Source organism: Paenibacillus sp. JCM 10914, assembly GCF_001315105.1.
Lineage (GTDB): Bacteria > Bacillota > Bacilli > Paenibacillales > Paenibacillaceae > Paenibacillus_AQ.
Window position 1 is genome coordinate 230,687 of record NZ_BAZR01000002.1, and the last position, 57,671, is coordinate 288,357.

At 49.9% G+C, this 57,671-nt stretch carries 54 protein-coding genes, 4 pseudogenes and 2 riboswitches (2 of these 60 running past the window's edge); of the genes and pseudogenes, 51 read left to right on the plus strand and 7 right to left on the minus strand.

The window, feature by feature from the left end:
* The 15 genes and pseudogenes from JCM10914_RS04455 to JCM10914_RS04520 all read left to right on the plus strand — a co-directional run.
* Nucleotides 1-338, plus strand: partial view of an HAD hydrolase-like protein gene (locus JCM10914_RS04455; protein ID WP_023957891.1) — the 3' portion only. It extends 316 nt beyond the left edge of the window; the window shows 338 of its 654 coding nt (coding positions 317-654); its start codon lies beyond the left edge, outside the window; its stop codon occupies nucleotides 336-338.
* 237 nt (nucleotides 339-575) lie between these two features.
* Nucleotides 576-929, plus strand: coding sequence for an acylphosphatase (locus JCM10914_RS04460; protein WP_052019616.1), 354 nt, complete (start codon nucleotides 576-578; stop codon nucleotides 927-929).
* Nucleotides 930-1,049: 120 nt separating this feature from the next.
* Nucleotides 1,050-1,313 carry a hypothetical protein gene (locus tag JCM10914_RS29690; protein WP_023957895.1) on the plus strand — a complete coding sequence of 88 codons (264 nt, stop codon included), beginning with the start codon at nucleotides 1,050-1,052 and terminating at the stop codon, nucleotides 1,311-1,313.
* 23 nt (nucleotides 1,314-1,336) lie between these two features.
* Nucleotides 1,337-2,128, plus strand: coding sequence for a peroxiredoxin (locus JCM10914_RS04465; protein ID WP_231638487.1), 792 nt, complete (start codon nucleotides 1,337-1,339; stop codon nucleotides 2,126-2,128).
* 89 nt (nucleotides 2,129-2,217) lie between these two features.
* Nucleotides 2,218-2,565 (plus strand): hypothetical protein, encoded by a 348-nt coding sequence (locus tag JCM10914_RS04470; RefSeq protein ID WP_036716984.1) that lies wholly within the window; start codon nucleotides 2,218-2,220, stop codon nucleotides 2,563-2,565.
* Nucleotides 2,566-2,770: 205 nt separating this feature from the next.
* On the plus strand, nucleotides 2,771-3,637 hold the full coding sequence (locus JCM10914_RS04475) for a WXG100 family type VII secretion target (RefSeq protein ID WP_023957900.1): 867 nt from the start codon (nucleotides 2,771-2,773) through the stop codon (nucleotides 3,635-3,637).
* Between the two features lie 17 nt (nucleotides 3,638-3,654).
* Complete coding sequence (locus JCM10914_RS04480; protein ID WP_023957902.1) at nucleotides 3,655-3,855, plus strand: hypothetical protein; 201 nt, start codon at nucleotides 3,655-3,657, stop codon at nucleotides 3,853-3,855.
* Nucleotides 3,856-3,861: 6 nt separating this feature from the next.
* The gene (locus JCM10914_RS04485; protein ID WP_023957904.1) at nucleotides 3,862-4,128 is read left to right on the plus strand and encodes a DUF4176 domain-containing protein; all 267 of its coding nucleotides are present in this window, start codon (nucleotides 3,862-3,864) and stop codon (nucleotides 4,126-4,128) included.
* A gap of 256 nt (nucleotides 4,129-4,384) precedes the next feature.
* Nucleotides 4,385-6,450, plus strand: a pseudogene (locus tag JCM10914_RS04490) (bifunctional aldolase/short-chain dehydrogenase).
* A gap of 122 nt (nucleotides 6,451-6,572) precedes the next feature.
* Nucleotides 6,573-7,829, plus strand: a complete 1,257-nt coding sequence (rhaA, locus tag JCM10914_RS04495; RefSeq protein ID WP_023957914.1) for an L-rhamnose isomerase — start codon at nucleotides 6,573-6,575, stop codon at nucleotides 7,827-7,829.
* A 36-nt stretch (nucleotides 7,830-7,865) separates the two neighbouring features.
* A pseudogene (locus tag JCM10914_RS04500) lies at nucleotides 7,866-9,325 on the plus strand (rhamnulokinase family protein).
* Between the two features lie 35 nt (nucleotides 9,326-9,360).
* A complete protein-coding gene (locus JCM10914_RS04505) occupies nucleotides 9,361-10,137 on the plus strand; it encodes a DeoR/GlpR family DNA-binding transcription regulator (RefSeq protein ID WP_023957920.1) in 777 nt (258 codons plus the stop codon).
* Between the two features lie 41 nt (nucleotides 10,138-10,178).
* A complete protein-coding gene (locus JCM10914_RS04510; protein WP_023957922.1) occupies nucleotides 10,179-10,916 on the plus strand; it encodes a (Fe-S)-binding protein in 738 nt (245 codons plus the stop codon).
* Nucleotides 10,903-12,420, plus strand: coding sequence for a LutB/LldF family L-lactate oxidation iron-sulfur protein (locus JCM10914_RS04515; protein ID WP_023957924.1), 1,518 nt, complete (start codon nucleotides 10,903-10,905; stop codon nucleotides 12,418-12,420). The genes JCM10914_RS04510 and JCM10914_RS04515 overlap by 14 nt, the downstream gene beginning before the upstream one ends.
* Nucleotides 12,413-13,153, plus strand: a complete 741-nt coding sequence (locus tag JCM10914_RS04520) for a lactate utilization protein (RefSeq protein WP_023957926.1) — start codon at nucleotides 12,413-12,415, stop codon at nucleotides 13,151-13,153. Before JCM10914_RS04515 ends, JCM10914_RS04520 begins: the two co-directional genes overlap by 8 nt.
* A gap of 129 nt (nucleotides 13,154-13,282) precedes the next feature.
* Here the strand turns inward: JCM10914_RS04520 and JCM10914_RS04525 are convergent, their stop codons facing one another.
* On the minus strand, nucleotides 13,283-14,137 hold the full coding sequence (locus JCM10914_RS04525; protein ID WP_023957928.1) for an SDR family oxidoreductase: 855 nt from the start codon (nucleotides 14,135-14,137) through the stop codon (nucleotides 13,283-13,285).
* Between the two features lie 228 nt (nucleotides 14,138-14,365).
* On the opposite strand from JCM10914_RS04525, the gene JCM10914_RS04530 reads away from it, so the two are divergent.
* Together JCM10914_RS04530 and JCM10914_RS04535 are read left to right on the plus strand one after the other, a co-directional pair.
* Entirely contained in the window at nucleotides 14,366-15,868 is a 1,503-nt protein-coding gene (locus JCM10914_RS04530; RefSeq protein WP_023957929.1) for a UDP-N-acetylmuramoyl-L-alanyl-D-glutamate--2,6-diaminopimelate ligase, read from the plus strand.
* Between the two features lie 250 nt (nucleotides 15,869-16,118).
* The gene (locus JCM10914_RS04535) at nucleotides 16,119-17,012 is read left to right on the plus strand and encodes a PQQ-dependent sugar dehydrogenase (protein ID WP_231638517.1); all 894 of its coding nucleotides are present in this window, start codon (nucleotides 16,119-16,121) and stop codon (nucleotides 17,010-17,012) included.
* Nucleotides 17,013-17,188: 176 nt separating this feature from the next.
* On the opposite strand, the gene JCM10914_RS04540 is transcribed toward JCM10914_RS04535, so the two are convergent.
* A complete protein-coding gene (locus tag JCM10914_RS04540) occupies nucleotides 17,189-17,821 on the minus strand; it encodes a metalloregulator ArsR/SmtB family transcription factor (protein ID WP_023957932.1) in 633 nt (210 codons plus the stop codon).
* 252 nt (nucleotides 17,822-18,073) lie between these two features.
* Between JCM10914_RS04540 and JCM10914_RS04545 the strand changes: the two genes are divergently transcribed.
* From JCM10914_RS04545 to JCM10914_RS31250, 13 genes are all read left to right on the plus strand, one after another.
* Nucleotides 18,074-18,310 (plus strand): 4Fe-4S binding protein, encoded by a 237-nt coding sequence (locus JCM10914_RS04545; RefSeq protein ID WP_023957934.1) that lies wholly within the window; start codon nucleotides 18,074-18,076, stop codon nucleotides 18,308-18,310.
* Between the two features lie 502 nt (nucleotides 18,311-18,812).
* Nucleotides 18,813-19,973: an ROK family transcriptional regulator gene (locus JCM10914_RS04550; RefSeq protein WP_023957936.1), complete on the plus strand. Its 1,161-nt coding sequence runs from the start codon at nucleotides 18,813-18,815 to the stop codon at nucleotides 19,971-19,973.
* A gap of 23 nt (nucleotides 19,974-19,996) precedes the next feature.
* The gene (locus tag JCM10914_RS04555) at nucleotides 19,997-21,001 is read left to right on the plus strand and encodes an asparaginase (RefSeq protein ID WP_023957938.1); all 1,005 of its coding nucleotides are present in this window, start codon (nucleotides 19,997-19,999) and stop codon (nucleotides 20,999-21,001) included.
* Nucleotides 21,002-21,095: 94 nt separating this feature from the next.
* Entirely contained in the window at nucleotides 21,096-22,685 is a 1,590-nt protein-coding gene (locus JCM10914_RS04560; RefSeq protein ID WP_023957940.1) for a glutathione ABC transporter substrate-binding protein, read from the plus strand.
* A gap of 109 nt (nucleotides 22,686-22,794) precedes the next feature.
* Nucleotides 22,795-23,721, plus strand: coding sequence for an ABC transporter permease subunit (locus JCM10914_RS04565; protein WP_023957942.1), 927 nt, complete (start codon nucleotides 22,795-22,797; stop codon nucleotides 23,719-23,721).
* 12 nt (nucleotides 23,722-23,733) lie between these two features.
* Nucleotides 23,734-24,645, plus strand: coding sequence for an ABC transporter permease (locus JCM10914_RS04570; RefSeq protein ID WP_023957944.1), 912 nt, complete (start codon nucleotides 23,734-23,736; stop codon nucleotides 24,643-24,645).
* Nucleotides 24,646-24,660: 15 nt separating this feature from the next.
* Nucleotides 24,661-25,665, plus strand: coding sequence for an ABC transporter ATP-binding protein (locus JCM10914_RS04575; protein ID WP_023957946.1), 1,005 nt, complete (start codon nucleotides 24,661-24,663; stop codon nucleotides 25,663-25,665).
* The gene (locus JCM10914_RS04580; RefSeq protein WP_023957948.1) at nucleotides 25,662-26,654 is read left to right on the plus strand and encodes an ABC transporter ATP-binding protein; all 993 of its coding nucleotides are present in this window, start codon (nucleotides 25,662-25,664) and stop codon (nucleotides 26,652-26,654) included. The genes JCM10914_RS04575 and JCM10914_RS04580 overlap by 4 nt, the downstream gene beginning before the upstream one ends.
* Before the next feature lie 30 nt (nucleotides 26,655-26,684).
* A complete protein-coding gene (locus tag JCM10914_RS04585) occupies nucleotides 26,685-27,830 on the plus strand; it encodes a M17 family metallopeptidase (protein ID WP_023957949.1) in 1,146 nt (381 codons plus the stop codon).
* 49 nt (nucleotides 27,831-27,879) lie between these two features.
* On the plus strand, nucleotides 27,880-28,155 hold the full coding sequence (locus tag JCM10914_RS31245; RefSeq protein ID WP_023957951.1) for a cytosol aminopeptidase PepA: 276 nt from the start codon (nucleotides 27,880-27,882) through the stop codon (nucleotides 28,153-28,155).
* Nucleotides 28,156-28,169: 14 nt separating this feature from the next.
* The gene (locus tag JCM10914_RS04590; RefSeq protein ID WP_023957953.1) at nucleotides 28,170-28,856 is read left to right on the plus strand and encodes a copper homeostasis protein CutC; all 687 of its coding nucleotides are present in this window, start codon (nucleotides 28,170-28,172) and stop codon (nucleotides 28,854-28,856) included.
* A 35-nt stretch (nucleotides 28,857-28,891) separates the two neighbouring features.
* The gene (locus JCM10914_RS04595) at nucleotides 28,892-29,614 is read left to right on the plus strand and encodes an ROK family protein (RefSeq protein ID WP_023957955.1); all 723 of its coding nucleotides are present in this window, start codon (nucleotides 28,892-28,894) and stop codon (nucleotides 29,612-29,614) included.
* Complete coding sequence (locus JCM10914_RS31250; RefSeq protein ID WP_269433831.1) at nucleotides 29,569-29,850, plus strand: ROK family protein; 282 nt, start codon at nucleotides 29,569-29,571, stop codon at nucleotides 29,848-29,850. Before JCM10914_RS04595 ends, JCM10914_RS31250 begins: the two co-directional genes overlap by 46 nt.
* An 84-nt stretch (nucleotides 29,851-29,934) precedes the next feature.
* On the opposite strand, the gene JCM10914_RS04600 is transcribed toward JCM10914_RS31250, so the two are convergent.
* Entirely contained in the window at nucleotides 29,935-30,204 is a 270-nt protein-coding gene (locus JCM10914_RS04600; protein WP_036716987.1) for a hypothetical protein, read from the minus strand.
* 363 nt (nucleotides 30,205-30,567) lie between these two features.
* Nucleotides 30,568-31,095, minus strand: coding sequence for a hypothetical protein (locus JCM10914_RS04605; protein WP_023957959.1), 528 nt, complete (start codon nucleotides 31,093-31,095; stop codon nucleotides 30,568-30,570).
* Nucleotides 31,096-31,364: 269 nt separating this feature from the next.
* Nucleotides 31,365-31,497, plus strand: a riboswitch (cyclic di-AMP (ydaO/yuaA leader).
* 1 nt (nucleotide 31,498) lies between these two features.
* On the opposite strand from JCM10914_RS04605, the gene JCM10914_RS04610 reads away from it, so the two are divergent.
* Nucleotides 31,499-31,975, plus strand: a complete 477-nt coding sequence (locus tag JCM10914_RS04610; protein WP_023957961.1) for a C40 family peptidase — start codon at nucleotides 31,499-31,501, stop codon at nucleotides 31,973-31,975.
* Between the two features lie 62 nt (nucleotides 31,976-32,037).
* Here the strand turns inward: JCM10914_RS04610 and JCM10914_RS04615 are convergent, their stop codons facing one another.
* Complete coding sequence (locus tag JCM10914_RS04615) at nucleotides 32,038-33,321, minus strand: stalk domain-containing protein (RefSeq protein ID WP_023957963.1); 1,284 nt, start codon at nucleotides 33,319-33,321, stop codon at nucleotides 32,038-32,040.
* A 210-nt stretch (nucleotides 33,322-33,531) separates the two neighbouring features.
* Between JCM10914_RS04615 and JCM10914_RS04620 the strand changes: the two genes are divergently transcribed.
* Complete coding sequence (locus JCM10914_RS04620) at nucleotides 33,532-33,921, plus strand: 2Fe-2S iron-sulfur cluster-binding protein (RefSeq protein ID WP_023957965.1); 390 nt, start codon at nucleotides 33,532-33,534, stop codon at nucleotides 33,919-33,921.
* Nucleotides 33,922-34,067: 146 nt separating this feature from the next.
* Here the strand turns inward: JCM10914_RS04620 and JCM10914_RS04625 are convergent, their stop codons facing one another.
* A complete protein-coding gene (locus JCM10914_RS04625) occupies nucleotides 34,068-34,922 on the minus strand; it encodes an AraC family transcriptional regulator (RefSeq protein ID WP_023957967.1) in 855 nt (284 codons plus the stop codon).
* A gap of 201 nt (nucleotides 34,923-35,123) precedes the next feature.
* Between JCM10914_RS04625 and JCM10914_RS04630 the strand changes: the two genes are divergently transcribed.
* The 6 genes and pseudogenes from JCM10914_RS04630 (at nucleotide 35,124) to JCM10914_RS04655 (ending at nucleotide 41,830) form a co-directional block, all read left to right on the plus strand.
* Nucleotides 35,124-36,917, plus strand: a complete 1,794-nt coding sequence (locus tag JCM10914_RS04630; RefSeq protein ID WP_023957970.1) for an L-fucose isomerase — start codon at nucleotides 35,124-35,126, stop codon at nucleotides 36,915-36,917.
* Nucleotides 36,918-36,946: 29 nt separating this feature from the next.
* Nucleotides 36,947-37,606, plus strand: a complete 660-nt coding sequence (locus JCM10914_RS04635) for a class II aldolase/adducin family protein (RefSeq protein WP_023957972.1) — start codon at nucleotides 36,947-36,949, stop codon at nucleotides 37,604-37,606.
* A 27-nt stretch (nucleotides 37,607-37,633) separates the two neighbouring features.
* Nucleotides 37,634-39,142 (plus strand): rhamnulokinase family protein, encoded by a 1,509-nt coding sequence (locus JCM10914_RS04640; protein WP_023957973.1) that lies wholly within the window; start codon nucleotides 37,634-37,636, stop codon nucleotides 39,140-39,142.
* A gap of 32 nt (nucleotides 39,143-39,174) precedes the next feature.
* Nucleotides 39,175-39,609, plus strand: coding sequence for an L-fucose mutarotase (gene fucU, locus JCM10914_RS04645; RefSeq protein ID WP_023957975.1), 435 nt, complete (start codon nucleotides 39,175-39,177; stop codon nucleotides 39,607-39,609).
* A 193-nt stretch (nucleotides 39,610-39,802) separates the two neighbouring features.
* Nucleotides 39,803-41,301, plus strand: a pseudogene (locus JCM10914_RS04650) (amidase family protein).
* A gap of 19 nt (nucleotides 41,302-41,320) precedes the next feature.
* Nucleotides 41,321-41,830 (plus strand): hypothetical protein, encoded by a 510-nt coding sequence (locus JCM10914_RS04655; RefSeq protein WP_023957981.1) that lies wholly within the window; start codon nucleotides 41,321-41,323, stop codon nucleotides 41,828-41,830.
* 145 nt (nucleotides 41,831-41,975) lie between these two features.
* Here the strand turns inward: JCM10914_RS04655 and JCM10914_RS04660 are convergent, their stop codons facing one another.
* Entirely contained in the window at nucleotides 41,976-42,257 is a 282-nt protein-coding gene (locus tag JCM10914_RS04660) for a CD3324 family protein (RefSeq protein ID WP_023957983.1), read from the minus strand.
* 448 nt (nucleotides 42,258-42,705) lie between these two features.
* On the opposite strand from JCM10914_RS04660, the gene JCM10914_RS04665 reads away from it, so the two are divergent.
* The 13 genes and pseudogenes from JCM10914_RS04665 to JCM10914_RS04725 all read left to right on the plus strand — a co-directional run.
* Nucleotides 42,706-44,415, plus strand: a complete 1,710-nt coding sequence (locus JCM10914_RS04665) for a GAF domain-containing sensor histidine kinase (protein ID WP_023957984.1) — start codon at nucleotides 42,706-42,708, stop codon at nucleotides 44,413-44,415.
* On the plus strand, nucleotides 44,412-45,080 hold the full coding sequence (locus JCM10914_RS04670) for a response regulator transcription factor (RefSeq protein ID WP_023957986.1): 669 nt from the start codon (nucleotides 44,412-44,414) through the stop codon (nucleotides 45,078-45,080). Before JCM10914_RS04665 ends, JCM10914_RS04670 begins: the two co-directional genes overlap by 4 nt.
* A 159-nt stretch (nucleotides 45,081-45,239) precedes the next feature.
* Nucleotides 45,240-45,800 (plus strand): NADPH-dependent FMN reductase, encoded by a 561-nt coding sequence (locus JCM10914_RS04675; RefSeq protein ID WP_023957988.1) that lies wholly within the window; start codon nucleotides 45,240-45,242, stop codon nucleotides 45,798-45,800.
* Entirely contained in the window at nucleotides 45,797-46,462 is a 666-nt protein-coding gene (locus JCM10914_RS04680; RefSeq protein ID WP_023957990.1) for a VOC family protein, read from the plus strand. The genes JCM10914_RS04675 and JCM10914_RS04680 overlap by 4 nt, the downstream gene beginning before the upstream one ends.
* 271 nt (nucleotides 46,463-46,733) lie before the next feature.
* Entirely contained in the window at nucleotides 46,734-48,353 is a 1,620-nt protein-coding gene (locus JCM10914_RS04685; protein ID WP_023957992.1) for a response regulator, read from the plus strand.
* Between the two features lie 232 nt (nucleotides 48,354-48,585).
* A complete protein-coding gene (locus JCM10914_RS04690) occupies nucleotides 48,586-50,145 on the plus strand; it encodes a histidine kinase (RefSeq protein ID WP_023957994.1) in 1,560 nt (519 codons plus the stop codon).
* A complete protein-coding gene (locus JCM10914_RS04695; protein ID WP_023957996.1) occupies nucleotides 50,142-51,131 on the plus strand; it encodes a substrate-binding domain-containing protein in 990 nt (329 codons plus the stop codon). Before JCM10914_RS04690 ends, JCM10914_RS04695 begins: the two co-directional genes overlap by 4 nt.
* 136 nt (nucleotides 51,132-51,267) lie before the next feature.
* Entirely contained in the window at nucleotides 51,268-52,767 is a 1,500-nt protein-coding gene (locus JCM10914_RS04700; protein WP_036716990.1) for a sugar ABC transporter ATP-binding protein, read from the plus strand.
* Nucleotides 52,768-52,802: 35 nt separating this feature from the next.
* Nucleotides 52,803-53,759 (plus strand): ABC transporter permease, encoded by a 957-nt coding sequence (locus JCM10914_RS04705; RefSeq protein ID WP_023958000.1) that lies wholly within the window; start codon nucleotides 52,803-52,805, stop codon nucleotides 53,757-53,759.
* A 70-nt stretch (nucleotides 53,760-53,829) separates the two neighbouring features.
* Nucleotides 53,830-54,815, plus strand: a pseudogene (locus JCM10914_RS04710) (ABC transporter substrate-binding protein).
* 309 nt (nucleotides 54,816-55,124) lie between these two features.
* Nucleotides 55,125-56,336 (plus strand): GTP-binding protein, encoded by a 1,212-nt coding sequence (locus tag JCM10914_RS04715; RefSeq protein ID WP_023958006.1) that lies wholly within the window; start codon nucleotides 55,125-55,127, stop codon nucleotides 56,334-56,336.
* 223 nt (nucleotides 56,337-56,559) lie between these two features.
* On the plus strand, nucleotides 56,560-56,814 hold the full coding sequence (locus tag JCM10914_RS04720; RefSeq protein WP_023958008.1) for a YolD-like family protein: 255 nt from the start codon (nucleotides 56,560-56,562) through the stop codon (nucleotides 56,812-56,814).
* Between the two features lie 62 nt (nucleotides 56,815-56,876).
* Nucleotides 56,877-56,956: riboswitch (ZMP/ZTP riboswitch) on the plus strand.
* A gap of 70 nt (nucleotides 56,957-57,026) precedes the next feature.
* Nucleotides 57,027-57,671, plus strand: partial view of a bifunctional 5,10-methylenetetrahydrofolate dehydrogenase/5,10-methenyltetrahydrofolate cyclohydrolase gene (locus JCM10914_RS04725; RefSeq protein ID WP_023958010.1) — the 5' portion only. 204 nt of this gene lie beyond the right edge of the window; only the first 645 of its 849 coding nucleotides appear in the window; it begins with the start codon at nucleotides 57,027-57,029; the stop codon falls past the right edge of the window.

Below are 57,671 nucleotides of genomic sequence, written 5' to 3' on the forward strand. Positions count from 1 at the left end.
ACAAGATTGCCGTGTTCATAGCAAGTAATGGCTTAAAGGATTACTTAGCTGCAATTGTGGATTATTATCATTTGAATCATTGGGTTACGGAAACCTTTAGTATCCAGCAGATCGAATCGTTGAATAAATCGGAACTGGTTATGACCATCATCGAAAAGTACGGTATTACCCATGGAGCCGTGGTAGGGGATCGTCTCTCGGATATCAATGCGGCTAAAGATAATGGCTTAGTTGCGATAGGATGCAATTTTGATTATGCACAGGCAGATGAACTTTTGCATGCTGACATCGTTATCGATGACTTACATGAATTAATATCCATATTCATGGTTGAATGAACGGTTATAAACTCATAATCGTTGGTAATAAGACCTGGGAAACTGTCATAATAAGAACACTTGTACGTAGAGGGGAATACAGGTAAAATATAGCTACCGTTAATTTGTAGGGGCCGAGTGTTAGCAGCACTTGGTCTTTATTCACTATAACAAGGGCAACTCGTTGTAAATGGACTGAAGAGTTGCTTTGATCGTTATTCATTGTACGGTTACGTATTAAAAGGGGGAAACACACGCGTGAGTGTTTTGCGGAAATTAAGAAATGGATATGTGCTTTGGCATGCCAAACGTATATCGATTCCGAGTTTTACATCCAGCCGCGTTGTCAGAAAGAAGGTAGTCTTTGCCGGGAAGGTGCAAAAGGTAGGGTTTCGCATGGAGTTGGATTGCATTGCCCGCAGACTGAAGTTAACGGGATGGGTAAGGAATTTGAAGGATGGAAGCGTAGAAGCAGAGTTGCAAGGGGAAGAGTCGCAGATTGATTTTCTGATCCAGTGCATGTGTTCACTGAAAAGGGCGTCCGTTCAGAACAAGACGATTACCGATCTGCCCAATAAATTGGATGAAGATAGCTTTGCGATAGCGGAATAGGTGCTTCACTGAATGACTTGAGGTTTACAGTGTGATGAGGAAAAGATATGATAGAAGCAATATACCCCTATAGGTAGTTCGAATGGAAACAGGATAAATCCTTTCTAAGGAGGTATCAAATTGAGCATCATTTCGATCGGCCCCCTTATGATACGAGCGGACATTGTGGTGTTTCTCGTATGCGCACTGGCCGGTTACATTGTGCTACGTCTGCGGCTTCGTCAACTGCCAGAGCAGCCATGGATGTTGGATCTTTATGTGAATGCATTGTTGATCGGCTTTGTGTGCTGGAAGTTTGGCATGCTTGTATTTGATCCGATTCGCACCTGGCAGAACCCGACGTCACTCCTGTATATGACGGGAGGCATCAAGGAATATGGCTAGGGGTTACAGTTGGCTTCATCTATATGGCATGGCGTTTGAACCGGAATCGGAACTTTATTACCATTTGGACCCAATCAGCTTGGATTGCTGGCTTGACGTTTGGATTGAGTTGGTTGCTGTTCCAGTCGTTAGTGGGAGCTGAAGGGGGAAGCGCCTGGCATCTTATCCTCGGTATCGCGTTCCTCTTGCTGCTGATCACGGCTTGGATGCAGTTCAACAAACCGTTGTCCGAATTCTTAACCCTCGGCCTTGGGCGAAATAAAGCAGTGGTTGTCGTTATGGCAGCTTTGCTTGCCTGGGTGGTTGTTGATTTTACCCTGGACCGAAACGCATCGAATCAGGGCCATCGTCTGTCGTCCGAGGAAATTGCGGAAGGTTTGAAGCCAGGGCTTAGAGCGCCAGACTTTATCTTGCAGGATCAAGCAGGGCATGATATTCGCTTGTCTCAGTATCAGGGGCAGACCGTACTGCTTAATTTTTGGGCCTCTTGGTGTCCGCCCTGCAAGGTCGAGATGCCTTATATGCAGGATTTCTATGAAAAATATAAGCAGGATGACGTAGTCATTCTGTCGGTTAACATGACCCATTTGGAGAAGAGTCCACAAGACCCCCAGACGTTTGCGATGGATCATGGTTTGACCTTCCCCATCGTTTATGACGAGCAGGGTTCGGCTACGGCGCTGTATAATGTCGTGGCTTATCCCACAACGTACGCGATTTCACCGGACGGCATTATTTCGGAGAGATTTCAAGGTGCCATTGATGAGGATCGCATGATTAGAGCCGTTCGCAAAGCCACGAACCACGACGGTTAAGCGCGGATTTTTTGCAAGGTGGACATATATCTCTGCCGACATCCTACCAGCGGGAATATAATACACAAACGCTGGAAGGGGGAAGAAAAGTGCACCAATTACCAGTTTCGGCAGATGGCTGCAGAAGTTATGTCGGTAAATCCATATGTGCAGTCATGCATGATGGAAGAGAGGTTGTGGGTACGATTCGCGGTGTATCCGATAAAGGCCTTGAAATGGATTTTGGGTATGGTGGATATGGTACTGCATATACGTTGTCTACTAAAGGCAAAAAGGGAAAGAAACCTTCAAAGTCTGCCAAGACGTCCGCATTTGGACCATACGGTTATGGGGGATATGGCGGATATGGCGGAGGATACGGATATGGTTGGGGACGCAACGTCATTGCTTGGGAAGCGATTGCTTTGTTATTCCTGATTCCGTTCCTCTTCATCTAAGCTTGCGCGAAGGTTAGGCAATCATTGCTTTTAATAGAAGAGACAGGACCCAGAGATGCTTTCTCTGGCTCCCTGTCTCTTTTTTTTGTTTACTGATATGGAACTGGGCTTCTGCCGGGCACGTATTTATGGAAAAATGTGTTTAGGAATTGGCTGGATTGGTTAATATGTTTACGGTTTTACTAGAAAGGGGCGTTTTGTTTCTATGTCCAAACGTATATTGGTCACACCAGAACATTTGGAACAGGTATCAGCACAATTTGCACAATCGGGTGCAAGCGGCCGCGAGATGGTTGATCGGTTGCAGCGCAGCATTCATGAGATGGAGGGCCAATGGCAGGGGATGACGCGAGAGCGGTTCTACGGCGATTATCAGCAGGCGAGATCGACGATGCTGCAATATGTGGAGAGTTTGCAGAAGATATCGACAGAGCTGAAGCAAATCTCAGTTAAATTTCGTACTGCCGACGAAACGGTGAACGGTGCGGTTGTGGGTGGATTAGCCGCAGGTTCCGGTATCCTGGCGGGAACGGGCTTAGCTGGCGGCCTGGGTCAGGGAACTGGAACGAAAAATAACGGGCACACAACAACGGCAACTTCAAATCCAGCCAAGCCAGACTCATCCGATTCATTGCTGAATAAAGCCATGGAGGGAGTTGAAGTGGAGGGAAGCGTGGCTGGCAACGGTAAGAATGGTCTGTATGCCAATGCATTCTCAGGTTATGCAAGTGCAGGACTGATGGAAGGCGTCGAGGTTGGCGGATCTGTAGTCGATGCGGGCTATAGTAATGATTACGTGAACGGTTCGGTGAGTGTGTTCAATGCTGAGGTTGGTGCATCCATTAAGGATGGGTCCTTAAGCGTGGGTGCGGAGGCGACACTGACCAAGTACGAAGGCGGCGTAAGCATTCCGCTGCCGTTCACGGATAAATCCCTTAATGTTGGCGGTTCTGCATCATTGGGAGTAGTTGGCGGTTCCGCCGAGGTCGGGAAGAATGGACTCAGCTTCCACGTTCCGCTAGGTCCAGGCATCGGTCTGTTCGGATTAGGCGGCAACGTATCGATTAAGTAATAAGGAGGGAACGCGCCATGAATGACAAGCAGAAGAGATTTAAATACATAATGATAATCATTGGCGTTGTAGGTGTATTTGGCACCGTGATCCCTAATTTGCTGAATACGGAGTATTCCGCAGGAGAAAAGGCGGTCGTCTGTCTGACCTATCTGATCGCGGTTCCTATTGTGGTATGGGTCGTCCACTGGATTGGACATAAATGGTTAAGGAGTTGAAGAAGAATGGAACAACCAGCACAGCAAGAACAACAACTGCTGCCGATTGGCTCCGTTGTTAAATTCAAGGACTGGGATCAAACATTAATGATATATGGAAGAATGCAGAATGATTCAAACACGCGGAAGCGATGGGACTATGTCGCCTGTTTCTATCCACATGGTAACTTGACAAAAGACTCCAATATCTTCTTCAATCATAACGATATCTCAGACATTGTATTTATGGGTTATGTCAATGAAGAGGAAGTTACCTTCGTGATGCGCTCGTAGAAGGTATCCGGAAGGTCGATCAGATGGAAGGTGATCGCGTCACGGAATCATAATTTTGTCATTTATAAGCAGTTCAATGAGGGATAAACCCTTGATTGAACTGCTTTTTTATTGAATATACGCGAAAGTACAGGTTTGAAAACGAATACAAATCTGTGTTTATTTTTGATAAAGTTGTATTCAAACATAAACGGGCGTGTTATGATGGTAATCAAATGAAAGCAAATCATTGTAGACAATCGGAGGGTGAAACTTCATGGTTCAGAGCTTATGGGAACAAGCGAAGGCACAACAAGCGTCAAACACACTGGATGAATTGGTGTATCGTTCGAATTTGATTGGTACAGATCGCCGGGTATGCAATTGGGCGGGGCAACACATCGAGTAAGGCCGTCATCAAAGACTTCCGCGGTCAGGATGTAGAAGTGATGTACGTGAAAGGAAGCGGATCGGATCTGGCCACAATGAAAGCCGGTAATTTCACGGGACTACGGATGGAAGATATCCGCCCATTATTTGAACGGGAATCCATGACGGATGAAGAGATGGTAGCTTACCTTGGTCACTGTATGGTCGACTCCAAGCATCCGCGTGCTTCGATCGAGACACTGCTGCATGCATTTCTGCCTTATGCTCATGTCGATCATACGCATCCTGATGCGATTATCAGCTTATGCTGCGCTCATAACGGTAAGGAATTGGCCCAAGAGATTTTCGCTGACCGCTTTGTATGGGTGCCCTATGTAAGGCCTGGATTTACCTTGTCGAAGATGATTGCCGAAGGCGTATTAGCCAATCCGAATGCAGAACTTGTCTTGATGGAGAAGCATGGACTTGTTACCTGGGGCGATACTTCGGAGGCTTGTTATGCTCAGACGATTCGTATCATCAGTGAAGCGGAGGCATTTATTGAAGCGAGAGTCAATGAAGAAACGCTGTTCGGTGGTGTGAAGCACGCTCCGTTGTCATCCGATGTGCGCCGCAAGATTGCTGCTGAAGTCATGCCAGCGATTCGCGGAGCTGTCAGCGATGTAAAGAAGATGATCCTCTCCTTTGATGACGAGGAAGATGTGCTGGCATTTGTAAGTGGTCACCAATCACCGCAGTTGTCACAAATCGGTGCAGCTTGTCCGGACCATCTCGTTCACACGAAAGTCGTTCCGCTCTTCATCGATTGGACGCCGAATGCAGATGATGTGGAAGGTCTTCGCAGCAAATTGGTGGAGGGCATCGCTTTATACAAAGAACAATATCAGGCTTATTTCGAACGGAACCGCCACGAAGGCGATGTCATGTTCGAAGCGGCACCACGCGTTATACTTATACCAGGTATTGGCATGATCAATACCGGTAAGAGCTGGGCTATGTCGCAGGTTAGTGGTGCGCTATACCATCGGGCGATCGCTGTAATGCGCGGAGCAACGGCGCTTGGCGATTTCGTATCGCTTAGTGAGAACGAGTCGTACAATGTGGAATACTGGCCGCTTGAACTGTATAAGCTGACGCTGGCACCTGCGGAAGCCGAATTCTCTCGTCAGGTTGCTTTTATTACAGGTGGAGCAGGCGGCATTGGCAGTGCTACAGCAAGAAGACTGGTAGCCGAAGGCGCACATGTGTACTGGCCGATCTTAATCTGGAAGGAGCGCAGCAGGTCGCCAAGGAAATTAACGAGCAATTCGGCGACAACCGCGCGTATGCAGTAAAAATGGATGTAACGGATGAAGAAGCGGTTAAGCACGCGTACCTTGAAACGGCACGAGTATACGGCGGTGTCGATGTTATCGTCAACAATGCAGGTCTTGCCACCTCAAGTCCATTCGACGAAACGACGCTGAAAGAATGGAACATGAACATCAACGTGCTGGGTACTGGTTATTTCCTCGTTGCCCGGGAAGCGTTCAAAATGATGAAAGTGCAAGCATTCGGAGGCAGCATGGTCTTCGTCGGATCGAAGAACTCTGTCTATGCTGGCAAGAACGTGACCGCGTACAGCTCGGTCAAAGCACTCGAAGCTCACTTGGCACGTTGCATCGCGGCCGAGGGCGGAGAGTATGGTATTCGGGTGAATACGATTCTGCCGGATGCGATTCTTCAAGCTCGGCGATCTGGAATTCTAATTGGAGAAACGAACGTGCGGCTGCGTACGGTATCGAACCGGATCAGCTTGAGGAGCACTACCGTAAGCGCACTACGTTGCTGGTGAATATCTATCCGCAGGATATCGCAGAAGGAATTGCCTTCTTTGCTTCATCGAAATCGGCAAAGACAACAGGCTGTATGTTAACGATTGATGGTGGTGTTCCCGCCGCGTTTACTCGCTAATATCAGTATCAGCTATGTTGATCGTATGAAGATGTCCTTATACCCTACATGATAATCTAATTCGAATGATGAGGCTGGGCTCTTTCGCCCGGCCATCCTCATTCCAAGCGGGAGGTTTCGAGATGAGACAGGATGTAGTCAGGAACTACGAAGAAGCGAAGAAGCTATATCAACAACACGGTATCGATGTGGATCAAGTATTGGATGAACTGGAGCAGATCAAAGTCTCCATCCATTGCTGGCAAGGCGACGATGTTAAGGGCTTTCTCTTTCAAGAGCGGGAATTGTCGGGCGGTATCTCTGTAACGGGTGAATATCCAGGAGCAGCAAGAACGCCGCAGCAATTGCGCGCCGATTTAGAGAAAGCGCTGTCATTGATTCCAGGCTCACACAAAGTAAGTCTTCACGCCATCTATGCGGACACGGAAGAAGCTGTCGATTTGGATCAACTGGAACCGAAGCATTTTCAACCATGGGTAGATTGGGCCAAGGAACAAGGGGTTGGCCTGGATTTCAATCCAACGTGTTTCTCCCATGATAAGTCGAAAGATGGCTTCACGCTGAGCCATTCCGATCCACAGATCCGTCAATTCTGGATCGATCACTGTAAAGCCTCGCGCCGAATCGGAGCCTATTTCGGCGAACAACTCGGCCAGACCTGTGTAACGAATATTTGGGTTCCGGATGGCTACAAGGATAATCCGATTGACCGCATGGCGCCAAGACAACGATTGAAGGATGCCTTGGACGAGATTTTTGCCGAGGAGATCAATCCGAAATGGAACCTTGATGCAGTAGAGAGCAAGTTGTTCGGCATCGGTTCGGAAGCGTATGTGGTAGGATCGCATGAATTTTACATGGGTTATGGTATGAAGAATAATAAGCTGATCTGTCTGGATGCGGGACATTTCCATCCGACGGAGAGCATAGCCGGTAAGCTGTCATCACTCGCCTTGTTTACGGAGGGGCTTCTGCTGCATGTCAGCCGTCCGATGCGGTGGGACAGCGATCATGTTGTTATTATGGATGATGAGCTTATTGAAATTACGCGCGAGCTTGTACGCCATAATCTGATTGATCAAACCCATATTGGGTTGGATTTTTTTGATGCCAGTATAAACCGAATCGCGGCCTGGGTTATCGGAACACGGAATACGATTAAGGCACTGCTGCGCGCCAAGCTGGAACCTGTAGCACTATTGAAGCAGGCTGAGCTCGAAGGGGATTACACCACTCGCCTTGCACTTACCGAGGAGTTCAAATCCTATCCGTTTGGCGCCATCTGGGATTATTATTGCGAGCGTACAGGTGTGCCTGTCAGAGAAGAATGGCTGGCTGAAGTTAAATCCTATGAGCAGGAAGTATTAATCAAGCGTTAAGGACCATATTCAAAGTCAGAGGGGGGCGTGTTGCGGTTGAGCGTTCTTGCATTCGATTTGGGAGCAAGCAGCGGCAGGGCGATGCTGGGGGAGTTGAACCAAGGGCGGATCGAGGTAAGGGAAATCCATCGGTTCAGCAATGACCCGGTTCGAATCGGAGACCGTTTGCATTGGGATATATTGCGTCTCTTTCACGAGATGAAGCAAGGACTGCTGAAGGCAAAGGGGCAGAATGTTCAGCCTGCCAGCATCGGCGTCGATTCCTGGGCTGTCGACTTCGGGTTGATTGACCCGGGCGGAGAGCTGATAATGAACCCGTATCATTATCGTGATACACATTCCGATGGTCTAATGGAGCATGTGGTAGGGCAGCTGTCCTCGGGAGAGATCTTCAGAAGAACGGGCATACAGTTTCTCCCGTTTAATACGATTTACCAGTTTGCGTCCCTTCAGCGGCATAAGCCTTATCTGCTGCGAGAAGCGGATCGCATGCTCATGATTCCGGATTTGCTTCGATACTTCCTGACAGGTGAGATGGCTAACGAATTTACGAATGCCACAACCACACAGCTGTACAACCCGGTAACGGCGCAATGGGACGATCATCTACTGAAATCGCTGAATATTCCAGAACGCCTCTTTCAGTCTGTCGTTCAGCCAGGGACCATGGTGGGCTCTCTGCGTTCCTCCATTACGGAGGAGCTTGGCATTCCGTCTACTCCGATCTACACGGTTGCGGAGCATGATACTGCATCTGCTGTTGTGGCGGTACCGGCTCTAGAGCGCTCGTTCGCTTATCTAAGCTGCGGGACCTGGTCCCTGATGGGAACGGAGGTTGCCGAACCTGTCTTAGACGAGCGTGCCCAGGAACTGAACTTCACGAATGAAGGCGGCGCTTATGGTACGTATCGATTGCTCAAAAATATCATGGGGCTATGGATTTTGCAGGAATGTAAGCATACCTGGGAACGCGAAGGACTATTGTACAGCTATCCGGAATTGGTTATGATGGCGGAAGCAGAACCGGCATTTGCCTGTTTCATTGACCCGGACGACCCGCTGTTCTTGCCTGCGGGCAACATGCCCAAGCGAATCAAGGAATATGCTGCCCAGACTCATCAACGTGTCCCAGAGACGCCTGCAGCCATTGTCCGCTGTATTCTGGAGAGCCTATCTCTCGCTATCGGCAGGTGCTGGAGTTGACAGAAGAACTCTCGGGACAGTCTTTCCGGGGTTTGCATATGGTAGGCGGCGGCATTCATAATGAAACGTTGTGTCAATGGACGGCAAATGCGATTGGCAAGCCGGTCTGGGCAGGTCCCGCGGAAGGAAGCGCGATCGGGAATATGGTCGTCCAATGGATTGCGCAGGGCGAACTGTCGGATATATGGGAAGCTAGAGCGGTCATTCGCGACTCCTTTCCTATTAAATTGTATGAACCCGCAGATGTCCGCTTATGGGATGAAGCCTATGGTTTATTCGGTGATAGAACGTAATAAGGAATTTATTATATTAAGGATGAGGCGGTATCATGCTGGTTGCAGAACGATATGAGAAGATTGTACAGTTGGTCAACGAAAGAGGGAGTATTCGCGTCTCTGAGCTGAGTCAATTATGCGGGGTGACGGAGGAAACGATTCGTCGCGATCTTGACAGGCTGGAGCATGCAGGACGCTTGCGCCGATCGCACGGAGGTGCAGTCAGTGTGAAGGATCAACCGGACTCAGAGCGCTCGCAGCCGGAAATACCGTATGCTGAACGAGAAATCATGAATGCGTCGGAGAAGCAGCGGATCGCGGAGGAAGCGGTCAAACTGATTCACGAGCATGACCGAATCCTCCTCGACGCGAGTACAACGGCGTGGTATATGTCCAAGATCATTCCGGATATCCCGATCACGGTCTTGACGAATTCCATAAAGGTGGCCGCCGAGCTTAGTACCAAAGAAAAGGTGCAGGTCATCTCGACAGGCGGAATATTAGCCCATCGTTCCCTATCCTTTGTGGGTCCGTTAGCAGAGCGATCACTGGATGCCTATTACGTGGATAAAGCCTTTCTGTCGTGCAAAGGTGTGCATCTCGACCGTGGCTTAAGCGAATCTAATGAGCTTCAAGCGCGGATCAAACATAAGATGATCGGAATGACGGATAAAGCGATTATTCTGGCTGATTCCAGCAAATTTGGAACGCAGGCCTTCACGCAAGTAGCCGACCTGTCCCAAGTGGACTTAATTATTACCGATGGAAGATTGGCCGATGAAGAGGCAGCACCGTTCAGAGCGCTCGGGATCATCGTCACTTCTGTATAAAGCTTGATAACAGCATGATATGAAGAGCGGGGGGTTAAAAAATGAAGATTTCATTGTTTGTCACATGTCTCAGTGATGCCTTGTTCCCGCGGGTAGCTGAATCCATGGCGAGATTGTTGGCCCAATACGGCGTGCAGCTCGAATTCCCTGATGTACAGACTTGCTGCGGACAGCCAGCTTATAATAGCGGGTATTGGGACGATGCACGCAAGAGTGCCAGAACCATACTTGACGCATTCGAGCAGAGCGACTTCGTGGTTTCGCCATCGGGGTCCTGCACTTATATGATCCATCATTATCCGGAGTTATTTAAGGATGATCCTGTTTATTTGAAGAAAGCCGAATCACTGCAGGCCAAATCGTATGAATTTACGCAATTCCTGGTCGATGTCCTTGGAATTACGGATGTGGGTGCGGTTTACCCGCACAAGGTCACATATCATCCTTCCTGCCACGGCAGCCGTTTACTTGGCGTCAAGGATGAACCGATGAAGCTGCTCGGTCAGGTACAGGGGCTGGAACTTGTTCCATTGCCTTTTGCAGAAGACTGTTGCGGGTTTGGCGGGACGTTCGCGGTGAAGATGGCGGACATATCCGGAGCCATGGTTACGGAGAAAAGCGACCACATCTTAGAAACGGAAGCATCCGTCCTCGTCGGACTCGATATGGCTTGTCTGATGAACATTGCTGGCAACCTGCGCCATCGTGGTGAGAAGGTGAAGGTCATGCATCTGGCGGAGCTTCTGTATGAGGGGGTAAGCCGGCATGAACACAGCTGATACGAAAGCGCAGACCGTCAAACAGCGGGCAGGCGATGCGCTGAACAATGATTTTCTTCGCAAGGCCGTCCGATTCACGACAGAGCGTCTGAGGCTTGGCAAGAAACTGGCATCCGAGGAGCACGGCAACTGGGATGATTGGAGAGAGCGCGGGCGTCAGATTCGCCTGCATACGATCGCTCATCTGGACTATTACCTCGATCAATTCACAGAACAGGCGCGAGCGAACGGTGTGCATGTTCATTTCGCGGACACGGCGGAAGAAGCCGTAGCGATATCACTTCAGATCGCCGAGCGGAAATCGGCTAAATCCGTCGTGAAATCCAAGTCGATGGTATCCGAGGAGCTGCACCTGAACAAGGCGTTGGAATCCATCGGGGTAGAAGCCGTGGAGACCGATCTTGGTGAGTATATTATTCAGTTATCCGACGAGACGCCTTCACATATCATCATCCCAGCCATTCACAAGAATCGGTATCAGATTGCCGAGGTGCTATCCGAAGTAGCGGGTGAGACCTTGCCGCCAGATACAGCCGTGCTGGCTGGATTTGTTCGAATGAAGTTGCGTGAGAAGTTTCTTGAAGCCGAAATTGGCATGACCGGTTGTAATTTTGCCATAGCCGAGACAGGTTCCATGGTCTTGTTCGAGAATGAGGGTAACGCAAGAATGGTTACCACCGTGCCGAAGACGCAGATCACCCTGATGGGCATGGAACGGATCATTCCATCCTGGTCAGATCTCGAAGTAATGGCTACTCTGCTTCCACGATCAGCCACGGGCCAGAAGCTGACGGTGTACATGTCCGGAATCAGTGGACCCAAAAGAGAGCAGGATGCGGACGGACCGGATGAGATGCATATTATTATTATCGATAACGGTCGCTCGCTTCAGCTGGGCGACCCCGAATTCCAAGAGCTGCTCAATTGCATCCGCTGCGGTGCTTGTCTGAATGCCTGTCCTGTGTATCGTCATATTGGCGGGCACGCCTATGGCGGGACTTATAGTGGTCCGATCGGAGCTGTGTTGACGCCAGCCCTTAACAAGAATGTGGCCGAATGGGACGATATCGCCAACGCATCCAGCCTGTGCGGAGCGTGTTACGAAGCGTGTCCGGTGAAGATTCCACTGCATGATATGCTCGTGTACTTGAGACGGCGGAAGATCGAGGCGGGTCGCGGTGACAAGCTTGAGGGGATGGGCATGCGCGGGTTCTCTACGGTAATGGGAGACTCTAAACGTTTCAGAAGCGTACTATCGCTCGGGAAGCTTGGACAAAAGCTCGTCGTCCGTAACGGGGAGATCCGCACCAAGTTAGGGCCGTTAAAAGGCTGGAATTCCTATCGGGTGACGCCGAGCATACCCAAGCAGTCCTTCCGTGATCTGTGGCCGGAGATGGAAGCAGACCTCCGCAGGACTTCGAAGCCTATGAAACCTGATCTGACCAACCGATTGGAAGAGCGGAAACGGCAGCAGGAAGGAAAGGGGGTTAACGGCGATGGCTAATCAAGAGCATGGCGATTGGTTAATCCAACTCGAGCAACAATCGCGTAGGAAGCAGGAAGCGTTCATGAACGGCATTGCGGCAAAGCTCGGCAGGGAACGCGTTCGCGAAGCGCCTGCCCATCCTTTCCGCGGTGCGCCGGACTTCTGGCAAAGCTTCGAATGGTCTGCCGAGGAGAAGGTAGTCCAGTTTACAGCGAATTTCGAAGCAGCGGGAGGGCATGTGGTACGCGTTAGTGATTTGGAAGCAGCGTCCGCGTTTATTCATTCCAAAGCACTGGAGATGAGTGCGGCAACGATTCTGCGGCAGCAGGAGGAAGCGCTTGACGAGTTGAGGCTTGAGGAACGACTGCCAGATGCATTGGTGTTGACCTGGAATGATAACCCGGTAACAGATTGGCGAGCCGTAGCCGCCAAAGCGGATTTTGGGGTCGTGATGGCAGATCATGCAGCAGCTTACACAGGCTCGATGACCGTTAAATCAGCGTCAGGCAAAGGCAGGTCTGTAAGCTTGCTGCCTACGGTACTCATGGCGATTATTCCGCTCGATCGGATGGTAACGCGGCTTGGTGAAATCCTCGTGCAATTGGATGAAGCCGGACGGGAGCAGTTGCCTGCCGGCATTCATTTCATCTCGGGTCCCAGCCGTTCGGCTGATATCGAGAACGATCTGACGATCGGTGTGCACGGGCCAGGTATTGTGTATGCCATATTGGTGGATACCGTCTCTTCATGAGAACTGCTTATCATGTGTTATTCATGATATTGAACCCCATCCTTCTGTGCAGCTTGGCTGTCGACGAGGAGGGGGTTCATTTGAGTTATCTTATTACATTTAAATATAAGTAGATTTAATCGATCAAGATTATTTACCTTTTCGGGTAATCTGGGCGAGATGATCCCATTGCTCGCCTGTTACGCTGGACAAGTCGTTGAATTGACCGGCGCCCTGAAGCCACTCCCCGCCATCGATCGTGATCACATCACCGTTAATATAACCGGCATAATCCGATATAAGATACGCCGCCAAATGGGCTAATTCTTCGGAATTGCCGACCCGGCGAAGCGGAATGCGCTCGATCATCGTCTGCTCCAGCTCAGGCGTAGGCGAGAGTCTGGACCATGCACCTTCTGTTGGAAACGGTCCGGGTGCAATCGCGACCTGACGTATCCCATACTGCGCCCATTCGACTGCGAGAGAGCGGGTCAAGGCAAGTACGCCGGCCTTGGCCGCAGCGGATGGAACGACATACCCGGATCCGGTTTGGGCATAGGTCGTAACGATATTGAGCATGGTTCCACCCCGTTGCTGCTGAATCCAACGCTTGCCCACTTCCAGCGTCATATAGAATGTGCCGTGCAGCACAATGTTGAGCACGGCATCCACAGCCCGGGGGGAAAGACGTTCGGTCGGACTTATAAAGTTACCTGCTGCATTGTTAATCAGTACGTCAATTGTGCCATAATGTGCTTCTGCCGCATCAATGAACTGTGTGATTTGAGCAGGGTCGCGCACATCGCAGGTGTGATACCACACCTCACATCCCAACTGGCTCATTTCCGCCGCGGTCTGTTCCAACACCTCTGCCCGGCGTCCACACATGGCAATCTTCGCACCGAGTTGGGCGAACTTCTCGCTCATGGCCCGACCAAGCCCGGTAGCTCCACCAGTAATCAATATGACTTTGTCCTGAAGTAAATGATCTGCAAACAGCCCCATGTCCTTCTCTCCTTTGATTCTCAGAATGCAACCGCTTTCCTTAATTAGCGTAACATGAAATACGGCTCCTAGTCATCATCTGGCTGTTTCAGATAGCTAAAGGCTGGGTTAGGTTAATAAGAAATGCTGGTTAAAAGTATACATAGTCGTAAATTCTAATTCTATAGCGACAGTAGAGAGGGTTCGTATGGTCATACACATCATGAAATGAGAGAAGAGGGGCCTTGCATGATTCTGAAAACGTTGACGGAGCCGCTGATTTTGAAGACCATTGCCGGCGATGATACGGTAGAGATCACGAACATGGATACGGATTCAAGAAATATCCTGCCTGGGGGACTATTCGTCTGCGTACCCGGGTTCCATGTGGACGGGCATGAGTATGTCAATCATGCTGTACAGAATGGCGCAGTAGCCCTTGTGACTCAGCATAAGCTCTCTTCGTTGCCGGAGGGCGTAACGCAGGTTGTCGTTCCGGATACAAGAAGAGTCCTGCCGATTCTGGCAAACGCTTTTTATGCGAATCCATCAGAGCATCTTCGGCTGATCGGCGTGACAGGGACCAATGGCAAAACGACCACAACGCACATGATCGAGCAGATACTCAATGATGCGCAGCAGAAGACGGGTGTCATCGGCACGTTGTATATGAAGATCGGCGAGTACATGGAGACAACGGCGAACACCACACCCGACATCGTGCAGTTGCAGCGTTATTTTGACACGATGGTATCGCATAACGGACAATATGCTGTATTGGAGGTGTCTTCACACGGACTGGATATGGGCCGAGTACGGGGGTGTAATTTTCAGACGGTCGTCTTTACGAATCTGTCGCACGATCATCTGGACTTTCATCATGATATGGACGCTTACCGCAACACGAAAGAGCTACTGTTCAGTCAACTGGGCAACGGTCCGCAGGACATGTTGAAGAAGGCGGTGTTGAATGCCGATGATGCGGCTTCGATTTATTATGCCAAACGCACTTCCGCGCAGGTTGTAACTTATGGCATCGTGCAGGAAGCTGATGTGCGTGCGCAGAATATTCGCCATACGTCAGGAGGCTGTCAGTTCACCGTAAAGTCGCCGTGGGGAGAAAGCCCGATCAAGATGAAGGTACACGGGACTCATAATGTGTATAATGCGCTTGCAGCCATGACGACTTGTCTGCTTGAGGGAGTAACTTGGTCGGAAGTGAAAGCCAGTCTGGCACAATTCAGTGGGGTGCGCGGTCGATTTCAGGAGATAGATACTGGCAGAAACTTTCAAGTCGTTGTCGACTATGCGCACAATCCCGACGGTCTGAGAGCTACATTGCAGTCAGCCAGGGAAATAACGAACGGCAAAATAATCTGCGTGATTGGTTGTCGTGGCGAGCGGGATCGTCTTAAGCGTCCGATTATGGCAGGGATTGCGGCGACCTATTCGGATCATGTCCTATTCACTACCGATAATCCGTTCTCAGAGGATCCAGAGCAGATTATTAGCGAGATGCTCGGTGGCTTGTCTTCATTCCCAAATTGCAACTGGGAAGTGGTGCCCAACCGTAAGGAAGCGATTCAGCGCGCAGTGGAGATGGCCGGTCATGACGACCGAATCATGATTACGGGGAGAGGGCACGAAACGAGGTATGTAACCGGCAAACAGATTGATATATTCAGTGATGAGGAGATTGTGCACCGCTCCTTAAAGATGTCGGAGGAAGTTGGGATGATAACGCTGGAATGAAATCTAGGACGATAAATAATAGAGCTGAGGTGAACAAAAGAAATGAAATACGCGAAATTGGTTTGGGTCGGAGTAGCTTGATTTGGATCGTCACGGCATGTAGTAGTCCAGGCTCCCCGCCGCCACCAGAAGACACGTCGCAGGAGAACCGTCAGGAGGAGCCTGGTGGCGGAGAGGTATAAACTATGAAGTACTGGCAGAGGAATTAAACACGCCGTGGGCCATTGATTTTGACGGCGATACTATCTATATAAGCGAGCGAGAAGGAGCCATTGTACAAATTCAAGAGGGGAATATGAGCAGGCATGACTTGCAAACGTCGGAGCCGGTTGCCGCAATCGGCGAGGGCGGCTTTCTGGGATTTTTACTCACACCGGATTTCACGGAAACGGGTCAAGCCTATGGCTTTTACACTTATGAAGCCAACGGAGTGATTTTGAATCGATTGGTCATGCTGACGCATGAGCAGGAATCGTGGACGGAGAGTGAAATACTGCTGGACCAGATTCCGGGAGCGAATGTGCATAACGGTGGTCGATTAGCGATTGGTCCTGATGAAATGTTATATGTAACGACGGGTGATGCGGGAGAAGGAGAACTTTCTCAGAACCAGGAGAGCCTGGCGGGGAAAATATTGCGACTGACGCTGGATGGTGAAGTGCCGGATGATAATCCGTTGCCGGGTTCGTATATATATACCTTGGGACACCGGAACTCGCAGGGACTGGCTTGGAATTCGAATGGAGAATTGTACAGCTCGGAACACGGCCCATCCGGTAATCCGGTTGGAGGTCATGATGAGATCAATCTCATTACCGCAGGCAGCAATTATGGCTGGCCCGAAATACTAGGTGATGAGGAGCAGGAAGGAATGGAACTGCCGATTTATCATAGCGGCGAAACGGCGATTGCGCCGTCGGGCATATCGTTTGATGAGCAGGATCAGCTGTATATGGCGACCTTGCGCGGTGAGAAGCTGTACCGCTTCAATACGGAGGATGCTTCCCTGTCCGTGGCATTAGAGGACGAGGGAAGACTCCGAGATGTACGCGTGCATAACGGTAAAGTTTATATCATAACAAACAATACGGATGGCAGAGGCAATCCTGGGGAAACCGACGATCGGTTGTTGGTGATGGAATAATTCATCCATGTTGCAGCAAATTTGACCGGACAATGTGGACATCCTGTTCATGTTATCTTATGTTCGGAATAGAATATAAACAGAGCATATAGGAATGGCGAAGAAGTAGACATAGAAAAGCCCCTCCCGTATGGAAGGGGCTAGATGTGGCGATAATAGCATGTATGCTCATTGCCTTATGTGGATTGGCGGATATGGTATACGCATTTTTTACCGCCGCTGGCCAAGCATTCGGTACGTTTGACGTCGGCGCCCAGCAAAGATTCGAACAGGTCAAGTTCACATCGACAAGCGTCCTGATACCGGTTCGCCACTTGCGAGATCGGGCAGTTCAATTCCTCAAGCACGTACTCATTCTCCGATACCTTCTGGTAGTCGACCATGTAGCCGTTGTCGTTCTGGATTTGGGCAAGTGCCGCAACCCGTGATTCCAATGCTTCATTCTGAACGATAGGCATGTATTTTTTGCGGAGGGTCTCTTTTCGTTTATCGAACAATTGCGAGACGATTTCATCTCCTGCCTCGCCTTGAAGTTCCTGCAACAGATCGAGAGCGAGGGAATGATAATTTTTGGGAAAGAAATCTTCCGCGTGATGAGTCAAACTATATAAGGAGACGGGCCTTCCCATAGGTTGCTTCACCGTTCTATAGGTAATGTATCCGTCGTTCTTCAAGCTTTCCAGATGTCTGCGCACAGCCATGCCGGTGATGCCGAGAGATTCGGTGATGGCCTTGGTACTGAGCTCACCATGTATCTTCAACATTTGCATAATATACTCGCGCGTGCTGTAAGCGACTTCTTGTTCCATGTCAATCACCGCCTTGTTTCTCGCTTTGGAGCAATATGTCCCATCTTATGTCTTTGCTCACTATAAGTCAACCAATTGAGCCGTCTCGGAGCCTATGAATTCCGTCCTTTGATTGACATTCTACAGTGAACGACACATAATTATGATATGTTTTAGTATAAAAAGTATAAATCAAGTTGCAATCTTTATCTATCGGCAAGATGAACATGACCGTAAGAAGAGTCAAGAACACACGGAAAGGTGGAATAACAGATGTATGTCATTGGATCAGCTTGTATTGAAGAAAAGGCGGGAGAATGCGTAGATGTATGCCCCGTGGATTGTATCGAACAGGGAGATGACCAGTTCTATATCGATACGGATATTTGCATTTCGTGTGGAGCCTGTGAAGCCGCTTGTCCGGTAGCCGCCGTGTTTTATTATGAAGACTTGCCAGAAGATCAGAAGCATTACTTTGATAAAGCCGTAGAATTCTATAAGAATAAGTAAGATTCGCACCGATGAAGTCATACGTACATATAAACCATCCAAGAGGATGATGAGAGGATCTAACCTCCATCCATTTTCGCGGGTGGTTTTATTTTGCTTATTTTCCCCATATTGCTGCGCGTTTTTTCTGGGTAATATTTCATTTATTTCAGTGCTGGAGGTTGTAATAGAGCGTTTGAATCGTTGTTATTACTATTCATCTTATTCATGTAACATACATGTCAACTTGTGCGTGATTTGAGGTCACTTGTGTCTGCTGCGCGGATAGTGGCTGCAACAGAAATCAATTGAAATGCTTACATTTCCATTATCAAAAAAAAGCGATAAGAAAATGTGTCATATATATTGACACTTTTCATAATCACCATTTATTATTAATATCACTGGAGAATAAAAATACGAAAAATGATATAATTCAAGCATTTTTGATGGAATTAGTTTGAATTTAGCTGGAAATACGTACTGATTAATCTAATGATGAAATTAAATAGGGGATGTCTTCATGAAAAAGCATGATCAAGACTTTATGAAGCGACAGAACAGGTTGACCGTATTCCAGATCATCAAGAATGAACAGCCTGTTTCCAGAGCTTCCATTGCGAAGCAGACAGGCATGAGTCCAACGACCGTCAGTCGGATCGTTTCAGAATTGATGGAAGAGGGATATGTTCATGAGACCGAGGAACAGGCGTCGGCGGGCAGAGGAAGAAAGTCTTCCCTCATTCAATTGCTTGACACCGCCGTGATCTCAATCGGCGTTGAACTGGACCGTTATCAAGTCAACATCGGATTTATCGATGTTCAAGGGAATGTAATGTGCAGCGGGAGCTTCCCTCGTACATCCGATGAGGCTGCGGAAGCGACGTTGCTTCGAATCGCTGAGACGATCAATGGGCTGATTCGGGATTGCGATATAGACTCCAAACGGATTGTTGGAATTGGGGTGGGCCTGCCGGGTATCATCGACGTTGCCGTCGGCGTTGTGAACTTCTCCGTACAGTTGGGCTGGAAGAACGTGCGTCTTGCCGAGCGATTGAAAGAACTAACCGGATTTCATGCCATCGTAGATAACGAATTGAAGGTGAAGGCACTGGCTGAACAATTAAAGGGGTCGGCCTTTGGTTCCAATCGTACGGTTCTGCTCGGTTTCGGTAACGGCGTCGGTTCTGCTCTGATCTTGCAAGGCGAGATATACCGAGGGGTGACGAACAGCGCCGGTGAGATCGGTCATACCACCGTCGATCCTGAGGGGATGATGTGTGATTGTGGTAAAGCGGGCTGTCTTCAGACCTATATCAACATTCCTTCATTATTGTCGGAAGCCAACAAGATCAAACCGGTACGTACAATAGAGGAATTATTTGAAGAGAGACGTAACGGAACCCGCTGGGCGAGTTACCTGATTGATCGAGCTCTTGCGTACATGGCGATCACAATCAACAACGTCGTCAGTATGTATAACCCGGATAGCGTCATACTCAGCGGCGAGATACTGGATAAGTTTCCCGAGGTTTACGAAGAGATTACGAGTTTGTGTTACTCCAAATATATTTGGGAGCCGCTTCATGATTCCTTTACGATCGTCCGCTCCAAGCTGCATGAACACGGTGTGATCATCGGCTCCGGACTTATCGCTCAGGATCGATATTTTCAACTGAACTAATAGAACGACAGGGGGAGCGTTACATGAAGTTTGTACCATTGGTAGAGGAATATCGCGCAGGTGTGTTGGAGAACGTTCACTATGGAGCCATCACCGTTGTAGATGAGAGTGGCAAGGTGATATATGCCGCCGGTGATCCTCACCATATGACCTATCTTAGATCAGCAGCCAAGCCTTTTCAGGCGATTCCGGTGATGAAGCGCCGGATTGATGAAATTTACGGTCTAACCGGTGAAGAGACGGCCTTGTTCGCTGCATCGCATCGCGGTGAGAGCTTCCACATCGACGCCCTGGAGTCGATCCTTGGCAAAACCGGCATCAAAGAGGAGGCACTCCACTGTTGTGCTACATACCCGCTGAATGAAGATGCGAAGGCACAGCGACATCGCGACCGGGAAGAGAAGCGCCGAATCTTCCACAATTGCTCTGGTAAACATAGCGGTTTGATCGCACTCAGCAAACAGATGGGCTGGGACGAGACTACCTATTATAAGCCAGAACATCCCGTACAGCAAGAAATACTTGAAGCGCTGGCGTATTTTGCGGAAGTGCCGGTTGATTCGATACCGCAAGGGATCGATGGCTGCGGACTTCCGATCTTCGCGCTGCCGCTGGACCGCATCGCTTATTCGTTCCTGAAGCTGGCATGTCCTGATCTGATCGAAGATCAGGACACAGCAGATGCTGCGGCAAGAATGGCCAAGCTGATGAATGAGTATCCCGACATCATCGCCGATACGAAGTTCGTGTGCTCTGCGCTATTGAAGGATCACAATCTGACGGCAAAAGGCGGTGCCAAGGGAGTGTATGGCATCGGGCTCCGTAAGGAGCGACTGGCTATATCGCTGAAAGTATCCGATGGCTCGGAACAAGTATGGCCGTGTATTATCGCCTCCATCCTGGAGAAGCTGGGGTACAGCGACCAGTCGACCATCGAACGCCTGTATGATATCGTGCCGAATGAAATTCTGAATGATGGCGGTACGCTTGTAGGCGAGCGCAAGGCTGTCTACGCATGGAATGATTAATCCGTGAGGAACTCGAGACTTGGGTGGAACCAATTTTACCCGGGTCATTGAGTGAATCTATAGATATGAATTACATCAAAGGGGGAGTAAACAAATGAGATTCAAAGGTAAATCTTGGTCATTGCTCGTACTGATGCTTGCATTCATGGTTGTTGCGGCAGCTTGCGGCGGCAACGGTGGCGGTAATGAAGGAGGAAGCGAGGGTGGCGAGACAAAGCCGGTAACCAAGGATAACAAGGATATCGTGATTGCCATCAATGCTAACTTTATGACACTTGATCCTCACAATGCCGGCGATACACACTCCATTTCCGGTGCTCGCACGATGTACGAAGGTTTGATGGGCTTTAACGAAAGAATGGAACTGATTCCGGTACTGGCTGAGAACCACAGCATCAGTGAAGACGGACTGACTTACACGTTCCAACTGCGTCAAAACGTGAAGTTCCATGATGGAACGGATTTTAACGCAGATGCGGTTATTGCGAACATGGATCGTATTATGAACGAAGAGAACAATCTGAGAATGCGTAGAAGTTTTACAACCGTTGAGAAAGTGGAAGCAGCCGATGAGAATACTGTGGTCTTCACACTGAATCAGCCTTATAACGCATTCCTGAACAAAACAGCGATGGCACTCATGATCAGTCCCAAGGCGCTTGAAGATGGCGTTGACGTCACCAAGACACCTGTCGGTACTGCGCCATACAAGTTTAAAGAGTGGGTACAAGGCGACCGTTTGACCGTGGTCAAAAATGAAGACTATTGGCAAGCAAACGTACCTAAAGTAGATAGCATTACGTTCAGACCAGTACCTGAGAACGGCTCGCGTATCGCGATGCTGAAGACTGGCGAGGCGGACTTCATCTATCCGATGCCGACCGAGCAAGTATCCGAAGTTGAGGGTGATTCCAACATTATCATCGACACGATCGATTCCACAATCGTTCGCTACGTTACCCTGAACACGATGAAGGAACCTTATGACGATTTGAAAGTGCGTCAGGCTATCAACCATGCGATTGATAAAGAAGCTTTCATTAAAGTGGTTAAATCCGGCCTTGGTACACCGTTGACATCAACGATGTCATCCATGACGCAGCACTATTCCGAGCAACCAGCTTACGAGTACGATATTGAGAAAGCGAAGTCCTTGTTGGCTGAAGCGGGATTGCCAGACGGCTTCGAAGCTGAATTGTGGGGAGAGAACGATTCCGAGACCATGAAAGGCATGCAGTTCATTCAACAGCAGTTGGCTCTTGTTGGCATCACGGTAGACGTGAAGTCCATGGAAGGCGCGACGCTGTCCGAACAGATTAACTCTGCAACACCGGAGAATGCGAAGATCCAAATGTGGTTTGTAAGCTGGTCACCATCTTCAGGTGATGCTGACGGTGCAACGAAAGGGTTGTTCAGCAGCGATTTCTTCCCGCCGGCAGGTTCCAACACCGCTTACTACAAGAACGACAACGTGGATCAATGGATCAAAGATGCGAATGCTTCAGTAAGTGATGAAGAAGCAAGAAATATCTACGCTAAAATCCAAGAGCAAATCTGGTCAGATGCGCCGTGGGCATTCCTGGGCGTAGACCAGGTGATCACAGGCAAACGCGCACATCTTGAAGGCGTAAAAGCTTATCCGGATGGTTCGATTAACGTACGAGAAGCAGAAGTGTTAAATTAGGCAGCGAGAGCTTGCTTGAACGTATACCTTATGGTGGGCCGCCTCTAGAAGTTTCTCGAAGCGGCCCATCTTATTTTAAAAGCTGACGTGTTGAAAGGAGGCTCATCCTTTGGGAAGATATGCAGTGCAAAGGCTGTTGGGCGTAATCCCGCTGTTGTTTGTTGTATCCATACTCGTGTTTTTATTCATTCACCTTATTCCTGGAGATCCGGCACGTCTTGTCGCTGGTAAGGAAGCCACCCTTGAGGAGATCAACGGGATCCGAGAACAGCTGGGCTTAAACTTGCCGCTATGGCAGCAATATTTCAACTACATGGGTGATCTGTTGAAGGGTGACCTCGGGGTGTCCATTACGACCGGCTTGGCCGTTACCGATATGCTTGCACCTCGTTTCCTGCCCACTATTATCCTTACGTTTACCAGCCTTGGCTGGGCTTTGGTTATCGGCCTGATCATCGGGATCGTGTCAGCGGTGAATCGGGGCAAATGGCCGGATTACATCGGGATGTTAGCGGCAATTTCCGGCATTTCCTTGCCAGGCTTCTGGCTCGGACTTGTACTTATTCAATTATTCTCGGTTACGCTGGGCTGGTTCCCAACAGGTGGCCTGGACAGCTGGCAATCTTACATTCTGCCGTCCTTTACGCTCGGCGCAGGAATCATGTCCATGCTTGCCAGATATTCGCGTACTTCCATGCTCGAAACGATGCGCGAAGATTATGTTCGTACCGGACGCGCGAAGGGATTGCGTGAGTTCGTTGTCGTTGGCCGGCATGCGCTGCGCAACTCCTTGATCCAGGTCGTGACCGTGGCCGGTCTCCAGTTCGGATTTTTGCTGGGGGGCTCGGTTATGGTTGAGACCGTATTCAGTATTCCGGGTATGGGTCGTCTCCTGGTGGATTCGATTGCGTTCCGCGACTATACGGTCATTCAAGCTTTACTGTTGTTGTTTGCGGCAGAATTTATTCTGATTAACCTGATTGTCGATTTACTGTACGGTGTACTGAATCCCAAAATCCGGTATGCATCGAAATAGGAGGAGGAACTCATGAGCGACAATTCCACAGCAACTTTCAATCCATCCTCCGTACCGGAGGAAGCGGAAGTCAGAGGCCCGGTAAAGGGCAAATTCAAGACGTTCTTGGCTAAATTCATGAAGCAAAAACTAGCGGTTGTCTCCAGCTTCTTTATTTTGCTTCTACTTATACTCGCCGTCATCGGTCCACATATCGTGCCTTATCCGCCGAATGAACCGAATTACGATGCGATGATGGAAGGACCTTCGTTGGCGCATTGGGCCGGGACGGATGAGTACGGTCGTGATATCCTCAGTCGCCTGATTGAAGGAACTCGATTGACGATGGCCGTGAGCTTGAGCGCGGTATTCATTTCTGCGCTTGCGGGAACCATCCTTGGACTTATAAGCGGTTATTATGGCGGCTGGATTGACCGGCTGATCATGCGAGGCAGTGACGTAATGTTCTCGTTCCCGGATCTGCTGCTTGCGATCGGCATCGTCGCAATCCTCGGACCTGGATTGTCCAATGTTGTGATCGCGGTCGCGGTATTCGGAACGCCTTCGTTCGCAAGGATCATTCGAAGCGTTACGTTGTCGGCCAAAGAATCGCTCTATGTGGAAGCTGCCCGTTCCATGGGTGCCAAGCATAACCGCATTATCTGGAAGCATATTTTCCCGGAAACCGTGCCTAGCATCATTGTTAACGTGTCGATGAGAATCGGCGGCGCTATTCTGGCAGCGGCATCCCTGAGCTTCTTGGGACTCGGCGCCAAGCCGACCGAACCGGATTGGGGAGCCATGCTCAGTATGGGACGCGACTATTTGAGTATCGCACCACATATCGTTTATTTCCCGGGTCTGATCATATTCCTGACCGTATTGGCATTCAACCTGATCGGTGATGGATTGAATGATGCGCTGGATCCGAAGGAGAAAAATTAAAAGGGGGGATGAAGCGTGACGCAAACATTGCTTGAAGTCAAAGGTCTTAAAACCGAGTTCAAACGCGATGGTTCATCGGTGCTCGCGGTAGCGGGCGTAGACTTCCATATAAATAAAGGCGAAGTGCTCGGGCTTGTCGGTGAATCCGGCTGCGGCAAAAGCGTGACCTCCCTGTCCATCATGAGACTGCTTAAAGATACGCCCGGCAAGATTTCGGGAGGTTCCGTAAGTTTTGAGGGCAAGGACTTGGTCCAATTATCGGAAAAAGAAATGCGGCGCTATCGCGGCAACGAGCTGGCGATGATATTCCAGGAACCGATGACGTCATTGAATCCTGTGCTGCGCATCGGCAAACAGCTGGAAGAGTCGATCGAACTTCATCTTGGTTACAGTCGCAAAAAAGCACGTGCTCACGCGATCGAAGCCTTGAAGCTGGTCGGCATTCCGCGTGCTGATGAAGTGGTGGACGATTATCCGCACCAATTGTCCGGCGGGATGAGACAGCGCGTCATGATTGCAATGGCGATGGCTTGCAATCCGAAGCTGCTGATTGCCGATGAACCGACAACGGCACTCGACGTTACGATTCAAGCGCAGATTCTGGATCTCATGAACCGCCTGAAGACGGAGCAGAACATGGGCATGCTGCTGATCACGCATGATCTGGGCGTCGTTGCTGAAATGTGCGACCGCGTCGTTGTCATGTATGCAGGCCGTGTGGTCGAAGAAGCGACGGTTGATGAATTGTTCGAGAATCCGCAGCATCCGTATACCAAAGGGCTGATCAATTCGGTGCCGAAGCTAAGACAGAAGGTGCACCGTTTGGAGTCCATCCCAGGAAATGTGCCGGATCTGCGCAACATGCCGCAAGGATGCAAATTTGCACCACGTTGTCCGTTTGTTATGGAGAAATGTCTGAGTCAGGAGCCTGACTTGCTTCCCACTCAGCACGACGAGGCGCGGAAGAGCCGCTGCTGGTTGACCCAAGAAGGACCTCAGGAAGGGGGAGAGAGCGCATGAAGCAAGAAACGCCATTGTTAGAAGTTAACAACTTGCAGAAATCATTCTTGATCAAAAAAGGATTCTTCGGCAATTCGAAGCAGCTTCGTGCTGTAGACGGTATCTCTTTCGCCATTCGTAAAGGGGAAACCTTCAGTCTGGTTGGCGAGAGTGGCTGCGGCAAATCGACCACGGGTCGCTTGGTCACCAGACTGCTTGCTCCTAATGGCGGAGAGGTTCTGTTCAACGGAACGGATATCAGCGGCTACAGCGAGAATCAGATGCGCCCGCTGCGCAAGGACATGCAGATGGTGTTTCAGGATCCGTATGCCTCGCTGAATCCGAGAATGAAAGTGAAGGAGCTTGTTGCTGAGCCGCTTCTGATCCATACGAAACTCAGTACGAAGGAGCGGGACAAGCTCGCTTGCGAATTGCTGGAGACGGTGGGCCTTAACAGTTATCATGCGGAGAGATTCGCCCATGAGTTCAGTGGCGGGCAGCGTCAACGGATCGGTATCGCAAGAGCGCTGTCCGTTCGCCCAAGTTTGATTGTAGCGGACGAGCCTGTCTCGGCGCTCGATGTCTCGATCCAGTCCCAGGTGCTGAATTTGCTTCAAGATCTTCAGGAAGAGTATGGTCTGACGTATCTGTTCATCTCGCACGATCTTAGCGTAGTGGAACATATCAGTGACCGGATCGGTGTCATGTATCTGGGAACTTTGGTGGAAACGGCGGATAAAGATACGTTGTATGATCGTCCCCTGCACCCATATACCCAAGCGTTGTTATCTTCGGTTCCGGTACCTGATCCGAAGCAGAAGAAGGAGCGAATCATTCTTAAGGGCGACCTGCCAAGCCCCGTGAATCCGCCGAGTGGTTGCCGATTCCATACACGCTGTCCTGCTGCTATGGAAGTATGCAAGCAAATGGCGCCAGAATTCCGGGAAGTGGAGCCAGGACACCAGGTAGCTTGCCATTTGTATGACGAAGAAATCATGAAGCGTGTTTAAAGAATGCAACGTGAGTGAGGAGGAGTAGAGGTGCAGATATCCATCGACAACAGCCAGACACCAGATTCGATCGTTTACGCCGTATACGAAGGTGAAGCCTTATCGTTTCGACTAACCGAATCCAGGAAGAAGGCTCAAGTTTTAACTTGGTTGTATGGCAGAACGAATGATGAACCTGATTATCTCGCTGCTGGTATGGGGGAGTCCACGAAGCTAACTGCGGAGCAGGTTCGCAGAACAGGCGCATCTGTAGCGAGAGCCTTGTTGAAAGAGAATAAAGCTCAAGCTGCTCTGGTGCGATCTTCCGGCAAAGCCGGTTCGAGTACTTCGATCTCAATGCAGGAGGAACTTCAGGCTTGGATCGAGGGCTTTCTGTATGGATTGTATCAATTCAACAAGCATCGGGTATCCACTGCCACAACGCATACGGTATCGCTGCAGCTTCGTTCGGATGATTGGGGCGGTATGACCGTTGCTGAAATAGAAACGGTGATTGCTCATGCCAGCATTCGTGTGAAGGGTACCGCTTGGACCCGCGATCTGGTGAACGAATCACCGCAAACGTTGAATCCGGAAGCCTTCGTTGAAGTGGTGGAGAAGCGGTTCAAGGATGCTCCGGTTAAGCTGCATGTATATCGAGGTCAAGAGCTGATTGATCGTCAGATGAACGGATTAATTGCTGTAGGCGCAGGCAGTAAGTATGCTCCTGCCCTGATTGAGATCTCCTATGACGGAGTTTCAACGGAGCGTGGCGAGGTTCCGCATATCGCCTTGATCGGTAAAGGAATAACCTTTGATATGGGTGGCATGAACGTCAAGATCGGCCGAGATATCAGCGATGCTCGCATGGATATGGGCGGGGCCGCGGCTGTTGTCGGAGCGATGGAAATTCTCGTACAGCAGCAAGCGGCGGTGCGAGTCACGGCTCTGATCGCGGTGGCGGATAACTTATCGGGACCAGACGCTATACTCCCTTCCTCGGTTGTTCACTATCCGAACGGAATCAGTGTTCAGGTTGCGAATACGGATGGCGAAGGCAGACTTGTTATCGCTGATGCTTTGCTGCATGCCGCCACGCTTGACGTGAATAGAGTAATCGATATCGCGACTTTAACAGGCAATGTAGGCTCAGCCTGGGCCTTGAGCTCGCTGGAATATGGGGCGATGAGGGAATGACGCGTGACCTGGTAGCATCGGAGAGCGTAATGGGGAACGGTTATGGCCAATGCCGCTTGTTGAAGAATACGTGGCAGAGCTGCGTAGTGACTATGCCGATTTACGCAACGTGAGCAATTCCACGATGGCCGGAGCGATAACCGCAGCTCTCTTCATCCGTCATTTCGTTGCAGACACGATGAGCTGGGTCCATATCGATATGGCAGGCACGGTTCAATATAAACGCGATTATCCGCATGCGGCTGCGGGTGCTACTGGATATGGTGCCAGATTGCTGGCAGATTATGTTGAGAAGCAGTTTCAAATTGAACTCGCTTCAGAATAAGGAGTGATGGATGGATGCTGCTTGAAATCATTGCAACTTGCGTTGATGACGCTATCATTGCCGAGCAGAACGGAGCTGATCGGCTGGAACTGATCACGGCGATTACGGAGGGGGGACTTACCCCCGGGATCGGTCTGGTGGAGGAAGTCGTGAAGACCGTTTCGATTCCCGTGCATGTGATGGTTCGGCCACATAGCCGCTCCTTTCAATATAATAAGCACGACATAGCTACGATGATTGCCGAAGTGAAAGCAATACGTCAGACAGGGGCCGCCGGTGTCGTGCTGGGCATGCTGACCGCTGACGGGAAGATCGATGAAGCTGCGCTGCAGGAGGTTCTCCAATGGACGGGGGAGATGCAGGTTACCTTCCACCGTGCGTTCGATGAACTGGAGGATCAGTTCGAGGGACTGGCTGTGCTGCAGAAGTATCCTGCCGTCACCCGCATATTGACGTCAGGGGGACCGCAACCAGCACCGCAAGCGATGCCGCACATTCGTCAGCTTGTTGAGCAGTCGCGCAATAGCGGGATTCAGATTTTGGCGGGCAACGGTCTGAAGTGGGAGATCATTCAGGAGTTCATCCAACAGACCGGAGTGGCCGAAGTGCATTTCGGTTCTGCCGTGCGATATGGGCGTTCTGGATTAAAGCCGATTGATCCGATTGAGCTCCGTTCGTTGGCAGACAGTATACATCATTAGAAGTAGCAAACCTATCGGAAACAGGTGAACAAAAATTGCAGACCGTATTCAATAAACAACAAGAATTTGTGGTTGGCGTTGACCTTGGGGGTACGAAGATCGCAGCGGCGCTCTTCGATTCCGAAGGACAGCTGCTTAATCGTGAGCAGATGGAAACTTCTGGCGCACGGACGGCGGAGGAAGTCGTCGGTCGAATTACGGCGATGATCCGCAGTGTGTCTGGTGGTCAGCCCCTCCGGGGTGTGGGTATGGCTTCACCAGGCACGGTTAACAGTCGGGAAGGAATCGTGATTCACGGCACGAATCTGCCGGAGTGGACGAACGTACCACTCAAAGCCTGGATGGAGCGGGAGCTGCAGACAGAAGTGCAGGTATTGAACGATGCCAATGCAGCAGCTTGGGGAGAGTATGCTAGAGGTGCTGGAAGAGGTTCAACCAATATGGTATACGTAACTCTGAGCACGGGTATCGGATCGGGTATTGTCCTGGATGGCAAACTGTTTCTGGGCAGCAATTCCTTCGCTGGCGAGCTTGGACATCATATTATCGATCCGAACGGGCCCAAGTGCAACTGTGGCAGCCATGGTTGCTGGGAGGTGTTCGCGTCCGGAACCGCGATTGGACTTGCCGCCGCTGCGCGAATGGAAGAGCAAGCCAGCTTGATCCACGAGTTGGCGGCAGCGACTCAGGCGCGATTGTTAACGCCAAACATGTGTTTGAAGCGAAACGCCAGCATGACGCGGTTGCCGCTGAAGTGATCGACAGAGCGATATACTATATGGCGCTGGGGTTGGTTAACGTGATTCACAGCTTTAATCCGGATCGAATCGTCATTGGCGGCGGCGTGAGTAGAGCAGGAGAGCTGTTGTTTCCGCAGTTGCGTGAAATGACGCATAAACTTGTAATGCCTTCTTATCAGGGAACTTATGAAATCGTTCCTGCCGGTTTGCGGGACGATGTCGGTCTCGTTGGGGCTGCGGCATTATTTCAGTAATGGATAGAGAAGTGGATAATATATAGCGAACTTGTATAGAAATAGTCCGCATCGTGGAGAGTAAAGAGATTAATAGATATAGGATTACCGAAACGCCACCGCTGTAATGTAAATTGCGCCGGTGGCGTTTGGTTTGCCCGGAGCGAACAAGTCCCTCAGAGGGATCTGTGGCAGCGGAATAGCCAGGAATGGAGCGAACAAGTCCCTCAGAGGGATCTGTAGCAGCGGAATAGCCAGGAATGGAGCGAACAAGTCCCTCAGAGGGATCTGTAGCAGTGGAATAGCCAGGAATGGAGCGAACAAGTCCCTCAGAGGGATCTGTGGCAGCAGAATAGCCGGAAATAGAGCGAACAAGTCCCTCAGAGGGATCTATGGTAGCAGAATTGACGGGATTAGCGCTGTATAGCCCTTAACATAATAAAAAAGCAAAACGATGCTGGCCAACAAGGCACAGTACCGTCTTGCTTTTTAAGAGATGGGAAACGGGGCTTCATTTTGGAGTTTCACATTAGTCCGTGACATGTAACACGTGATAGGCGTGAATCGTAAACCGTCATCCGTTTGAGCATTGGAGTCGATTGTTTGTTCACTAATAGTTGTTTGTATCCGACAAACGATAAACGGTTGCCCGCACTTTCCCACCCGCCGGCAATGATCGCCGGCTCCAAACCCACACCGTTCGTGTAAGACCTGCACGCTTGGAGCCGGCGATCATAATTACTCCATGTACTTCGAAGCGTTAAATGTGATCATGGCGACGTGATTAGCGTGTTCGATCAGGGAAGATAACTTGGTTACCTCGCGCTCCTTCTTACGAGCAGCTGCTTGGTAAGCTTCAGGCTCGTACAGAGCTATATCGAATAAAGTAACGGCGCTATCACCCATGCCGCGCCGATTCTGGCGCTCGAGCTTCTTGCGAGATCCAAGATGGGCGAGTTGTCCAATGTCGCTTCGCATCTGCTTGGCAAGTTCAATGGCTTCCATAATCGTGATCTCGGCATCATTCCATGGAATGGTATACGTCGTATTGGAGATGGCCATCAGCAAATCGAGTCGTCTGAAGTCGGCCGCGGCTGCCTCGATCTCAGCAGTGATAACGTCCACGCTGCGTGTCGGCATCTCGGCGGTTTCACCTTTTTCAATAATCGTGCTGCTATTATTTATACGTTCTTGCATCAAGTGGCTGATCAAGCGATTGATTGCGGCTCTTATGGCCAGCGCCTCTGCCATCGTGATTTGACTCATATGTAACGGATCACCTCTTCATTATTGTATCTGTATATCTAAACGTTACAATGATAGAAAAGTTGCTAACTTTTTAAGAATTAAACCGTATGATGTCCTATGAACAGATGAGAGTTACATAATTGTCATGAGTATGACAGGTCATTGTTCGTTTCAGAAGCAAGTTGTTACGTTTGTACGACATTGAATAACAAATAGTGACCATTTTTCAGGATATTATTGACACTTTCCTTGCTTGTATACTATATTAAGAGAAGGTTACAAAACGTTAATGAATTTTGCCGAATTTCGCTTGTGAAAACGGGGGAACCGTCTTGGGTGAATTACTCTTGTTTCAGGAGAGTATAGGGAACCTTCTACCGAACCTTTAGCTAACTCCGTAGGCATCGAAGGAGAGAACGTATTGAAGAAATTTGTCATCACTTTGCTTGGGTCTGCGATTATTTTTTCTTCAGGTGCCGTAACAGCATTTGCTGATCAACAACCGGGTTTTCAATATGAAGTGAAGCAACTGGTGGGAACTCCGTATAAATGGGGTGGCACGACCACAAGCGGCTTTGATTGTTCGGGATTCATCATGTATATGTTCCGAAACGTGGATGTCGAACTTCCTCGTACATCTCAAGGACAATCCCAGACAGGTGTTCATGTTGACAAGGACGACCTGAGGGTTGGGGATCTAGTATTCTTTAATACGAACGGCAAAGGCGTTTCGCACGCTGGTGTTTATGTCGGAGACGGCCAATTTGCGCACGCTTCGAGCAGCAAAGGGGTTAGAATCAGTAAACTGACTGATTCGTATTATCAACCGCGCTATGTTACAGCAAGACGAGTATTGAGCCAAGAAAGCTTCGCGAAGCTGGTTGGCAGTGCAAGTTAATCGATTATTATAAGTTAGATAGATAAGAAGAAGCCTGACACGAATTCGTGTCAGGCTTCTTCTTATCTATCCACTTCTTTGGTGACAGAAGCCGAGATGGCTTGCTCCATGTTTGCACTGTATGTTCTGAATAGACCTATTCTCCAGAAGGCGGCGCCTTTCAGATCATAACGCTTAGCGAGCCCAAGCTTATCGTCAACGGAAGAAGGCGTTTCGCTGAACAGACTGATGCCTAGCAGCAGTTTATGTTTGGGGACGCCTGCCGTGAGCGCAAGTTCAATTGCTTGTTGGACAAGGCTGTTCGGTTCTGGGTTCTGCGCCTTCGTACCAACCGGGTTATACTGATAGGCCATGATGATCAGGTCATCTGCGACAGAGGCAAGCGTCTTGTAATCATAGCCTTGATAGGCGCTATTAAGCGGCGGAACGGCGATCGACAAGGAGATATCCTTAGGTAGGGCGGCCCGCAGTCGTTTGACATAGTCGTTCAATAGCTTCTGCTGTCCGGCTGCATCTAACTTGAATCCCAACCCCTCAAAGTCAAGGCATACTCCGCCAAATCCGTTATCAGCGACAGCTTGCCTGATGCCTTCGATTGAAGCTTGGCTTAGGCTGCTATCACTCAGCATCTTGGTTAATTCACCTTGTCCATCCAGAGAATAAACCATGAGATAAGGCTTTATACTCTGGGCGGCTGCATCTTCGACGATGGATTGAGGCGTAATCTCGCCTGCCGCTGGTGGGATTTGATATTCTTCTCCCTCCAGCGTAAACAGGCCGTTACGATCAATGCGACTCCATCCGAATGCCACGGAATTCATCGACTGAATGAGATCGATTTCTTTGAAGGCACTGATTGCGTAGAAGCCTCGCAAGTGTATTTCCCGCTGTGGGGACACCATCGACACGGTACGAGTGGCTTGATTCCAGCTTACCTTGACTCCGAACTGATTGCTGAATGAACTAAGCGGAATAAGTACTCGACCTTCACTATGTATCGGCGGCGCGGGTAGTGTTACTTTCAATCCGTTAACTGTAGCGATGGTGCTGCCTACTTGAAGCTGTACCTTGGTTTGTACGCCTTGGACAGTGCCGACTGCGGACAATGTCTGATTGTTGTTATCCCAATTCATTTGAATTCCCAGCGCCTCTCCCACCGTCCGGAATGGGACGTAAGTAATTCCCTTGTCCACTCGCGGCGCTGCATCGAATTGTAGCGGCACATCATCGAGTTTAACTGAGACGGACGGGGAAGCATGAGCAGGGCGAATATCTGATAGCGTAACGAGTAGCGAAGCGGCAACAATTGCAGAAACCGCCGTCTTTCCGATCATTTTAGATAGCATCACACAAATCTCCCTTCCAATAACTAGAATATGAGTTACATAATCTAGCAATGATTAGTATAGCAAGAACTTTCATAGAATAACAACTTCATCACCTTGCTGTTGTCACAAAATCGAGCGGAAGTGGAGATGTAGATTTATTAAACTTTCTAGTATAATAAACAAGGTATCTCGTACGAACCTGATGATCTCGAATCTGGGGGGCATAATGTGTTTAAATTTTGGAAGCGTAACCGAACGAATAATTCAGGGGAACAACCAGGAACTAAATCCTCCGAGGAATTAACGGAAGCTGTACCGGACCGAATGATTGAGTTGACGGGCCGCGAGGTCCAGCGCAACGTAGCGCCTGTGCTGGGGATGACGGTGCTCGATTTGGCAGAACGGAATGAAGTGGATTGGAATTCATTTTGCAAGAGGGGGACTTGCGCACGTTGCCGTTGCATGGTGATAGAGGGGGTTCAATATCTGTCGGAACCTAATCTTGAGGAAGAACGGCGGCTGGATCCGGAAGAGCTTGAGGAAGGCTACCGGCTTGGATGCCAGAGTAAGATTGAAGCGGTGGGTCCGGTTAAAATTAAGCATTCTCCGTATTTCTGATAGTTATAGCAGGGTTGTCCCCTGTTCATAATGGAACTGCACCACCAAATCTTCGTCAGGGTGACGATGGTTTGAGGTGCAGTTTTTATGTCTATGGGCAATCTGTTACCTTACGCTTGAAGAAGATCATTCTTATCCCTCGGGGATTAACTTCTCAATTTGCTCTGTTCGCGATACGCGCTTGGCGTCTGACCTGTAATCTTCTTGAACAGCATGGAAAAATACTTGTCATTCCCGTACCCTACCTGAGCAGCAACCTCATGTATCGGTGCTTCCGAATCGGATAGTAACCGCTTCGCCTCTTCAATTCGGCGGGAGATCAGATAATTGAACGGTGAGTCACCAAGCTCTTTTTTGAACAGATGGGACAAATAATGCTGACTGACATACATCGTATCGGCCATATCTTTCAGGCTGATGCTTTGGGTATAGTTGGTATCAATGAATTGTTTCGTGCGCAGTGCAATCTCATTTTTGCCCTTCAAGGTCTGGAACTGATGTTTAACATCCACAATGCGATAAATGACGGTGATCAGCGACATCAACAGATTCGTGCTGAGTGTCTCATAACCAAGTACCTGCGAATCACATTCTCTTAATATTTCCGATAGATAACTCTCGACTTTGTATGCGTACTTCTCGCAGGATATCACCGGCTCAACGGAAGCGGGGAGCAGCATCCCTTGCGGGACTCCTTCAATATGAACGGAATCTACTCCACAGTAGATAACTTTGAACAACCCGTTGGTCATGGATCTCTCTTCATGTGGAATCCCTGGATTATAGATCGCTACATCGCCTTGGTGCAATTCGTATTTTTTGCCGGCAATCGTGAATTCCCCGCGCCCTTCAACAACATACAGGATTTCGCAAAAATCATGGATCTGCGGCGGTCCGTAAAACAAGCTCTCATCTACGACTTGCCCGGCAAACAGCAGCTGTGGATTTTTAATAAATCGGAAGTGATCGCTTTTGCTGTGCGAGATTTCAATCTTTGGCACGGTATTTCATCCTCCCAATACAACATCGCTGTTTCTATTATAATGTATTCCGCCCATTTATGCCGCTCTTGGACGGGCTGTTGGCCGCGAGGGTATACTGTTTTGCTGTAATGCTGGTTGGATTCAACAATATAGTGGGTTAACCCTCGTTCAAAATCGCTTTACAATGGAGTCATCATCCGAATAGGGAGGCTTTCACTTATGACAATTGAAAACGATTACAGATGGAGAAATGGATTTCCGAAAATCGGGATTCGACCAACTATAGATGGAAGACGCAGAGGCGTACGGGAGTCTCTCGAAGAACAGACCATGAATTTGGCAAAAGCCGTTGCCCAGCTCCTTTCCGAGAAGCTTCGTTATCCGAACGGCACCCCAGTCGAATGCGTTATCGCAGATACCTGCATCGGTGGGGTAGCGGAAGCAGCGGCGGCAGCAAAGAAATTCAAAAATGAAGAGGTTGGTTTGACGATTACGGTAACGCCGTGCTGGTGTTATGGTACGGAGACGATGGATACCGATCCTTCCTTACCTAAAGCCGTATGGGGCTTCAATGGTACAGGACGTCCAGGTGCAGTTTATCTGGCTGCGGTATTGTCCGCACATGCACAGAAAGGCCTTCCGGCCTTCGGGATCTACGGCGAAGATGTGCAGGATGAAGGCGATACTCGCATTCCGCAAGATGTGGAAGAGAAACTGCTGCGATTTGCACGCAGCGGCTTGACCGTTGCGTACATGCGGGGTCAAGCCTACCTCGCGATGGGCTCCGTATCGATGGGGATCGCGGGATCGATCGTAAACGATAGCTTCTTCCAGGAATATTTGGGCATGCGAAATGAATACATCGATATGAGTGAGTTCACCCGCCGGATTGAGGAAGAGATTTATGATCCGGAGGAATACAAAGCGGCACTGGCTTGGGCGAAAGAGAATTGCAAGGAAGGTCCAGATATCAATGCAGCTGAGCTTCAGAATGGCCGTGACCGCAAGGATTGGGAATGGGAAACGGTTGTAAAAATGACGCTGATTACGCGCGATCTGATGATCGGTAATCCGCGCCTTGCCGAACTTGGCTTCGAAGAGGAAGCGCAAGGTCATCATGCAATTGCTTCGGGTTTCCAAGGGCAGCGGCAATGGACCGATCATTCGCCCAATGGCGACTTCCTTGAGACCATTCTGAACTCATCCTTCGATTGGAACGGGACTCGCGCTCCGTATGTCGTAGCAACCGAGAACGATGCCTTGAACGGGGTCGGGATGTTGTTCGGTAACCTGTTGACGAACACGGCACAGATATTTGCCGACGTGCGTACGTACTGGAGTCCGGCTTCAGTAGAACGCGTAACGGGTTACAAGCTTGAAGGCAAAGCGGAGAACGGTATTCTACATCTGATCAATTCCGGATCGGCCGCGCTGGATGGAACGGGTGAGCAAGAGATCGACGGCAAGCCGGCTATGAAGCCGTTCTGGGAGATCACGGAGGAAGAAGTGAAACGTTCCCTTGAAGCGACTGAATTCCGACCAGCGAATCTGGAATATTTCAGAGGCGGCGGTTACTCAACGGATTATCTTACACGTGGTGGAATGCCCATGACGATGTTCCGTTTGAACCTGGTGAAGGGCCTTGGTCCGGTACTGCAAATCGCAGAAGGTTACTCGGTCGATCTGCCGGCCGAAGTACATGATACGCTTGACAAGCGCACAGATCCAACGTGGCCAACGACTTGGTTCGTACCGAACATTACGGGTCAAGGCGCGTTCACAAGCGTATATGAAGTTATGAATCAGTGGGGAGCGAATCATGGTGTCATCAGCTATGGCCATATCGGCGCCGATCTGATTACGCTGGCGTCTGTATTGCGAATTCCGGTGAACATGCACAACGTAGCGGCAGAGCAAGTATTCCGTCCGCGTGCGTGGGGGATGTTCGGTACGTCCGACCCAGAAAATGCTGATTTCCGCGCATGCCAGAATTTTGGCCCGATATATAAATAGTTGATACGTGTAGAAGGGGAGAAGTAATCATGCTGAACATGGAGACCCGGCAAGAGTTATGCAAATACGCTCAGAAAATTGTGAACAGTGGGCTTGTTGTTGGGCCTGGCGGAAATATTAGCGCGAGGGCTGGAGACTATATGTATCTCTCGCCCAGCGGTTTCGCGTTGGAAGAGATCGAGCCGGAACAGTGGATTGAGGTTGATATCCAGACAGGTAACATCACGGACATCGGACTAAGACCTTCGTCCGAGGTATTAATGCATCTATATGGATACCGGGCGAACCCGAATATCGGTGCGATGGTACATACGCATCCGTCACACTGTATCGCGTTTACGCTGGTTGAGCAGGAGCTTCCGGTGATGTTTCCCGATCAGGCAGCACTTGTCGGTAGAACCGCGTATGTTCCATACATTATTCCGACTACGGATCTGTTAGCGGATGCTGTGGCCGAGAAGGTTGTGACGGCTAGTTCCATCTTGCTTGGCAATCATGGTCTCGTAACGACCGGACGCAATCTGCGCGAGGCCTACTACCGTACGCAGGTGGTGGAAGAGAGTGCCAAGATTTATCTCAGCGCGAAGGCGGCTGGAAATCCGGTACCGCTAACGGATCAAGAAGTTGATGATATCGCAGCTTTGGAGAGTGAAGATTACCGTATCCAACTGCTCCAGAAGATGAAATAGAACGAAGGGTTAGAAAGGATGCGGCATATGAGTAAATCGTCTGCGGTACTTGCGTTTGATATGGGTGCCAGCAGCGGCCGGGCACTGCTGGGAGAGATCATATCGCAGGACGCCAATTCGCCCGGCATTCTAAAGATTACGGAGATTCACCGTTATGCGAATATACCCGTTCAGATTGGTGATCACCTGCACTGGAACTTCCCGATGCTGCTACAGGAGGTCAAGCAAGGTATACGCAAAGCCTTTCTGGCTGGCCATGAACCGATATCCTACGGGATTGATTCCTGGGGCGTCGATTATGGACTTCTTGATCGTCTCGGTCACCTCATCGGGATTCCCTATCATTACCGGGATCTGCGTACGGACGGGATGGTAGAAGAGACGTGCGAGCAAGTGGGCAAGGAACGCCTGTTCAACGAAAGCGGTCTGCAGTTCATGCCATTCAATACGATTTTCCAACTGAATGCGATGGTTAAGTCTGGATCACCGCACTTGGATATTGCCGACTCGCTCCTACTGACGCCGGATTTAATCAATTATTTCCTGACCGGGGTCAAGGCATGCGAGTTCACGATGGCAACCACCACGCAGCTCTACCATGTCCAGGAGCAGAAGTGGAATGAGCGGCTGATCGAGGAATTAGGGCTGAATCCGTCCATCTTCATCGATCCGATTCAGCCGGGTACCAAAGTCGGATCGCTGCGTGAGGAGGTGGCTAAGGAGCTTGGTGTTCCTGGCATCCATGCGATTGCGGTCGCTTCTCACGATACGGAATCCGCAGTAGTTGCCATACCGGCGGCGTCACGGGACTTTGCATATCTGGTCTGCGGAACGTGGTCCTTGCTCGGAACCGAACTTGAGCAGCCGCTCATCCACCCGGATGTGCTGGCAGAGGATTTCTCCAACGAGGGCGGAGCGTATGATACTTTCCAGCTATTGAAGAACATCATGGGTCTCTGGATCTTGCAGGAGTGCAAACGGCAATGGGAGAGCGCTGGAGCAAGCTATTCTTATCATGAACTGATTGAACTCGCTGATTCTGCTGCGACTTTCCGCAGTTTCATCCATCCCGACGATCTGCGGTTTATGAATCCTGCGAATATGATTGGTGAAATCGAAGACTTTTGCCGCGAGAGCGGACAGCCGGTACCAGTAGGCGTTGGCGAAGTTGTACAATGCATCCTGCAGAGCCTGGCGCTTCGATACCGGGAAGTGCTGGAGCGTATGGAGCATCTCACGGGCAAGCGGTATGAAGGCCTGCATATGGTGGGTGGCGGGATTCAGAATCAAAGGCTCTGCCAGTTCACGGCCAATGCGCTGGGCCGGACCGTCTGGGCCGGACCGACGGAAGCGAGTGCGATTGGCAATATGCTGGTGCAATTCGTGGCGAATGGAACTTTGAAGAACCGGGAAGAGGGGGCAGAGCTGGTTAGACGCTCGTTCCCACTGGACCTATATCACCCGCAGGCGGTCATGGAATGGGATCATGCTTATTCGGTATACAAGAGCATTACAATCGAGCAACGAGTGAAGTAACGTCCAAGTCGCTTTCGTGAAGGAGTAATAGGATGCTAAAAGGAATATCCAACATCATTTCGCCGGAGATGCTCAAAATCCTGATGGAGATGGGTCATTCCGATGAGATCGTGCTAGGGGATGCGAATTTTCCCGCCGTGAGTCATGCTCAGCGGCTGGTTCGTGCCGACGGGCACGCTATACCGGATCTGCTGCGCGCGATTCTGCCCGTATTCCCGCTTGATTCTTATGTGGATTCACCCGTGTCACTAATGGCTGTAATGCCGGGGGATACGGTGAAGACGCCGGTATGGGACGAATATCGGAAGATCGTAGCGGAGTTTCATCCGGTGTCGATCGAGTTTGAAGAGGTAGAGCGCTTCAGCTTCTACGAGCGTGCGCGGAAGGCATATGCTATCGTATCGACGGGTGAAACGGCATTGTATGCCAATATCATCCTCAAAAAAGGAGTTATCGCTTCATCCTAAGCAACGCGCATTTGTGGAAATCTCGGATTTCTGCAAATGCGCGTTTTTCTGTGTTCATTGGCACGAAATAGAGGATTGCGTTCATATGATTGCGAAATGATTAAGGATACTACCTGTTTGGAGGCCAGAACATGAAGAATTCATTCCCAATCGACATTGAATATGAACCGAACAATCAACAGGGGGACCCTATATGATATCGGATAAAAAAAGCTGGATTATCGAAGCGACGATCACGGATATGCAGCAGGCCATGGCGAGTGGCGCATTAACAAGCATGGATCTCGTTCAATTGTATTTGGAACGGATCCAAACGTATGATGGAGAACTGCGTTCCATCATTGAGCTCAACCCGGATGCTTTGCGCATTGCGAAGGAGCTGGATCAGGAGCGTGAAGCAGGAGCGTTCGCGGGCCACTGCACGGCATTCCTGTCCTTCTGAAGGACAACCTGGACACGGGAGACAAGATGCACACCAGTGCGGGGTCGATCTCACTTGCAGATTCCTATGCTGCATGCGATTCATTTGTGGCGGCTCAGCTAAGGCGCGCCGGTGCGGTACTGCTAGGGAAGGCAAACATGACGGAATGGGCCAATTTTATGTCGAACACGATGTGGGCAGGATATAGCTCCAGGAATGGTCTGACCCTGAATCCGTACGGTCCGGGCGAGTTCTTCATTGGAGGGTCAAGCTCCGGCTCGGGTGCAGCCGTAGCGGCTAATTTGGCAGCGGCTGCGGTAGGCACCGAGACCTCGGGTTCCATCATTAGCCCTTCCAGTCAATGCAGTCTGGTTGGCATCAAGCCAACCATTGGCTTGGTTAGCCGTACAGGTATCATCCCAATTACGAATACACAAGATACCGCGGGGCCGATGGCCAGAACGGTTAAAGATGCAACGATATTGCTGAGTGCGATGGCGGGTAGAGATGAGCAGGATGAGGTGACGCTGATCGATGCGGGTCATGTGCATCCCGATTACACGGTCTTTTTGGATACGGCTTATATGAAACAAGCCCGAATCGGCATTCCGCGTTACTACTACAAGCATCTCGATCCGGATAGACTAGAGATTGTGGAAGCTGCGATGCAAGTGCTGCGTGATCTCGGGGCAACGATCGTTGATCCGGTAGAGCTGCCGTGTCAGGACACGAAGTGGGATTCGAACGTGCTTCGTTACGAGTTCAAGAAATACGTGAACGATTATTTGCGTCAATTGGATGCTTCCGTTCCTGTCCACTCGCTCGCTGAAGTGATAGCTTACAACGCAGCACATGCGGAGAAGGCCCTCAAATACGGCCAGGAAACCCTGATATGGGCGGAGCAGACCAGCGGCACGTTAACGGAGCCGGAGTATCGGGCGAGTTTACAGCGGAATCAGCAATGGGCGGGTCCCCGTGGGATCGACCATGCGCTGGAGGAGCATCGTTTGGACACGTTGTTGTTTCTGGGTAATGAATATGGATCGGATCTGGCGGCGAGAGCCGGTTATCCGTCGATCACTGTTCCGGGCGGTTATGCCAAGAACGGCGTAATTGCTCCGGGAGGTTATCAAACCTCGGGTCCGCAAGGCATCACGTTCGTCGGGACGGCCTACAGCGAACCCACTCTGATCAAGCTCGCTTACAGCTTCGAGCAGGCAACCCGGCATCGTTTCCCCCCAACGCTTACTGAAGGAACGACAACAATCTAAGGGAGGTGAGATTTGAACCATGCCGCGTAATCTGGAATATGTCCCTTATGGGTACGAACCGCCCAAGCCGTCTTCCAAAGGAACGCTGATCTTCTATGATCTCTTTGAACATGTGCAGGAGCAGCTTGCATTGGCGGTCGCCGTGAAGGAACAGCGTGCATTTACGAAGCTTGTCTTGTACCCGTTGCATGAGGAGACGGCAAGACGGATGTTCAAAGAACCTGTCAGTGCTTATCACAAGCGCGAGAAGGCTATCAAGGCATGGCTGGAAGAGCACGGCAGGAAGGTGGCTGTCATTGAGCCTTTCGAAGCCAAGCGCAAGAAATATACACCGGTGGATACAGCGCTCAGGCATTTGAGTGAGAAGTACTCGGCTCCCTATTTCCTACTCGTTACCGCAGAGATGGCGAACGCGCTTGCCTCCTACGCATCCTTCGAGTCGTGGATTGTTAAGCTGAGACTGATCGTCTTGACCGAGCCGCCTTATTTACATCCCAGATTGGAGAAATATCGCCATCGCTGGATGTAGTGGAGGTGTAATCCAATGAAGCCCCGCATGACCTGGTGCTGCATCAGGATCGTGCGGGGCTTCTATATTTAAAAATATGAAAGGGACTGCTCCCAGGGGGCAGTCCCGTTATAGTTTGCGTGAAGACTGCCACTGTCTCATGGTTCTAAGTCCCCACGCGGGTAAGTTTACTTATGATCTTGCGGACGCTTTCTCCAGAGAGAAAGTAGGTCCGTTCCAATTCTTCAATGGACCGCCCTTTGCAATAGGCGCGGTACATCTCGATGTTGCGACTCTCTATGCGCTTTTTGGAACCGCTTAACTCTCCCCAGCCGGCTCTTTGCTCGCTCTGTTTCGGTATGTAGAGTAGTTCTCCGTCTATATACTGTTGAATTTGCTGCAGCAGCTCGGGGGGAAGCACTTCTCTTCCATTCTTGTATTGGCCCATCGATGCCCTCCTCTTTCTGTGTAAACGTTAAAGCTATCGTTGGTGTTCTTAACAATTGTGTTGATCATGCTTTCCCTCCTCCTTTCGTGAATTTAAATGTTGGGTTGTTACGTTTCATTATCATCATATTAAAATAGATATAGGGAGCCCCGGCGGGGCTCCCATTTAACGGATATTCGCTTTAAGCGAATACCACCTCATGGATCTGAATCATTTCAATCAGCCTCCTTTCAGCTCATTTCGTCGGCCCGACTTCTATATTAAGCCATAGATTGATTGAAATATGCAAGGGTAAAAACAACAAAAATTGTTCTTTACCATAATTCATGCCATTAATTATGTTCTGCACATTATACATTGGCGTTGAGCTATTTCAATGGTTGCGACAGGATTATATAATAAACCTGTTGATAAAGCAAAAGAAAATACTTAAAAGGAGCGTCCGCAAATGACCAATCCTGATCCGCACGTGCGTGAACTGGTTACGCTGAAGACCATTGCCGAGACGCTGAATGAGGGGAACGAACTGGCATCTATGCTGGATACCGTGATCGGTAAGCTGCTGGAGCTCACAGGACTGAGCACCGGTTGGATGTTCCTGGTAGAGGAGACGGGTGTGCATGAATTTGTGGCCCATCGGAATTTACCCCCGGCGCTAACCGGTAATGATTATGAGCCATTGCGATGCGGTGCATGCTGGTGTCTGGAGCGTTATGGAGACGGCAGGCTGAAGAATGCGGTTAACATATTGACGTGTAAGCGTCTGGATAATGCTGTGCGATATCAATGGGGGGATACGAAGGACATCACCCATCATGCCACGGTTCCTATAAGATCCGGCAACCGTCGCTTGGGTGTACTGAATGTAGCTGCACCAGGCAAACTCCATTTCTCTAACGAAGAACTGGCTTTGCTTGAGTCGGTAGCCTTTCAGATTGGCAGCGCGATCGAGCGTATGCGGTTGTACGCAGTGGAGCAGCGTCGCGCGGAATTGTACGCTAAGTTTGGCGAATACATGAGTGCTGTCGGTATGTATGTATCAGAAGCAACGAACCGCATAGATGTGAGCGAGCAAGCGATGCACTTGCTGGGGAGCTATTTTGAATGGCCAGCGGCTGCGCTGTTTGAGATGACAGGCGACGTCTTCACGCTGCGAGCCTTGTACAGTGATGGTAGAACCACCCTGCCGTACGCTCGTTTTCCACAGCGTGTACAGTATGAGATTAAGCCTGAGCAGGTGTCGGTTCCGATAGGGTTACTTTGCTCCGCGGATGCTGATTATCTGTCCTCGCAACTGAAACAGCGAAGAGTGATCCAGCACGTTCAGCGAGCGCTAGCAGCATCCGTGGTGCTGAAGAGTGACGATGTCTCATCCAGCAAGAGCATACTGTGGGTGGATGTCGGTCTTCGGGGCGTTGTGGAACAGGCCGATTCGGAAGTCGTTGAAGCGATCGCGGAGTTTATTGGTCTCACCTTTCAGCGGATGCGTCTGGAAGATAACAGGCGGGAGCTTGCTCGATTGGACGAACGAAATCGACTTGCACGAGATATGCATGATTCCGTCAGCCAGACGCTGTTCTCCTTGGTGATGATGTCGAAGGGCGTGCGAAGCAAGTTGGGAACGATACCTGAAGCACAAGCCAAACTGCTAGCTGAATCGATTCATGACATGCAATCGCTGTCGCAAAGCGCACTTAAGGAAATGCGTGAACTGATAACGAAGCTGCGTCCATCGGAACTCGAGGGAGGTCTCATAACGGGTCTGAAATCTTATGGCGAACGACTGAATCTGGAAGTGCATACGAAACTAAGCGGCATGCAAGCATTACCGAGAGCCCAGGAGGAAGTGCTGTGGAGAATCGGTCAGGAAGCTCTGAACAATGTCAGCAAGCATGCCGATACCAGCGATGTTGAGCTGTCGCTGATACAGAATGAAAGGCAAGTTACCCTGCTTGTCACGGATCACGGGCGGGGAATGACCGAGCAGCGCTTTTTGGAGCTGACGGAGCATTCGATCGGCATGTCCAGCATGAGAGAACGTGCAGAGTCGCTAGGGGGACAATTTCAATTACATAGCGTGTACACCAAGGGAACAACGATTGAAGTCGTGTTGCCCTTAGATCGGTATAGGGGGAAGGAAGGGGGAGATCAGCTATGATTCGATTGTTAATTGCCGATGATCATGCGATGGTCCGCAAGGGGCTGCAAGTGTTTCTATCCACACAGACGGATCTAATGATCGTGGGTGAGGCTGTGAATGGCGAAGAAGTGCTGACTGTGGCGCAGTCAGTCAAACCGGACATTATTCTGATGGATCTGCAAATGCCGATTCTGAACGGCATTGAGACGACATCGCGGCTTACGTTGGAGCAACCGCATGTTAAGGTCATCGTTTTGACTTCATTTGTTGATTATGATCACGTCCTGCCTGCCATTCGTGCTGGTGCAAAAGGTTATCTTCAGAAGGATATCGAGCCAGAGGATTTGGTGACCGCCATTCGGCGGGTATCGAATGGTCAGGTCGAATTGCATCCGGAAGCAGCGGGATTATTGATGACGCATGTGACCTCCCCTGGAAATGTGGAAGGTGCGGGCGTAGGGATACAGCCTGATCCTAAACCGCAAGAGCTGGCTTCGCTTACTCCACGAGAGACAGAGGTGCTGCAATTGATTGCCTCCGGAATGAACAATCGAGAAATAAGTGAAGCGTTGTTCATCACAGAAAAGACGGTTAAAACACACGTCAGCCATCTCCTCGATAAGCTGGGGCTCGCGGACCGAACGCAGGCTGCGATTTTTGCATTGAAGAACGGAATTGCTTAATGAGGATATCGCTTGCACATACGACTATAGTTGCAGAAGCTCTCAGCCATTGGCATGAGAGCTTTTGTATGTGAAATCACACCATATGCTGACGACTGGAAGCTGCTTCCTAAACTACAATGTGAATAACAACTAACCTATTGAAGGAGGCCAAAAGCCATGAAGATTGTGATTTTGTCAGGGAGTAACCGCAAGAAAGCCACGAGCACCGCACTCGCCAAATCTTTAGAGCACCAGATGAGAAGACAGTTCGTTGATGTAAGCCTGTTTGATTTATATGAGAAGCCGCTCCCGTTCTATTCACCGGACGACGCATCGACTCGGCACGAAGGGGTGCGCGAGCTTCAACGATTGTTAATGGAGGCCGATGGGATTATACTGACGACGCCTGAGTATCACGGCGGGATGAGCGGTGTACTGAAGAACGCGCTGGATTATGCAAGCCAGGTTCACTTTACCGGCAAACCGGTACTGTCGGTTAGTTCTGCTGGCGGTGCGGTTGGTGTCAGCTCGCTGCAGCAATTACAGACAACCGTTCGTAACCTCCATGGCATTAATAGTCCGGAGTGGATTTCGCTAGGAGGCACCCAGCGCGCGATGTATGAAGCCGATGTTCCGGATGATGCAGTCATACTGGATTATCGTGCCAAGGAAGCGCTGACCCGGTTTGTGGACTTGGTACGAACAATCCGTGCCCGAGAGGATATGATATCATCATGATTACTCATTTTGCCGAATTAACATTGAAGACGTTGTCCATTCAAGGCGTCAGACAGTTCTACCATGGGGTGTTGCATTTTCCGATCGAACGTGAGAATGAGGACTGGATCGTGTTCAAGCCTACTCCCAAGATACGCTTGATATTCGAGCAGAAATATGAGCCGATCGCTCCGGTGCATCTGGCTTTCGAAGTGCCGTATGCTGAGTTTGGGGATATCGTGCAAAGACTCGATAAGGCCTTACCGCTGCTGGCATGGCCGGATGGAACAACGGCTGAATACTATGAGGGTGGAGCAAACGTTTATTTCAAGGATGGTGACGGTAATTTACTCGAGTTCATAGCCCACGAACAAGTTGCAGATACTGGCTTTGAACCACACGGAAGCTATCGCGTGCTCTACTTGCGGGAAGTCGGGATGCCTGTCGAGGATCCGGTTGCGGCCCGCAACTGGATGGAGAAGACACTTGGCTTGACGATTGCCAGAGATTCAGAGCTGTTCGCGTTCGTAATTGGCGGGACAGCCCATGCGGTTGTCGTCTCAACGAAGCGGAAGTGGATTCCCATCGATATGTATGCACTTCCGGTTTCGTTGGCGGTCACCTACGGTGTGTCGGATGCAGATTATGTGAATCAAGTTCGGGAGCGCTTGATCATCGGCTGATCATTGCCGATAACGAGGACGGGCTATCCTTCCGCATGTACGGTTACGTTATCCGCTTGCGAGTCATGAATTCGAACTTAGCGGAAGTGGATAGCGGAACATTTTGACAGCCGGATATCATGGTGATAGGCTATGTGAAGTTACACAAAGCAGCACCGGAAATGGATCCCTTTGGCAGTTGTCTGCAAGGGGCTCTTCCTGTATATTCTCATCATAAACCTTCAATCTATCATGTTTTCACGCGCACGACACAACGACGGGGAGGATTCAAATGTATAAGATTCTGATCGTGGATGATGAACCGATCGTAAGGGAAGGCATTCGGAATCGTATAGACTGGGCGGAGCACGGATACGAATGCATTGGGGTCAGCGAGAACGGACGGGATGCGCTGGAGACCATTACGCGAATGCGGCCCGATGTCTTGTTGACGGACATTTACATGCCCTTTATGGACGGATTGGAGCTGTCACACGAAGTGATGGCGCGTTACCCTCAGACCAAGATCGTGATCTTGACCGGGTTTGACGATTTCGAGTATGCACAGCAAGCGGTGAAGCTGCAAGTAACGGACTTTATTCTGAAACCGATTACATCAGTGGAGCTAAGCGAGGTGTTGGACAAGCTTAAGCTGGAGATGGATGAGGAGCGCGGCTACAATGAGCATGTAAGCCGCTTGAAACAACAGATAAGCGAGAGCATGGTCCTGCTGCAGGAACGCTTTCTGGAGCGACTGGCAACCTCTCCGATGAAGAAATCGGAGATCGCGGCGAAGCTTGTGTATTTCAACATTCCACTTACAGGTCCGTTGTATATTGCTTTGTCCGCCGATATAGATGAGCTTCGCTCGGATGAGCGCTACGCGGATAATGAGCTGTATGCGTTTGCCCTGTATAATATCATCCAAGAGATTATGGCGAAGGAATCGGGCTCTGCCGTATTTCGATACAAAGAGAATGCAGTCATCACGATTCTCTCCGGATCGAGTGAAGAGGATATGTACTGCAGTGCGCAGGACTTGGCGGAAGAAATTCGGAAGGCGATCAAACAATTCATGACGTTTACGATTACGATAGGCGTCGGCACGCTCTGTCATCAGCTTGAGGACATACGATATTCCTGTGCCGCTTCCGAGGCTGCTCTGGAATACCGCCTTCTCATGGGACCTGACCAGATCATCAACATTACCGATCTGGAGAACCGCGGTGCACGACCGCTATATGACGGGATCGATACGGAATCCGCGCTCATCGCTGCCATCCGTACGGGTACTGCCGCTGAAGTAGAGATATGTATTCGACGGCTCATTCATGATCTTGGAAGCGCTTCAATGTCGATCGATCAACTGTATTTACGGATTGTACGCGTAGTGCTGGCTATCATGCAGACGCTGATGGAGATCGGGAGTGATGAGCATGAGTTATTCGGCAAGGAAAAGCAATTGCTGGAGGATTTGTACTCGTTCCGTTCACTCGACGAGATCGAGACATGGCTGAGAGATGTTTGCAATCAGGCGCTAAGAGGCGTTCTGGCAGTCAGGCAAGATATGACGCGTACCCAGATGCTGGAGGCTGTTGCGTTCATCCAGCACAACTATGAGGACCCGGAGCTCTCCGTGAAGTCGGTATGCAGCCGCATCTTCATGAGTACCAGTTATTTTAGCGCTTTGTTCAAGTCGCATACGGGAAAGACGTTTGTCGAGTACGTAACGGATATACGAATGAACAAAGCGAAGGAGTTGCTTAAGCATACACGGCTGAAATCATTTGAAATTGCAGCCAAGACAGGGTATCAGGACCCACAGTATTTCAGTGTGCTGTTCAAAAAATATACAGGAATCACGCCAACGGAATACCGTAATCAGATGACTTCGGGTGGCGTTCAGCCATGAAATCGTCACAGCGGATTAAGAGCATCCAGTCTCGTATAACCGGCTCGTTTGTCATGTTGGTGCTGTTTACTGCACTCTTGCTGATCTTCATATCATATCGTCTGTCTGAATCCGCCGTGAGACAGACGGCAGAGAATTATACGTCAGAACTGATCAATCAAGTGAATGCCAATATCGAGACGTATATATCCGGTATGAAGGATATTTCGCTGGCGGCTATGAACCAACCGATGTGCGTGAGTTTCTGGCGGCAGGAGAAGATAACGAACCTCAGCAGCTTGCTGCTCTTCATGCAAGGGTATCGGAGTATTTCCATTCGATTCTCGTCTCGCGCAAAGACATTGCATCCATTAACTTATTCGGTTATAACGGAACGTTTATTTCGGACAGGCCGGAGGCCGAACTTAATCCCCATATCGATATTGCGGAATTGCCATGGTATAGGCAGGCCCAAGCAGGCGACGGGGAAGCGGTAATCTCCTCTTCTCACGTCCAGCCTGTCATTAAGGATGAATATCGCTGGGTCGTATCTTTGAGCAGGGAGCTGAGCGGAATAGATACTGCGGAGGGGCTCGGCGTACTGTTGATTGACCTGAACTTCAAAGTCATTAACGATATGCTCAGCAAGCTGGATTTAGGCAACCGGGGGTATGTATTCGTTATTGATCGCGATGGCCGGATTGTCTATCACCCCCAGCAGCAACTGCTCTACAGCAACCTGAAGACTGAAAGACTGGATGAGGTGATGGAGGACACGCAGGGCGGTTTTGCTGTAAAGGAAGACGGGATTAGCCGTATCTATAACATTAAGAATACCGATTTCGGTTGGAAGATCGTCGGCGTATTTTATGAGAATGAGTTGGTTGATAACAAAAAACAAATGCAGCTTTCCTTTGCCGGCGCAGGACTTATTTGCTTGGCCGTAGGCGTCATGGTCTCGATCGTCATTTCGCGCAATCTCACTCGTCCGATCAAGGATTTTCAGGTCAAGATGTCCGAGGTTGAGAAGGGGAATTTCGATATTCGAGTTCCGGTCGGTCACTCCAGGGAGATGTCAGGACTTGCGCGAAGCTTTAACATTATGGTGCTGAAGATCAAAGATCTGATGAACCAGATCGTGATGGAGCAGGAATTCAAACGCCGTAGTGAGTTGAATGCGCTGCAGGCGCAGATTAACCCGCATTTTCTGTATAATACGCTGGATTCGATTATCTGGATGGCGGAGAGCAAGAAGCATGATGAAGTGATTCTCATGACGTCTGCGCTCGCAAGACTGTTTCGAGCGTCGCTTAGCAAAGGGAAGGAACTAATTCCGGTTGCAACGGAAACAGAGCATATCGCCAGCTATCTGAAAATCCAGCAGATGAGGTACCAAGACAAAATTCATTTCAAGCTGGATGTCGACCCTGATCTTCATGCGTATCTAACGCTCAAGGTATTGCTTCAGCCGATTGTGGAGAACGCCATTTATCATGGGATCAAGAATAAGCAAGGAAGCGGAACGATTGTCATTACTGGCCGACTTCTAGGCGATCGGGTGGAATTTCGAGTAATCGATGATGGCGTCGGAATGGCGGAGGAGAAAGTGGCGTCCCTGCTGACGTCACCAGGCGGGCAAAGCTCCAGAAGCAGCGTCGGGATTGCGAACGTGCATCAGCGGATCCAGTTGTACTTTGGCGTGGAATATGGATTGCATTATGAAAGCGAGCTGGGTGCGGGGACCGTTGTTCATATTGTGATCCCTGCGGTTCAAGCGGGGGAGTGGAAGAACAGGGAGGACGATCAGCCTTGAGGACATATTCGAATCATAGATTTACCCGTTACCTGATCATCGTGCTTGTATCGATCGGAATCGGGGTTGCCGCGGTGTACTATTTCTCGCAAGACGAGCCGAGGACCAAGCGGGTCGTGGTTGCTGTAAAGGCGATGGAGGAGATCGAATTCTGGCGCGTGCTCATCGATGGGGTGAATACGGCTGCACGAGAGTTCGGGGTAGAGGTGACGGTGATAGGTCCTCCGCGGGAGGTTGAGGTTGATCTGCAGATCGAACTGCTGGAGGCAGCGCTGCAGCAGCAGCCTGATGCCATTGTGATGGCAGCTGGTGACTTTCAGCGACTTGTGCCGGTGACCGAGGCCATTCGCGAGGCGAACATCCCGCTTGTGATGATCGATTCCGCCGTGGAAGGCAAATCAGCCAGAAGCCTCATCGCAACGGACAATTACAATGCTGGTCAAAAAGCGGGACAGGAGCTTGCGGCTCTTCTCCCTCCCACAGCCAAGGTAGCTATCGTAAGCTTCGTTCAGGGGACTTCAACCCAGATTGACCGCGAACTTGGAGTACGGAGCGTGTTCGAGGAAATCCCCGGAACGGAGATCGTCGGCACGTTCTACAGTGAAGGGATGGAGTCGGTCGCTTATGACGTGACGAAAGAGCTGCTGCATGAACATCCGGATCTTGACGGGATTGTGAGCTTGAACGAGCCTTCCACAGTGGGAGCTGGCCGGGTCATTCGCGAGTTGGATCTGATTGGCGACGTTAAGCTTGTCGGGTTCGACAGCTCCATCAAAGAAGTGAAGCTGCTCGAGGAAGGTGTTCTACAATCCATCGTCGTTCAAAAACCGTTCAGCATTGGTTATTTGGGACTCAAAACAGCCGTGTCCGTCATTGACGGAGCTAAAGTTCCGCCACTAATCCATACTGATTCGGTAGTAATCAATAAAGAGAATATGTATTTCGAAGAGAACCAAAAACTGCTCTTTCCCTTTGTGGAAGAGTAGTTTTTTTTATGATTTCTGGGATGATGAATCAGAGATTATTCAACATTGAGCAGAGAATATTCCATTCCGATCGGCATTCGCAGCTTATACAATGATTCTTAAATTGATTGTTACAACGTAAGCGGGGTGAGAGACATTGAGCGAAGTACTGTTACGAATGGATAAAATTACGAAGGAGTTTCCCGGTGTGCTCGCACTGGATAGCTGTCAATTCGAACTGCTGAGCGGAGAAGTGCATGCACTCATGGGCGAGAATGGTGCGGGTAAATCAACGATGATGAAAATATTGACCGGCGTATATCAGAAGGATGCCGGTACGGTTACGTACAAGGGAGAAGTTGTTGAACTGACGACGCCGAAGGCGGCTCAGGATGCGGGCATTAGCATGATTCACCAAGAATTGAACCTGGCCCCGGATCTGACGATTGCACAGAACATATTCATCGGCAGGGAGCCTAGACGCAAGTTTCGTCTCATCCTGGATGAGAAGGCACTTGAGGAACAAGTGAACCAGTTGTTTGCACGAATGGGGGTTCAGATGGATCCTTCCACACTAGTAGCGGATTTGACCGTAGCCAAGCAGCAAATGGTCGAAATTGCGAAAGCGCTATCATATAATGCCGATGTTCTTGTGATGGATGAGCCGACAGCGGCACTGAGCGAGACCGAAATCGATGATTTGTTTCGCATGATTAAACAGCTTCGCAACAGCGGAGTTGGAATCGTTTACATTTCCCACCGGATGGACGAAATTAAGCGTATCACCGATCGGATAACCGTCATGCGGGATGGTCAATACATCAATACCGTGATGACCGAGGATGTATCAACGCAGGACATTATCTCCATGATGGTTGGCAGGCAGATCTACGACACCTCTGAGCCGGAGGCTTCCCAAGGCGCACAAGAAACCGTGCTTGAAGTGAAGGAGCTTAGTCAAAGCAGGCTGCTTAAGGATATTAACTTCAAGCTGAACAAAGGTGAGATTCTTGGATTTGCCGGGCTCGTAGGAGCAGGCCGAACAGAGTTGGCCCGCGCCATATTCGGTGCGGACCGGATTCAAAGCGGCGAGATCCATGTTCACGGCCAGCCTGTCAAGCTGCGCGGCCCGCATGATGCCGTGCGGCATGGCATCGGATATTTATCGGAAGACCGGAAGCGGTTCGGCTGTGTCGTGGACCTCGATGTGAAGAGCAATGTCACCATTGCTGCTTATCGTAAATATGTGAATCCGCTCGGCTGGATGCGGACCGGGAAGATTCGCAAGCAGGCGGAGGAAATGGTGCAGAGGCTGAAGGTGAAGACGCCGCATATCGATCAGGAAGTGAGATTTCTATCCGGCGGTAATCAGCAGAAGGTCGTCATCGGCAAGTGGCTGACTCGCGACTGCGATGTTCTGATCTTCGATGAACCTACACGAGGAATTGATGTGGGGGCGAAGAGCGAGATTTACAAGCTGCTGAACGATCTGGCTGCGCAAGGCAAGTCCATCATCATGATCTCCTCCGAGCTTCCGGAGATATTGCGGATGAGCCATCGCATTCTCGTCATGTGCGAAGGTCGCATCACCGGTGAACTGGATTATTCGGAAGCAACCCAGGAGAAGATCATGGAATTGGCTACAGCAAGAATGTAAGCCGCCTTGAATACATGTCAGGAGGAATCTTTACGATGAAAATACAAATGAAATCAGGTGCCTTGCAGCAATTGCTAGCCCTTGCAAGTTTAGTGGTGCTGATTCTGTTCTTCTCGATTACGTCCAGCAACTTTTTTCAATTTTCCAATATCATCGGTATCCTGCTCTCCACTGCTGTCATCGGGGTACTGGCTCTTGGTTCGACCTTTGTCATCATTACCGGCGGGATCGATCTGTCAGTAGGTACGGTCATGACCCTGAGTGCCGTGATGACAGGCGTATTCATTACGTTCTGGGATGTTCCGGTTCCGCTCGGCATACTTGGCGGGATCATGACAGGAGCACTGTGCGGTTTGCTGTCAGGGACGGCCGTCGCCAAGCTGAAAATCCCGCCGTTCATCGCAACGCTGGCCATGATGATGATCGCCAAGGGTTTGGCTCTGATTATCTCCGGTGCGAAGCCCATATATTTTACCGATGCAGAAGGATTTATGGAAATTTCACTTGGAAACCTGATTCCAGGCTTGGAAATTCCGAATGCTGTATTCATCTTCTTTATCGCCGCGATTGTCGGTTACTTCATCTTATCCAAGACGATTATCGGTAGATACAATTTTGCACTCGGCAGCAATGAGGAAGCCACGCGTCTGTCCGGGGTCAATGTGAGCTTCTGGAAGATCGTGATCTACACCTTAACAGGGGCTTTCACAGGTTTAGCAGGGGTGCTGATGGCATCCAGATTGAATTCAGCAAATCCGGCACTTGGCACCGGCTATGAATTGGAAGCGATTGCAGCCGTCGTGATCGGGGGAACCTCGCTAAGCGGAGGCAAAGGCACGATTGTCGGAACGGTCATTGGCGCGTTGATTATGAGCGTGCTTACGAATGGTCTGCGTATTCTGTCCGTTCCGCAGGAATGGCAGACCGTTGTCGTTGGTTTAGTCATTATCCTTGCGGTATATGCGGACATTCTGCGCAGACGTAAGGCTTAAGAGATGGTAGATGCTCCCGATATCGGGGGTTCTATAGAGGTTGTCATATTGATGAATAAGGGGAGAATGAATGATGAAGAAGATATCTGTACTGGCGTTGGTATTGTTACTGACGACAAGTTTGTTAGCCGCATGTGCCTCGTCCAATGAGAGTTCCGAGGGAGGTGCTGGGTCAGGTGGCGAAGGCGAAATCTATATTCCGATTATTTCCAAGGGATTCCAGCATCAATCTGGCAAGCTGTGAAAAATGGAGCGGAACAAGCCGGGGAAGAGTTCGGGGTACGGATTACTTTTGAAGGTCCGGAGACAGAGACTCAAGTCGACAAGCAGATCGAGATGCTGCAAGCTGCACTCGATAAGAAACCGAGTGCGATCGGATTTGCCGCACTCGACAGTCAGGCCGCGCTTCCTTACCTGAAGAGAGCGCAGGATGCCAACATCCCGGTCATTGCGTTCGATTCCGGAGTGGAAGGTGATATTCCGGTGACGACGGCATCTACAGATAACATTGCCGCTTCGGCTATGGCAGCGGATAAGATGGCGGAGCTCATCGGCAATGAAGGCAAGATTGCGATGGTTGTTCACGACCAGACGAGTGTAACGGGGTCTAACCGCCGCGATGGCTTCAAGAATCAAATCGAGGAGAAATATCCCGATATTGAGATCGTAGATATCCAATACGGCGGTGGTGACCATCTGAAATCCACGGACTTGGCTAAAGCGATGATGCAAGCACATCCGGACTTGAAGGGAATATTCGGCGCGAATGAAGGCTCTGCCGTAGGCATCGTCAACGCCGTGGCGGAGATGAAGAAAGCTGGTCAAATTGTGGTAATCGGCTTCGACTCCGGTAAACAGCAGATTGATGCGATTAAGAGCGGAGCGATGGCTGGCGCCATTACTCAGAATCCGGTAGGCATCGGGTATGAGACGGTTAAAGCCGCTGTGGCTGCCATCAAGGGCGAGCCTGTCGAACCGCAGATCGACACCGGTTTCTACTGGTATGATCAGTCCAATATCGATAGCGAAGAAATTCAAGCCGTTATTTATGAATAACAGGTAAGCAAAAAAGGGAGTCCGGAGGGACTCCCTTTTGTCGTGACATCCGCTTACGCGAACGCCACCTCCATATTCTGAATCAATTCGTTCAGCCTCCTTTCCTAATTACTTATCCGCCGGGACACTTATATTAAACCACGGCGGACCGTGACGATTAAAGTGAATAAACAGGCTTAATTGTTTTTTACCAGTTTGCCGGAATAATCCTTGCGTCTTCATTGTTCCCTTGACAATCCATCAAGAGCAATATAAGATCGTTACGAGTAAATCGTAATTATTACGATTAAAGGATGGAGGCAAAATCATATGAACGATACTAGAATACCCGTGACCGTGCTTAGCGGATACCTCGGATCTGGCAAAACGACCGTGCTTAATCATGTGCTGCATAATCGTGAGGGTTTGAAGGTGGCTGTGATTGTAAACGATATGAGCGAGGTCAATATCGATGCTGATCTCGTTCGTGGAGAAGGTAGTCTGTCGCGCACGGATGAGAAGTTGGTGGAAATGTCGAACGGGTGCATCTGCTGTACGCTGCGAGAGGATCTCGTGCAGGAAGTACAGAAGTTGGCGGAAGAGAAACGCTTTGACTATATTCTGATTGAATCGACGGGAATATCAGAACCAACGCCGGTCGCGCAAACCTTTGTTTATCCGGATGAGGTGTCCGGCGTAAAGTTGTCTGACCTCGCTAGGCTAGATTGCATGGTGACGGTCGTGGATGCTAATCGCTTCTGGAAGGACTTCTCTTCCGGTCAAAGCCTGCTAGATCGCAAGGAAGCACTGGGCGAAGATGATGCGCGTGAAGTTGTGGATCTCTTGATCGATCAGATCGAGATGTGTGATGTGCTGTTATTGAACAAGTGCGATCTGGTAAGCGGAGACGAATTGACCAAAGTAGAAGGCATACTACGCAAGCTTCAGCCTAGCGCCACAATCATTCGAACGGTGAGAGGACGGGTAGCTCCCCGGAAAATACTGAATACCGGTTTGTTCGATTTTGAAAAAGCGAGCCAGGCACCCGGCTGGATTCAGGAGCTTCAGCGAGAAGAGCATGTGCCCGAAACGGATGAATACGGTATTAGCTCGTTCGTCTATCGCAGAAGGAGGCCGTTCCACCCTGAACGGCTGGCGGAATTTTTGAGTTATTGGCCAGAAGAGGTTGTACGAGCCAAGGGCATTGCCTGGCTTGCTATACGAGAGGATGTTGCTGCCAGCATAAGTCAGGCCGGACCGTCCATTCAGTTCGGACCGGCAGGATATTGGATTGCGGCACTTACGGAGCAGGAGCAGCAAGAGCTCATTCAGAGCGAGCCGGGTATACGGAGAAAATGGGATCCTTTTTGGGGGGATCGGATGACCGAACTTGTGATGATCGGGATACAAATGGAACAGGAGCACATCGAGCAAGAGCTTGACGAATGTTTGTTGACACCGGAGGAGATGCAGTTGGATTGGTCGGCGTTTCATAACCCACTGCCATGGATGGCGATAGAGAGTAATGAAGACGCCCTGTAAAGACTATATTTTTTTGTTTGAATTTAATCGTAATTATTACGATTATAGTTCGAGAGAATGACATAGAATAAACACTAAGAACAAGCCTTAATCTTGAGTATAGGGCTTGTTCTTTTTTGTAATCTAACGGGATTTGTGGCAGCGAAGCATTTTCAAGAGCCATCATGTATACTGGAAGGAAAGGTAAACAACATGAACAGCAACGATCAGGAGGATTAGGAATATGGCCAAAACCAAGGTCGCAAAGCGACCGACACGAGACGAGTTTGTACTTGAAGAGCTGGGTAATCAGCTTACAGAAGCTTATCATGAGGAATCCGTGATTGTACTAACGGTATGGGGCTGGGAAGAGACGGTGGTTGGGCAGATTGATCAGATGGACTCCCGTACCGGGAAGGTACATATGAGACAGAATGGCGCCATTACGAAAGTTCCTTTTATGGACATCATGGAAGTAAATTATTCTAGGGATTATTAATGTGGCCACATTCTAAGATATTCGGTAGCATCGATCTCGAAGTCATGGTATATTAAAAAAAGTTATCTATGTGTTACTGGCGTAGCTTGGGTCACCAAGAGGGAGCACATAGGATCATATGCCGTACGCCTGGGCAAGAGGTAAGGAGACATTCGTGTCGCCTTGCCTCTTTATGTTTATCTCAATAACATTGGCGAGGGAGCGGATTTGCAATGAGTATGGAACCTGTTATTTTGGATGGAAAAAAGGTGTCAGACGATATCAAGGCCAAGCTGGCTGTGAAGGTGCAGGAGCTTAAAGAGAAAGGGGTAACCCCTTGTCTGGCGACGATCTTGGTAGGAGATGATCCGGCTTCGGCGACTTATGTGCGGATGAAGGGAAATGCTTGTGAACGACTCGGTATTATCTCCAGAAAGGTCGTGCTGGATGAGTCAACAACGACGGACGAGTTGATCACGGCCATTCAGGAATTGAACGAGGATCCGAATGTCCATGGCATCCTGCTTCAGCATCCGGTACCTCATCATATCGATGAGCGCGCAGCCTTCGATGCCATCGACATTGCCAAAGACGTGGACGGCGTCACCACGCTTGGATTCTCGCAAAATGCATTTGGTTTTGCCGAGTATCCTTCTTGTACGCCTGCTGCCATTATTGCGATTATGGATTATTACGATCTGCCGATCGAGGGTAAACACGCTGTTGTTGTCGGACGAAGTCCGATCTTAGGTAAACCGGTATCCATGATGCTGCTCAACCGGAACGCGACCGTGACGATCTGTCATTCCAGAACGAATCAGCTCGGAGAGATCGTGTCACAAGCCGATATCGTTGTTGCGGCAGTAGGCAAACCTAAC

What these genes read in the sequence shown, in the direction of transcription:
- JCM10914_RS04640 (WP_023957973.1), top strand. Translation starts at nt 37,634, where the DNA reads ATGAGTAAATCGTCTGCGGTACTTGCGTTTGATATGGGTGCCAGCAGC.
- JCM10914_RS04630 (WP_023957970.1), top strand. Translation starts at nt 35,124, where the DNA reads ATGACAATTGAAAACGATTACAGATGGAGAAATGGATTTCCGAAAATC.
- JCM10914_RS04685 (WP_023957992.1), top strand. Translation starts at nt 46,734, where the DNA reads ATGTATAAGATTCTGATCGTGGATGATGAACCGATCGTAAGGGAAGGC.
- JCM10914_RS04635 (WP_023957972.1), top strand. Translation starts at nt 36,947, where the DNA reads ATGCTGAACATGGAGACCCGGCAAGAGTTATGCAAATACGCTCAGAAA.
- JCM10914_RS04570 (WP_023957944.1), top strand. Translation starts at nt 23,734, where the DNA reads ATGAGCGACAATTCCACAGCAACTTTCAATCCATCCTCCGTACCGGAG.
- rhaA (WP_023957914.1), top strand. Translation starts at nt 6,573, where the DNA reads ATGAGACAGGATGTAGTCAGGAACTACGAAGAAGCGAAGAAGCTATAT.
- fucU (WP_023957975.1), top strand. Translation starts at nt 39,175, where the DNA reads ATGCTAAAAGGAATATCCAACATCATTTCGCCGGAGATGCTCAAAATC.
- JCM10914_RS04480 (WP_023957902.1), top strand. Translation starts at nt 3,655, where the DNA reads ATGAATGACAAGCAGAAGAGATTTAAATACATAATGATAATCATTGGC.
- JCM10914_RS04515 (WP_023957924.1), top strand. Translation starts at nt 10,903, where the DNA reads ATGAACACAGCTGATACGAAAGCGCAGACCGTCAAACAGCGGGCAGGC.
- JCM10914_RS04555 (WP_023957938.1), top strand. Translation starts at nt 19,997, where the DNA reads ATGAAGTTTGTACCATTGGTAGAGGAATATCGCGCAGGTGTGTTGGAG.
- JCM10914_RS04670 (WP_023957986.1), top strand. Translation starts at nt 44,412, where the DNA reads ATGATTCGATTGTTAATTGCCGATGATCATGCGATGGTCCGCAAGGGG.
- JCM10914_RS04590 (WP_023957953.1), top strand. Translation starts at nt 28,170, where the DNA reads ATGCTGCTTGAAATCATTGCAACTTGCGTTGATGACGCTATCATTGCC.
- JCM10914_RS04605 (WP_023957959.1), bottom strand. Translation starts at nt 31,095, where the DNA reads ATGAGTCAAATCACGATGGCAGAGGCGCTGGCCATAAGAGCCGCAATC.
- JCM10914_RS04505 (WP_023957920.1), top strand. Translation starts at nt 9,361, where the DNA reads ATGCTGGTTGCAGAACGATATGAGAAGATTGTACAGTTGGTCAACGAA.
- JCM10914_RS04540 (WP_023957932.1), bottom strand. Translation starts at nt 17,821, where the DNA reads ATGGAACAAGAAGTCGCTTACAGCACGCGCGAGTATATTATGCAAATG.
- JCM10914_RS04525 (WP_023957928.1), bottom strand. Translation starts at nt 14,137, where the DNA reads ATGGGGCTGTTTGCAGATCATTTACTTCAGGACAAAGTCATATTGATT.
- JCM10914_RS04715 (WP_023958006.1), top strand. Translation starts at nt 55,125, where the DNA reads ATGAACGATACTAGAATACCCGTGACCGTGCTTAGCGGATACCTCGGA.
- JCM10914_RS04705 (WP_023958000.1), top strand. Translation starts at nt 52,803, where the DNA reads ATGAAAATACAAATGAAATCAGGTGCCTTGCAGCAATTGCTAGCCCTT.
- JCM10914_RS04675 (WP_023957988.1), top strand. Translation starts at nt 45,240, where the DNA reads ATGAAGATTGTGATTTTGTCAGGGAGTAACCGCAAGAAAGCCACGAGC.
- JCM10914_RS04655 (WP_023957981.1), top strand. Translation starts at nt 41,321, where the DNA reads ATGCCGCGTAATCTGGAATATGTCCCTTATGGGTACGAACCGCCCAAG.
- JCM10914_RS04520 (WP_023957926.1), top strand. Translation starts at nt 12,413, where the DNA reads ATGGCTAATCAAGAGCATGGCGATTGGTTAATCCAACTCGAGCAACAA.
- JCM10914_RS04660 (WP_023957983.1), bottom strand. Translation starts at nt 42,257, where the DNA reads ATGGGCCAATACAAGAATGGAAGAGAAGTGCTTCCCCCCGAGCTGCTG.
- JCM10914_RS04615 (WP_023957963.1), bottom strand. Translation starts at nt 33,321, where the DNA reads ATGCTATCTAAAATGATCGGAAAGACGGCGGTTTCTGCAATTGTTGCC.
- JCM10914_RS04530 (WP_023957929.1), top strand. Translation starts at nt 14,366, where the DNA reads ATGATTCTGAAAACGTTGACGGAGCCGCTGATTTTGAAGACCATTGCC.
- JCM10914_RS04680 (WP_023957990.1), top strand. Translation starts at nt 45,797, where the DNA reads ATGATTACTCATTTTGCCGAATTAACATTGAAGACGTTGTCCATTCAA.
- JCM10914_RS04550 (WP_023957936.1), top strand. Translation starts at nt 18,813, where the DNA reads ATGAAAAAGCATGATCAAGACTTTATGAAGCGACAGAACAGGTTGACC.
- JCM10914_RS31245 (WP_023957951.1), top strand. Translation starts at nt 27,880, where the DNA reads ATGCCGCTTGTTGAAGAATACGTGGCAGAGCTGCGTAGTGACTATGCC.
- JCM10914_RS04510 (WP_023957922.1), top strand. Translation starts at nt 10,179, where the DNA reads ATGAAGATTTCATTGTTTGTCACATGTCTCAGTGATGCCTTGTTCCCG.
- JCM10914_RS04465 (WP_231638487.1), top strand. Translation starts at nt 1,337, where the DNA reads ATGGCATGGCGTTTGAACCGGAATCGGAACTTTATTACCATTTGGACC.
- JCM10914_RS04560 (WP_023957940.1), top strand. Translation starts at nt 21,096, where the DNA reads ATGAGATTCAAAGGTAAATCTTGGTCATTGCTCGTACTGATGCTTGCA.
- JCM10914_RS04720 (WP_023958008.1), top strand. Translation starts at nt 56,560, where the DNA reads ATGGCCAAAACCAAGGTCGCAAAGCGACCGACACGAGACGAGTTTGTA.
- JCM10914_RS04485 (WP_023957904.1), top strand. Translation starts at nt 3,862, where the DNA reads ATGGAACAACCAGCACAGCAAGAACAACAACTGCTGCCGATTGGCTCC.
- JCM10914_RS04665 (WP_023957984.1), top strand. Translation starts at nt 42,706, where the DNA reads ATGACCAATCCTGATCCGCACGTGCGTGAACTGGTTACGCTGAAGACC.
- JCM10914_RS04475 (WP_023957900.1), top strand. Translation starts at nt 2,771, where the DNA reads ATGTCCAAACGTATATTGGTCACACCAGAACATTTGGAACAGGTATCA.
- JCM10914_RS04545 (WP_023957934.1), top strand. Translation starts at nt 18,074, where the DNA reads ATGTATGTCATTGGATCAGCTTGTATTGAAGAAAAGGCGGGAGAATGC.
- JCM10914_RS04580 (WP_023957948.1), top strand. Translation starts at nt 25,662, where the DNA reads ATGAAGCAAGAAACGCCATTGTTAGAAGTTAACAACTTGCAGAAATCA.